This window comes from Amycolatopsis sp. 3B14, assembly GCF_050958625.1.
GTDB classification, from domain to species: domain Bacteria; phylum Actinomycetota; class Actinomycetes; order Mycobacteriales; family Pseudonocardiaceae; genus Amycolatopsis_E; species Amycolatopsis_E thermoflava.
Map to the genome: position 1 here is coordinate 1 of NZ_JBHZEN010000046.1, position 42,493 is coordinate 42,493.

Here is a 42,493-nt window from a genome sequence, read left to right on the forward strand (position 1 = left end):
TCCGTCCGTCGGCTGTGGGTGAGGCGGGAGGGCCTTGCTCTCCGTCCCTCGGCTACTGGTGGTGGGGATGGCTTTGCTGTCCGGGTCTTCCGCTGCTTTGGCTGGCGGGGCTGCTTCGCTTCGTTGTCCGCGGGCGTGCGCGCTGCCCGGCGGTGCTGCACGGTGGTGCCGTTCGGCGGGTCTTCCGCCGCCTGGTCCTGCTTCGGCCGCAGGTGGTCCCGCTCCTTCGCCCGGTCCTGCTTCCGCCTGGTCCGCTCGGCCGCCCGGTCCTCGTTCCGCTCGGCCCCCGCCCGGTCGGGTCAGCCGCCCGCGCGGTCCGCTCGGCCGCCCGGTCCTCGTTCCGCCTGGTCCTGCTTCGGCCGCCCGGTCCTGCTTCCGCCGACGGTGGTCCCGCTTGTTTCGGTGCCGACCGGGCCTCTTCACGGTTCAGCTCTGCCGCGAGCGTGCTTGCGCTTGGCCTGCTCCTGCCTGGGCCTCCGTCTTCGGTCGGGCCCGGCTTCCACCGGGCTTCGCCCTCTTTTGGCTGCACTTGCGCCTGAACCCTCGAGCGGCATTCAGCGGCCGGCCCTCACCACCACCTGGCCCCTGCACGACTGTGCCTCTCGTGGCGTCACGAGGGTGCCACTCGTGCGATCGCGGCCGCTCCCGCCGCCTCACGCTCCGCGCTGGCCCTGGTCTGCCCTGGCCTGGCCCCCTGCCGCCTGCCCCGCCCCCGCTCCCTGCTCCTGCGCGACTTGGGCCTCTCGCGCGGTCGCGAGTGGCCCCGCCGCTCAGTTCAGTTCGCGGCGCAGCTCGTCCAGGCGGTCGGCCACGTCGGTGGCGGTGGCGGGTGCGAAGTGGAGCAGCTGGTCGTCGTAGTGCGGTTTCGCCTGGACGGTCCACCGGCCTTCGGCGTTGTCGTAGACCCGGAGCGGGAAGCGCGGGTGCCGGGGCTGTCCGGTGTGGTCGCGGACCTCGGCGTGCAGCTCGGCGATGAAGTACGGCTCGAGCGAGGCCAGGTAGTCGGCGCGCATCACCGCGCGGCTGGGCCGGGTGCCGTTCAGCTCGGCCTGGCGTGCGCCGCGGACCTCGCTGCGCAGCACGGTCAGCGACGGCTCCGGGGACTTGCGCACGTCCTGGGGGAGGACGTCGGCGAGGACCTTGCTGAGCCGGTCGCGCTGGAAGGTCCGGACCGAGACCTCCTGCCCATCCCGCACCGCGACGACCCCGAACCGCTGGTCGGCGGCGACGAGGGTGGAGATGTTGACGCCCCGCGTGGTGTCCGACAGCCACCCGAACCGCGCCTCGGTGGGGGTGGTGAGCAGGCGCGCGAGGTCGGCGAACGTCGGCTCGTCGCGGGTGGGCACGTGGAAGCGCGCGAGGGCGGCGTCGGCGGCGCGCCTGAAGGCGACGTCGGCGTCGTCGGGGCGCCACACGGCCTGCGGTGCGAGCGCGAGGTGCAGTTCGGCGCCGGTGACCTTGGCGACCATGGCCGCGAGGAGGTCGACCTGGAACCGTTCCGGTTCGGCGAACCACATGGCGTTACTGGCCGAGCACCGGCGGGGAGACGGTCATGCCCGTGACGGGGTCGACGGCCTTCTCGCCCTCCGCGGTGAGCTGGAAGTGCTCGTCTTCGTCCACGATGTACTTCCGCTGGTGCTCGCCGTCGTCCTCCCCCTTGCCGCGGTTGCCCGCTCCGGCGCCCATGGCGCCCGGACTGCCGGCGGCGCCACCCCGACCGGCCGCACCGCCGCCGCCACGGCCGAACGACTCACCCGCCGCGGCGGCGTTCCCGGCGCCGAAGCGCTTGCCGTCGCTGAGGGGGTTGCCGCCGCTGCCGGGCCCGAAGCCGCCGGCGCGGCCTGCGCCGAAGCCGCCGCCACGGCCCGCGCCGCCCGCGCTGAAGCCCCGCCCGGAGCCGACGCCGCCCCGTCCCGCCCCGGCGCCTGGCCCACCTGCGGGGTTGGCGCCGCGATACCCCGCGGTGCTCCCGTAGCCGGGGACGCCATACGCGCCGGGATTGCCGTAGTTCCCGGCACCCTGCTGGGGAGGGCTGTAGGACGCCGCCGCGGGCGGTGCGTAGGCCGCGTCGGAGGCGACGGTGCGCCCGTCGGCCGGGATCTGCCCTGCCGGGGCCTGGTAGGGCCCCGACAGGGACGAGGTGCCGCCGGTGACGCCACCGCCGCCTCGGGAGGCACCCCCAGCGCCCCCGAAGCGCGGACCGTCACTGGTCGGCTTGTTCTGGATGTCGACGCCGCCGCCCGGCTGGGCGCCCTGGGTGACCCCGAGCACGCCGGCGTCGAGGGTGCCGTAGGTGGTCGGCATCTTCGCGCCGTTGTCGCCCGAGGTGGTCGACCAGGACTGCATGGCCTCGACGTTCTGCTTGGCGGCCGCGTTCGCCGCCGCCACCTTGACCATCTGGCTGAGGTCACCGTTCGAGTCGCCAATGATCTCCTTGAGCGCCGGAGGGGTCTGCGGAACCTCCGGCACCGGGACGACCTTGTTCTTGGTGTCGAAGAAGGCCTGACACTGGTTTCCGATGAGGCTGTGTGCCGTGCTCATGGCGCTGGCGGCCTCATTGTGGGAGTAGGCCAGCCTGCTGACGCTCAGTGACGCACTGTCAGAGGCCTGACCGGTCCAGCCATCAGTCATCGCTCCCGTGAGCGACGTGATCAACCTGCTGCGTATCTCGTACTTCTTCATCACTTCGCCCAGGTTGTCCTGGGATTCCTGAAGGTTCTCGGGCCCCGGTGCATCGCGGAAGTTGACGTATATCTGCTGCGCTGTCATTCCGCTGAGCGATGTGGTGCTACCCAGTACTGCACCGGTCATCAATGCCCCCCGGCCTTGATCGTCGAAATGATCCGTTCCGCCACATTCGATGCAGCCCTGCAGTTGTCCTTCTCGGCCTGTCCTGTGACGGCAACCGTCAGCAGCATCTCGTCATTGATCCCCACACCGAGGTCGCACCGACCCTGTGAACGGGTGTCCGCGACGTTGCTGAAGACGCCCGGGTAGCCACCCGTCGAGGTCGGCACGAAGTAGCCGCCTTCGAACAGTCCCGCCGCGTGCTGGTCGTATTCGTTCTGCAGCCCGTTCCGGGAGTCCGGCACCACGTACGAGACCTGAATCTTCCATTCGAGATTGGCGCCGAACTTCCAGTCGCAACCCTTCAGGCCGCCGGCGGTGACCCTGGTTTCTTTCCCTTCGCCTTCGATACCGAGGTCGCTGAGCTGCTCAGCGCTGAGGCTCTCGCACGGGTGATCCACGAGACCGGCGGGGTCAAGTGGGTCTGCGACCTGGGGTGCTCGCTCCCTCTGCGCCGCTGGAGAGGTCGACGACGCGCTACCGCTACTTGGAGTTGTCCCAGTCGCTCCGCCGTCTGAGCAAGCAGCCACACCGAGTAGCGCAATGCTCAGCAGGGTGATACCCGCCAGTGTCCTGATCTTGGTCACTTGTTCCCCTACAGGTAGAGCCCGCGGTCGTCGCCGGTGTCAGGAGCACCCTGCAGGCCTCGTCGGGTCTCCTCGTCCTGAGCCTGGTAAGTGCCGTTCGCCTTTCTCAGGGTATCGACCCACGCCTGAGCGTAACTACGCAAGCTCGCATTGTGTTCGATGGCCGCCTGAATGGATGCACGGATTTGCTGCGCGTTGTTCGCAGCTGGCGGATCAGCAGAGGGCGGAGTCGCGAGGCGCAGGGCGGCCCGCAACTGCTCCTGGTCGTCGTCGATCCCGTCCCGCAGTTCCTCCCACTTCGGGATCAGCTCGGCGATCTGGTCGGGGTCGAAGCGGTACCCGGCGCCTCCCACGGCGCTCAGGCCCGCGCCCACCGTCGGCCCCATCGGGGCCTGCCCGTTGCCCTCGGTCATCTGTTCCCTACCCCCTGTGCGGAACGCAGTTCAAGGTGAGGTTAGCGCGACCGGATCACCCACGGCGTCCGGTTGGTCGAAATCGCCGCATAGCATGAGTCACATGCCGGTACGAGAAGCCGAGGTCAGGGACGTCGACGAGATCTGCGCGCTCATCGAGGAGCACGCCCGTTACGAGGGCAACGACACGCTCACCCTCGACCGCGCCGAGATGACCAAGCACCTGTTCGGTCCGGAGCCCAAGGCGTGGGTCCTCATCGCGGAACCGCCCGATTCCGACACCGTCGCGGGGATGGCCTTCTGCTCCTGGAACTTCTCCACCTGGGAGGGGCGCCCGGGGATCTGGCTGGACGACCTGTACGTCCGCCCCGAGTACCGCCGCCACGGGCTGGGCAACGAACTGCTCGCCGCGCTGCGGGCGCGCACCGATGGGCGCGTCGAGTGGGACATGCAGGAGGGCAACGAGCGTGCCGCGGCCTTTTACGCCCAGCTCGGCGCCCAGCCGGTGCCGGGCTGGGTCCGCTACCGCTGGTCCCCGGGGAGTTAGGCAAGGCTGACTCCCACCGGGGGCCGCACGTAGAGTTATTAGCATGCCTGACAGTCCGCACCGCTCGTCCTCCTCGTCGATCGAGGACTACATCCGGGTCATCTACGGCCTGGTCGAGCGCGGTGAGGCCGTCACCAACACGACCCTGGCCGGCCGCCTCGAGGTGAGTCCCTCGTCGGCGTCCGGCATGGTCACCAAGCTCGCCCAGCAGGGCCTCGTCGAGCACGTCCCGTACCGCGGCATCGAGCTGACCCCCGAAGGCCGCCGCCTCGCGCGGGGCGTCCTGCGGCGCCACCGGCTCATCGAGACCTACCTGGTGCAGGAACTCGGCTACACCTGGGACGAGGTCCACGGCGAGGCCGACGCGCTCGAACACGCCGTCTCCGACCGGCTCATCGAACGAATCGCGGCCAAGCTCGGCAACCCGGTCCGCGACCCGCACGGCGACCCCATCCCGGCCGCCGACGGCAGCGTCGAGGAGGTCCCGACCCGCCTGCTCGACGAGATGGAGCCGGGCGCGGTCGGGCAGATCGTGCGCGTGTGGGACACCGACCCGGACATGCTGCGCTACCTCGCCGACCACGCCATCGCCCTCGGCGAGCGGATCGAAGTGGTGGAGCGGCAACCGTTCGGCGGCTCGCTCGTGGTGAAGGTGGGCTCGGGCGCCGAAGCGGCGACCCACGCGCTCGGCAAGGAAATCGCGCAGGCGCTGAGCGTCGCCGTCTTCTGACGGTGCGCCTCCCGACGTAGGCGGCAAATCCGCCGACGAGCGGACGCGGTGACGAGCCCGACGGGGTCACCATCGACCGCATGACTGACAAACCCTTCCGCTTCGGCCTCGTCGCCGGGCAGATCACCCACCTCACCGACTGGACCGCCCTCGCCCGCCGCACCGAGGTCCAGGGCTTCGACACCCTCCTCTCGCCCGACCCGCTCGGCGGTCTGGACCCCTTCACCACCCTGTCCGCCGCCGCGGCCGTCACCACGGAGCTGCACGTCGGCACCTTCGTCGCCGTCGACGGGTTCCGCGACCGGCGGCTGCTGGCCTGGCAGGCGGAGAGCCTGCACCGGCTCACCGGCGGCCGCTTCGAACTCGGCCTCGGCACCGGCCGCCCTGGCGCCGAGAGCACCCTCCGGCGGCTCGGCCGCGAGTTCGGCACACCGAAGGAGCGGGTGGCGCACATCGCCGAAACCGTGCGGCACCTCAACGAGCAGGAGGTCCGCCCCAAACTCCTCCTCGCCGCGGGCGGCCCGAAGATGCTGGCCCTCGCCGGGCGGGAAGCCGACATCGCCACCATGGCCTGGCAGCCCCGCACCACCGAAACCGAAGCACGGGAACTGGTCCGCGCCGTCCAGGACGCCGCGCACGGCCGGGACGTCGAACTGGCCATGAACCTGCTCGCCGTCGGCGACGAACCCGCGCCGTGGCTGGAGCGCTACATCGGCACCACGATCGCGGACCTGGTCGCCCACGACTCCGTCAGCGTCCTGCCCGGCAGCGCGCAGCAGGCCGCCGACACCCTCCTGCGCCGCCGCGACGAGCTGGGCATCTCCTACGTCACCATCAACTCCGGCTACGCCGACCGCTTCGCCCCGATCGTGGAGCTGCTCAAGGGCCGCTGACGCCACGTAGGGTGTCGGGGTGCGCGCAGTCGTCTTCACCGAGTTCGGAGCCCCACCGCAGGTCCGCGACGTGCCCGACCCGGCGCCCGCCCCGGACGGCGTGGTCGTCGCGGTCGAGGCGACCGGCGTGTGCCGCAGCGACTGGCACGGCTGGCGCGGCCACGACAGCGACATCACCCTCCCGCACGTGCCCGGCCACGAGCTCGCCGGCCGGATCGTCGCGACCGGCGACCGGGTGCGCCACTGGTCACCCGGTGACCGCGTCACCGTCCCGTTCGTGTGCGCCTGCGGCGCGTGCGACCAGTGCGTCACCGGCAACCAGCAGATCTGCGTGAACCAGACCCAGCCCGGGTTCACGCACTGGGGATCGTTCGCCGAGCTGGTCGCCCTCGACCACGCCGACGTCAACCTCGTCCGCCTGCCCGACAACCTCGCGTCCAGCACGGCCGCGGCGCTCGGCTGCCGTTTCGGCACCGCCTTCCGCGCCGTGCTGCGGCAGGGGCGGACGACCGCCGGCCAGTGGGTCGCCGTGCACGGCTGCGGCGGCGCGGGCATCTCGGCGGTCATGCTCGCCGTCGCCGCGGGCGCGCGGGTCGTTGCCGTCGACCTCTCACCCGAAGCCCTTGCGCTGGCGGCGAAACTCGGCGCGGAAGCCACTGTCGACGGCGGCCAGGACACCGCCGCCGCCGTCCGCGACATCACCGGCGGCGGCGCGCACGTCTCCCTGGACTGCGTCGGCCTGCCGCAGACCTGCGCGGCGTCGGTGGCGAGCCTGCGGCCCCGTGGCAGGCACGTCCAGGTGGGGTTGATGCCGCCGGGGCAGGGGATCCCGCCGATCCCGATGCACCGCGTGATCGCCGACGAACTGGAGATCCTCGGCAGCCACGGCATCCAGGCCCACGAGTACCCGGAGATGCTGGCGATGGTCGAACGATCCACAATGGACCTCAACGCGCTGATCGGCCGTCGCATCACGCTGGACGAAGCACCGGCAGCGTTGATGGCGATGGACGACCCGGTCGGCGGCGCCGGCGTCACGGTCGTGGAGTTGCGCGTGTGAAGGCCCCGGGGAGCTACCAGGAGCTGGCGGAGCTGCTCCGGAGCCGGTTGCCGAAACTGGCCTCGGGGCAGCTGCGCCTCGCCCACCTGCTGCTCGCCGACCCGGAGGGCACGGCCTACCGCGGCATCTCGGAGGCCGCGCGGTTGCTGGAGATCCGCGAGTCGTCGGTGACGCGGTTCGCGAACTCCCTGGGGCTGCCGGGTTATCCGGACATCATGGAGCTGTGCCGCACCTGGGTGGCCGAGCAGGCCCAGGTTGCGCGGCGCACCGAGCACGCCGCCGAGGCGGAGCCGGGTGGCCTGCTCTCCGCGGTGCTGGAACAGGAACAGACGAACCTCTCGCGCACTTTCAGCCACCTGGAGCGGCCCTCGTGGCTGCGGGCCGTGGAACTGCTCGCGCGGGCGCCGCGGGTGCACGTGATGGGTCTGCGCGAGTGCCGGCCGGTGGCGGACCTGGCGGCGCAGCGGCTGGGCGAGGTCCTGCCCGCCGTACACCGGCTCGGCGGCGGCTCGCTGCCGGACGAACTCAGGGAACTGTGCGAGGACGAGGTCCTGCTGGTGTTCTCGGTGCGCCGCTACGCCGCCGACACGGTCCGGGTCGCCGGGTACGCCAGGGAAACCGGGCTGCCGGTGGTCGCGTTGACGGACAACGCCGCGTCGCCGTTGGTGGAGTCAGCCGAGGTGGCACTGTTCGCGGAAACCAGCGGCGTCTCGCACAGCCGCTCGCTGACCGCGCTGACGGCGCTCACCCAGGCGCTGGTCACCGAGGTCGCGATCGAGCTTGGTGACCCGAAACCGGACCACCGCCTGCTCGACACCCTGCACTTCTACTACTGAGCAACGAAAAACCGCCCTCCCCGCTCGCGGCGGGGAGGGCGGCCTTCGCACCGGAACTCAGTACCGGCGGTCGATCACGGTCCCGTTCGGGTACCACTGGATGTAGCCCCGCTGGAAGTTGTTCCGCCTGCCGCCATCCGCGGCGAACTCACCCGTGGTCGGGTAGCCGAGGTACGACGTCTCCCAGCCCAGGGCCGCCCACCGCGCCCGGATCGCGCCGTAGATCTCGTGCGCGCCCGTCGACGGCGAGAAGTAGATCGACGCCGCCTTGTCGAAGTGGTTGTACCGGCCGATGCCGTCCGGCGTGATCAGCTCGTCGGTGGCCGGGTAGCCCATCGGGCCCGCCTCCCAGCCGGTCTGCTGCCACACCTGCCGGATCAGGCCCCAGATCGAGTGGGCGCCGTTGGCAGGCGTCCAGTAGATCGAGCCGTCCTTGCTGAAGTGGTTGTACCGGCCGATGCCGTCCGGCGTCACCAGCTCGTCGGTCGTCGGGTAGCCGAGCGGACCGGCCTCCCAGCCCTTCTCCGCCCACTTCTCCCGGATCACACCCCAGATGGCGTGCGTGCCGGTGTTCGGCGAGAAGTAGATCGACGCCGTCAGCGAGCCGGTCGTGCCGATGTAGTGGTTGTACTTGCCCACCCCGTCCGGCGTGGTCAGCTCATCGGTCGTGGGCGCGCCGAAGCGGGTGTGGCCACCCAGCTCCAGGTACTTGCCGAGGATCGCGCCGTGCACCTCGTGCACGCCGGTTTGCGCCGACCAGTACATCCGGCCGTTGGCGTACACCCGGTAGTTGACGTTGCCGTCCTGCACCTCGGGCGCGGTCGGGGCGCCGAGCAGCGTGCGCACGGCGGCGTCGCTGTTGTAGCGCTGGTCGATCGCCGTCGCGTAGGTCGCGGTCAGCGTCAGGTCCGAGGTGACCGTCAGCGTCCGCGTCCGGCTGGTCGACCCGTCCTCCCACGCGGAGAACTTGGACGCGCCGTCGGAGGCGGTTTCCGCGGCCACCACGTCGAGCGTGACGCCCTCGGTCACCAGCGCGGTGTTCACATTGCCCTCGGACGGGATCTGCAGCGACGCGGGCACGTTCGACTTCAGGGTCAGCCGGTGCTGGCGCGGCCAGGCCGTGTAGCTGGTGCTGGTGGACACGCCCGCGCTGTCGGTGGTCGTCGCCGTCAGGACCATCCGGGAGTCCGGGTGGTCGGTGAACGGGACGCTGAAGCTCGAGCCACTGGCGCCCACACCGGGGTGCGAGTGGCACGTCTCCTCCTCCGGGCAGTGCAGCACGATGGAGGTCCAGTTGACCTGCAGGTCGCCGTCCTCGGCGTCGGTCGCGGTCGCGGCCAGCGACACCGGCTCGCCGATCGCGAAGTCCTGCGCGGACGGCTCGGTCAGCGTGATCACCGGCGTGTGGTTGGCCGGCGCGACGGTGAACGACGTGGTCCCGGCCTTGTTGAGCGGGTCGCGCACGGTCAGCGTCGCGGTGAACGGGCCGTCGGAGCTGTAGGTGTGCGTGGTGGTCACGCCGGTGCCGGTGGTGCCGTCGCCGAAGTCCCACGTGTAGGTGAGCGTGTCGCCGTCGTAGTCGGTCGACTCGGACGCGTCGAAGGTGACGGTGCGGGTCGCCGGGTCGCTGGTGGTCGTCGCCTTCGCCACCGGGGTCGTGTTGCCCGTGACGTAGCTCAGGCGGCGCAGCTTGCCCGTGTAGATGTCCGCGTAGACGACGTCGCCGTTGGGCGCCGCGGCGAACTTGACCGGACCGCCGATGTCGGTGGCCAGCGGTGGGTCCTGCGGCGCCTGGGTGAGGGTGCCCGCGGTGTTCCAGCGCGCGGTCCACAGCTTCTTGCCGACGTAGTCGCCGAAGAAGAACGCGCCCTGGTACTCGGCCGGGTAGCTGGATCCGGTGTAGACGAGGCCGGCGGTGATGCTGTTGCCCTGGTTGGAGGCGTCGCCGTGGTGGTACTCCCACAGCGGCGCGCTGTTGGTCACCGACGCGCAGCCGGGCAGGTCGGCGTAGCCGGGGGTGCGGTGGTTGCCCTCCCAGCACGGCCAGGCGTAGTTGCGGCCCGGCTGCACCAGGTCGAGCTCCTCCCACTCGTTCCAGCCGACGTCACCGACGACGGGCTGGCCGCTGCTGGGGTCGAGCGTGAACCGGAAGGGGCTGCGGAAGCCGCTCGCGAACACCTTGCTGCGGGTCGCCGTGGGGTTGGCCGCGTCGTAGTACGGGTTGGTCGGCACGCCGCTGCCGTTGGCGTTGATGTGCAGGACCTTGCCGTTGAGGGCGTTGACGTCCAGGGTCTTCAGCGCGTTCTCGTCGACGCGCGTGTAGTCGGAGTTGTCGCCGATGGAGACCCACAGCGTGCCGTCGTCGGCCGCGATGAGACCGGTCATACCGTGCACATCGGAGCTGCCGGGCATGTCGATCAGCGTCTGCTCGCCGGTGATGCCGGTCGGGTCGGGCGAGCCGGTGACCGTCCACTTCGCCAGCCGCAGCGTGAACGACGTGCTGCCGGGCACCGAGCGGATCAGGTAGATCGCCTTCGAGGTGGCATAGTCGGGCGCCACAGCCACACTGACGAGACCCAGGTCACCCTGGTTGCGCACGCTCAGGCTGCGCAGCGTCCGCGTGGTCGCGCCGTCGGCTGAGGTCCAGTTGAGCTTGCCGCTCTTGCCGGTGCTCAGGTAGCTGCCGTCCGGCAGGTAGGCGAAGTCGGTGAGGTCGTAGGCGTTCTGACCGGTCGGCTGGTCGAGCAGCACGAAGCCGGGCGGTGGCGCGGCGGCGGCCTGCGGGGCCGAGATCGCTGTGACCAGGCCCAACGTGATCAGCCCCGTCCCGATGAACGCGAGTAAGCGTTTGGCTAACCACCGAGAGTGCATGTATCCCCCTTCCAGGCGTACGACTTCTCTTCGCCTGAAAGGGGGATTTCGTTGCTGAGAGTTATTGATCTGTGATGCAAGATCGGTTACACGAACGCGCTCTCGCCGGTCACGGCCTTGCCGACGATCAGGGTGTTCATCTCGCGGGTGCCCTCGAAGGAGTAGATGGCCTCCGCGTCCGCGAAGAACCGGGCCACGTCGTAGTCCAGGACGATCCCGTTGCCGCCGAGCAGTTCACGGCACCAGGCCACCACCTCGCGCATGCGCGCGGTGACGAACGCCTTCGCCAGCGACGACTGCTCGTCGCGGAAGATCCCGGCGTCCTGCAGGCGGGCCAGCTGGACCAGCATGCCCCACGACGCGGTGACGTTGCCGAGGCTTTTGACCAGCAGGTCCTGGACGAGCTGGAAGCCGGCGATCGGCTTGCCGAACTGCTTGCGCTCCTTGGCGTAGGCGAGCGCCGCCTCGTACGCGCCGATCATGACGCCCAGCGCCTGCCAGGCGACGCCGCCACGGGTGGCGCGCAGGATCTCGGCGACGTCCCGGAACGAGCGGATGTTCCGCAGCCGGTTCGCCTCCGGCACCCGCACGTCGCTCAGCGTGATCTCGGCGTTCTCGACGATCCGGAACGCCACCTTGTTCTCGATCTTGACCGGGACGAAGCCCTCGGCCGGGGTCTCCACGACGAACCCCTTGACGCGGTTGTCGTCGACGTCCCGCGCCCACACGACGACCAGGTCGGCGAAGGTGGCGTTGCCGATCCACCGCTTGGCGCCGTTGAGCACCCAGGTGTTGCCCTCGCGCGTCGCGGTGGTGCGCATGCCGCCCGCCACGTCGGACCCGCCGAGCGGCTCGGTCATCGCGAACGCGCCGATCTTGTCCATGGCGGCCATGGCGGGCAGCCAGCGGTCGCGCTGCTCCTGATCCCCGCCCGCGTATACGCTGTACATCGCCAGTCCGTTGTGGACACCGAAGAAGGTCGCCACGGACGGGTCGACGCGCGAGTACTCCGCGGCGAGCATCCCGGTCAGCAGGTGGCTGCCGCGGGGGAGCGGGTCGCCGTAGCCCTCGTAGGCCGCGCCGGCCAGGCCCAGTTCGCGGAACTTGCCGATCAGCTCACGCGGGAACTCGCCGCGCGCCCAGTACTCGTTGACCAGCGGCTTGACCTCGGTCCGCATGAAGTCGCGGGCCCTGAGCAGCGTCTTGCGCTCCTCTTCGGACAGCAGGTCCTCGTAGCCGTAGAAGTCGGCGCTCATTCGGTGTCTCCTTGCCCTCGGGCGGCGAGGATCGCGAGCTGCTTGCGGTCGCGGTCCGCCGCGAGTTCGGTGTATGCCTTGTCGCCGTAGGCCTTCTCCACGGCTGCGATGACGCGCTCGGTGGCTGCCGGGTCCGGCTGCCCGGGCGTGATCCGCTGCATCGACGCGCCGATGTGCGTCGCGAGGTGCCGGTACCCGCCGGGACCGCCGCCGAGGTGTGCGCCGAGGAACGGCCCGACGGCCGCCCAGCGCAGGCCGAGCGAGTTGACCACGACCTCGTCCAGCCCGGCCGGATCGACGACGCCCTCCTGCACCAGGTGGATCGCCTCGCGCTGCAGGGCGTTCTGCAGCCGGTTGCCGACGAAGCCGGGCACCTCCTTGCGTTCCACGACCGGCACGCGGCCGAGCGAGCGGTAGAACTCCACGGCTTCTCGCACGGCTTCTTCGTTGGTGCGCGGGTTGGGGACGACCTCGACCAGCGGCATGATGTGCGGCGGGTTGAACGGGTGTCCGATGAGGACACGCGAGCCGTCGATGTCCGCGGTGAACTCGCTGGACGGGATCGCCGAGGACGAGCTGAGCAGCAGCGCGTGCGCGGGCGCCTCGGCGACCAGCCGGGCGAACAGCTCGCGTTTGAAGTCCAGCCGCTCGGGTCCGTTCTCCTGCACCACGTCCACGTCGCGCACGGCCTCGCCGACCGAGCCCGCGATCTGGACGTCGAGGCCGCCCAACGCTTCCGCGAGGTCCGGCCGCGGATCGCTGACCCGGACCTCGTGGCCGTGCGCGGCGAACAGGGCGGCCCAGGACAGCCCGATCGTGCCTGCGCCGATCACCGCGATCTTCATGACGCCTCCAGGTAGTCGTGCACCGGGTTGACCGGCGCCAGGGTGAGATCGGTGAGCACGTGGCTCGCCGAAACGACCTCCCGCACGGGCAGATCGGCCAGCGGGGCGAGGACGTGCTCGAACAGCTGCAGCCGCGCGGGACCGGTCCACGCCTCCTTGACCGTCACGTCGGTGATCCGGGTGCGGACCAGTTCCGCGACGCGTGGACGGCCGTCGTAACCGGGGACGATCTTGAGCATGAACGTCGGGACGGCGATCTGCTCGCGTGCCTCGGCGCGGTCGAGCGGGTGGTGCTTGTAGCCCATGGTCGCCGTCGCGACCCGGAGCGTGCCGTAGTCGAGCGTCCCGACGAGGGCGCCGTGGTCGACGTACAACCGCGGCGCGCCAACGGTTTTCGGGTAGGCGCTGACTTCGCGGCCGGACGCGGTGGCCGGGAAGTTGTCCAGGTGCATCGCGTGCAGGTACTCGCCGCGCTCGTCGCCGAGCCGCACCGGGATCGCCTGCCCGGCCTCGGTGTAGGGGCCGTAGCCGCTCACGTCGCCCATGCGCATGACCTCGAAGCGCACCAGCGGCTCGTCGATCTCCAGCGGCTCCGGGACGACGGCCCGCAGCGCGTCGAAGTCGGTGCGGTAGACGATGTTGAGGTACTCGCGGTCGGTGAACCGTGGCACGACCGGCGCGTAGGCCGGGTTGGTCAGCGGGGTCGTGTGGCGCCGCGCGACGTCGGTGGCCCTCATCGTCCGCTCACCTCGCGCAGCACCTCTTCGGTGTCGGCGCCGGGCACCGAGGGCAGACGGCGGATTTCGGCCGGGGTCGCCGAGAACCGGACCGGGATGCCCGCCGTGCGCACCGGGCCTTCGGTCGGGTGCTCGACCAGCCGGATCAGACCGCCGTCGCGGACGTAGGGGTCCTCGTCGGCGCGGTCGAGTTCCAGCACCGGCGCCATCGGAATGCTGTGCTTCGCGCAGACTTCCGCCCATTCCGCGGTCGTCAGCGCCGGGGCGCACTCCTCGATCAGGTCGGCCAGCGCGTCCTTGTCCGCCGAGTCCACGTAGTCGCCGTTCACGCGCGGGTCCTCGGCCAGCTCGGGCCGACCCGCCGCGGCGAAGAAGTCCCGGAAGTTCTGCGGGTTGTACGGGATCACGCACGCCAGTCCGTCCTTCGTGCGCACCGCGCGGTGGCCCTGCCCCATGGACAGCGGGAACCCGGTGGGCGCCGACGGCGGCTCGAAGGTGTGCCCGGCGAGGTGCTCGACCAGGTTGAACGCGATCAGCGTGTCCGTCATCGGGATCTCGACGTGCTGGCCCCGCCCGGTCTTCCGCTGGTGCAACAGCGCGGCGAGCACCGAGTAGGCGATGGTCAGCGCGGAGACCTTGTCGCCGAGGATCGTCGGCAGGTACACCGGCTTGCCCAGCGCACGGTTCGCGATGTCGACGAGCCCGGACGCGGCCTGCACGGTCTCGTCGTAGGCGGCGTGGCCCGCGCGGTCGGAGTCGCCGCGGAAACCCTGCGCGTGCGCGTAGACCAGCTTCGGGTTGCGCCGGGACAGCTCGTCGTAGGTCAGGCCGAGCCTGCCGAGCGCGCCCGGGCGCATGTTGGTGATCAGCGCGTCGGCGGTGTCGATCAGTTCGAGCGCCCGCGCGCGCTGCTCGTCGTCCTTGAGGTTCAGGGCCACGCTGCGCTTGTTTCGGTTCACCGCCATCGCCAGCGCGGTCATGCCCGGCGTGTTGCGGTAGTGCCCGTTGCGGGCCGAGTCGCCCGGCGCCTCGATCCGGATCACGTCCGCGCCCAGGTCGCCCAGGATCTGCGCGGCGTACGGGCCCATCACCACCGTGGAGAGGTCGATGACCCGGATCCCGTCGAGTGGACCACTCATCACTGCTCCTCGTTCTCGTCCTCACCTGACAATTCGACGGTAGGTCCGAAAACGGGGACAGGGAATGATCAATGGGCGAACAATGGTATGACCGCAGCGGTCATACCATTTGCCGGAAAACTTCTCTGGCGTCCGCGACGAGCCCGGCCAACTCCGCCCCCGGACAGGCCCGGTCGCGTCGCCAGATGAGACCGGTCTGCAGCTCGGGGTGGAAGTCGGTGATCGGGAGCACGGCCACGTTCTCGACGCTGTAGTTGCGCATGGGACTGCGCGGGTCCAGCATCGAGACGGTGAACCCGAGGCCGCTCGCGACGATTTCGGCGACCCCGGAATAGTCCGTATGCGGCGGCTTGAGACGTTTCTTGACACCTGCCGTGCGCAGTTCCTGGTCCAGTTGTTCGAAATACACCGGCTGCGCTTCCGGCGGCACCGGGACGTACGGCAGGTCCACGAGGTCGGTGAGGCTCAGCGCTTCGCGGCCGTCGAACCGGTCCGCGGGCACGACCGCGCCCAGTGGTTCGGACAGCACCCGCACGACCTCCAGCGCGGGGTCGCTCACCGGCAGCCGGACCAGCGCGAGGCTCAGCCGCCCGTCGTGCACCGCCTCGACCAGGTCGCTGGTGCGGCCCGGCCAGCGCTTGAGGTCGAACCGGTCGCGGCAGCGTTCCTCCAGTTCCTGCACGCGGGCCCGCAGGTCCGGGTGCAGCCCGGCCGGCACCCCGATGAGCGCCATCCGGTGCCGTGGGCCGAGAGCCTCACGCAGCCGCCAGGGGATCGCGTTGAAGTGTTCGAGGGCCTCCCGGGCCAGGGGGAGGAGCGCGGCGCCGGCGTCGGTCAGCTCGACGCTGTGCGTGCTGCGCCGGAACAACCGGTGCCCCAGCTCGTGTTCGAGGTCCTTGATGCGCTGGCTCAGCGGGGACGCGGCCATGTGGAGTTTGCGCGCGGCCTGGGAGAAGTTCAGCTCCTCGGCCACCACGACGAAGTAGCGCAGGTGAAAGATCTCCACCCGGCCGAGCTTACGGGCGGCAGAAGATGAGCAGGACGCAGCTCGGGCCCGTCCGGGTGGTCGTGGTCGCGCCGGTGCTGGTGCCGCTGGTCGGGGTGCTCGTCTGGCCGGGGCCGGTCGGATCGGCCGGGGCGCCGGGGTCGGTGCTCGACGTCGGCGGCAGGTTGGAGTCGGTGACGGTGACCGTCTCGGTGGGTGTGCTGGTGCGCGACTTCGTGGCCCACGGGACGATGTCGCTGCCGTTCCCGGCCCCGGGGGAGGCGTTGGTGACCACGATGCGGGACGAGCTGTTGGTGCGCTCGGTGGTGTTCTGGTTCCCGGGGACGCCGCCGCCGGCGAGGCCGCCGGTCGGCCCGGCCGGGAGGCTGAACAACGCGGCGTCGTCGTTGGGCGAGGTGTCCGCGCCGACCTTGACCAGGATCGCGGCGAGCCCGCAGCCCAGCACGACGGCGAGCATGACCGCCATCACCTGGAACCGGGATCTCGGGGTGCGGGGCTGTTCCGTCCAGCCCTCGCGCTCAAGCAGTTCGGCCACCGACACTTCGTCGTTCACCGGACCCACCTTTCGGACGCGAAGGCATACCGACAGTTGCGCGCATTTGTACCGCAACCGGGTGAAGGTGACTCAGCCGGGGCTGTGAAACAACGTCCAAATCACTGACGGTGTTGGGAAATCGCTCCAAGCAACTTGCGCACGCCCTGAATTGCATGATCGAAGTGATCCACGGAGTCCGCCGCGCGGGCGAGCACGTACCCGCCCTGCACCACCGCGGCGACGGTCGCCGCGGTGGCGCCGGTGTCCAGGTCCGCGGGCAGTTCACCGCGCGCCACACCGTCGGCGAGGACCCCGGCGAGCCGTTCCTGCAGCCAGCCGAGGGTCTCCTGCACCGGCTGCCGGAGGTCCTCGCTGGCCACGACGTCCGGGTCCTGCGCGAGCCGCCCGATGGGACAGCCGCGGAGGACCTCCCGTTCGCGCAGGAGGTACGCGTCGATGCGCTCGAGCGCGGTGCCGCCGTGGGCGAGCGCGGCCTCGGCCTCGGCGCGCATCTCCTCCGCGCTGCGGCGGATCGCGGCCAGCGCGAGGTCCGGCTTCCCGCTGAAGTGGTGGTACATGCTGCCCTGGCCGGCTTGCGCGTGCTGCTGGATGGCCTTCGGGCTGGTGCCGACGTAACCGCGGTCCCGCAGCAGTTCCTGCGTGCTGCGGATCAGCCGCTCCGAGGTGTCCACCCCGCCACTGTACCTATCGGTAGGTACGTCAGAGCAGCTCGGGAGCGTGCTCGCGCACGGCGGTCAGCACCTCGTCCACGCTCGGGTTGACCATGGCCGCCGGGCCGACGAAGACCGTCGGCACCGTCTCGTTGCCGTTCGCGACCTCCCGCACCCGTTCCGCCGCGCCCGGCTCCTCCCAGATGTTCACCTCGGTGAACGGCAGGCCGGCCCGTTCCAGGCCGGCCCGCAGCGCCATGCAGAAGCCGCAGCCGGGGCGCCAGTAGAACTCGACGGGAGTGCTCATGCTTTCAGGTTAACCATCAAGGGATCACTTTACGCTTGCGCAACTCGTCGAAGATCGACCGGAACATCTCCCTGGTGTCCACGAACTCGTGGAAACCGAACCGGCGTGCCTTCGAGCCGTCCGCGATCACGTCGTAGTCCCAGCCGAAGACGAAGTCGCCGAAGCGCCACGACGACACCTCGGCGAACGACGGCTCCAGCCCGTACCGCTCGCGCATCGACTCCCACAGCGGCTCCTTGTCCGCCATCGCGGTCTCCAGCGACATCGGCAACGGCGGTGCGACCTCCATGTCGAACCAGCGCGCCAGCTCCGGCCACAAGTCGCTCCACCGGAACAGATCGCCGTTGTTGATGTTGAACGCCTGGTTGCCGCAGCGCTCGTCCGTCGCCGCCCACACCGTCGCCTTCGCCAGCAGCCCGGCGTCGGTCATCTCCAGCAGCGACGTGTACGCGCCCGGCTTGCCGGGGAAGCGCAGCGGCACGCCGAGTTCCTTCGAGATCGACGCGTAGACCGCGATCACGGTGGCCAGGTTCATCGGGTTGCCCAGCGCGAACCCGCACACCACCGACGGCCGCAGCGCCGACCACGTCCACGCCTTGCCGAGTTGCCGCTGCTCCAGGAAGTTCTGCTGGTCCACGTTGAACTCGGGTGGCAGGTGTGCCGGGTCGTCCTCGCGGGCCGGCGTCTTGAACGGGCCGAGGTGCGCGCCGTAGACCTTGTAGCCCTGCATCAGGCTGATGTGACGCAGACCGCGTGCGGCAGGCTCCACCGCGTCGACGAGGTTGACCAGCATCCCGACGTTCGGCGCGACCAGTTCGGCCCACGTCGGCTTGTCCTGGTAGGCGGCGTAGAAGACGTGTGTGACATCGGTCAGCCCGCCCAGCTTGTCCCGCGCGTCGGCGGGGTCCAGCAGGTCGACGGCGATGTGGCGGACGGGCCCGCTCGACGGCCCGCCGCTCCGGGACAGCCCGATCACGTCCCAGTCCCCGAGCGAGACCAGGTGGTCGACAAGGTTGCGGCCGATGACCCCATTCGCCCCGGCGACCAGGGCGACTTTGCGTTCCGTGCTCATGCACCCAGATTCGGCCGCCGGGAGCGATAAGTCCAAGTCCCGTTGGTACCGGGACCCATGAGCGTTGCTTATGCCCAGGTGTTCCCGGTGATCCGCTCGTAGACCTCGATGTAGCGGGCGCGGGTGGTGGCCACGACGTCGGCCGGGATCTCCGGCGCGGGCGGGGTCTTGTCCCAGCCGGTGCCGCTGACCCAGTCACGCACGTACTGCTTGTCGAACGAGAACTGCGGGCGGCCCGGCTGCCAGCGGTCGGCGGGCCAGAACCGCGACGAGTCGGAGGTCAGGACCTCGTCGCCGAGGGTCAGGACGCCGTCGGCGTCCCAGCCGAACTCGACCTTGGTGTCCGCGACGATGATCCCGTTCTCCGCGGCCCGCTCGGCGCCCGCGCGGTAGATCGCCAGCGTCAGCTCACGCAGGCGCTCCGCGGTCTCGCGGCCTTCCTGGGCGACCACGTCGTCGAACGTGATGAACTCGTCGTGGCCCTCGGTGGCCTTGGTGGTCGGCGTGAAGATCGGCTCCGGCAGCTTGCTGCCCTCGACCAGGCCCGGCGGCAGCGCGACGCCGGAGACCGTGCCCTGCTTCTGGTACTCCTTCAGGCCCAGCCCGGTGAGGTAGCCGCGGGCGATGCACTCGACCTGCACCATCTTCAGCGGCTTGACGCGGATCGCGCGGCCGGCGAACTCCTCGGGCACGTCGGTGGACACGACGTGGTTCGGCACGATCTCCGCCAGGTGCTCGAACCACCACAGCGACAGCTGGGTGAGCAGCTTGCCCTTGTCCGGGATCGGGGTGGGCATCACCACGTCGTAGAGCGAGATCCGGTCGGAGGCGACGAGCAGAATTTCGTCGCCGTCGGAGTAGAGCTCCCGGACCTTGCCCGCATAGATGTGCTTCATCGTCCCGTCCCGTGTCGCCGGATTTCGCCGCGCCCATCCTACGGTGCTGCTCAGCGGGCATTGACCTCGACATTACTTGAGGTTCTAGCTTCGGGATCATGCAACGGATTCCCTGGCCCGTGTGGCGGGTCTCGCTGGTGATCGTGTTCGGCGCCTTCGTCGGCATGCTGGACTCGTCACTGGTCAACGTCGGACTCGACCGGATCGGCACGGACCTGGGCGCCTCGCTCGACGAGGTGCAGTGGGTGTCGACCGCCTACCTGATCGCCCTCGCGGTGTCGCTGCCGCTGTGCGGGTGGCTCGGCCGCCGGATCGGCGTCGGGCGGCTGTGGCTGGGCGCCTTCGCCGCGTTCACCGTCGCGTCCGGGTTGTGCGCGCTGGCCGGCGACATCGGGTGGCTGGTCGTGCTGCGCGTCGTGCAGGGGCTGGCCGCCGGGCTGCTGACCCCGGCCGGGCAGACGATCCTCGGCCAGGCGGTCGGCCCGGAGCGGCTGGGGCGGGTGATGAGCATCCTCGGCATCGCGGTGAGCAGCGCGCCGGCGATCGGCCCGACCGTGGGCGGAGTGCTGCTCGACTCGCTGTCCTGGGAGTGGCTGTTCCTGATCAACCTGCCGATCGGGGCGATCGGGATCGCGCTCGGGTGGAAGTACGTGCCGCGCGGCGAGCCCGGTGGCGCCGGGCGGCTGGACTGGACCGGGTTCGCGCTGGTGGGGCTCGGGTTGCCGCTGTTCGTGTACGCGCTCACCTCGGTCGGCGAGGGCGGCGGCGGGATCGGCCCGTCGGTGCTGGTGTCTCTGGCGCTCGGCGCGGCCGGGCTGGTGGTGTTCGCGCTGCGGTCGTGGCGGCGGGAGCGGCCGCTGCTGGACCTGCGGCTGTTCGGCAACCGGGTGTTCGCGGCGGGCACGGTGTCGAGCCTGTTCATCGGCGCCGCGATGTTCGGCGCGATGCTGTTGTTCCCGCTGTACTTCCAGATCCTGCGCGGCGCGGACGTGGTGACCACCGGGCTGTCCCTGCTGTCGCTCGGTCTCGGCACGATGGTGGTGCTGCCGCTGGCGGGGTGGCTGACCGACCGGCACGGCGGCGGGATCGTCTCGCTCGTCGGCAGCGTGTGCACTGTGCTCACCACCGCGCCGTTCGCGTTCCTCGGCGCGGACGCGGACCCGGTGCTGCTGCAGGCGCTGCTGTTCCTGCGCGGGATGGCGCTGGCGTTGTCGGCGTCCCCGGCCGGGACGGCGGCGTTCGCGTCGGTGCGGCGTGAACAGCTGCCGGACGCGACCACGGTGCTGAACATCCTGATGCGGGTGGGCGGCGCGGTCGGCGGCGCGATGTGCGCGATCGTGTTGTCCCGGCTGCTGCCCACCGGCGCCGAGCACGCCTTCCAGGTCGCGTTCTGGTGGCTGACCGGCGCTTCGGCGATCGCGGTGGCCGCCGCCTGGTGGCTGTGGCTGGTGCAGCGGCATGAGCGGACCCGAGCGGTTCCGGTTCCGGCATAAGCTGTGCTCATGACCCTGCGGCAGCTGGAGTACCTGGTGACGATCGTCGACGCGGGCTCGTTCACGCGCGCGGCCGAGCTGCTGCACGTGACGCAACCCGCGCTGTCGCACCAGGTGCGGGCGCTGGAGCGGACGACCGGCGGGCCGCTGCTGGAGCGGCTGCCGCGGTCGGTGCGGCTGACGCCGATGGGCCGGGCCATGCTGCCGCACGCGCGGGCGACGCTGGCGGCCGCGCAGAAGGCGGTGTCCGCCGCGCGGCAGGCGGCCGGGCTGCAGTGCGGCGAGATCATGGTGGCGACCCTGTACTCGGTGAGCCTCGGTGTGCTGCCGCCGGTGCTCAAGGCGTGGCGGCGCGCCCATCCGGACGTGCACGTGCGGCTGTTCGAGCACCGGCACGCCGACGAGCTGGCCGCCGCGATGGCCCAGGGGCAGGCCGATCTCGCCGTCGGACCGGCACCGTCCGATTGGGACGGTCCGGTGCACCCGCTCGGCGAGGAGGAGTTCGTCGTGGTGGTGCCGCCGGACGATCCGGTGGCCACGGCGACCACGGTCCGGCTCGCCGACCTCGCCGAGCGGGAGTGGGTCCACTACGCACCCGGCAACGGTCTCGCCGACCTGCTGGACCAGGTGTGCGGGGCGGCCGGGTTCCAGCCCCGCGCCGCCGTGCGGACCGAGCAGACGGCCGCCGCGCCGTCGCTGGCCGCCGCCGGTCTCGGCCCGGCGCTGGTGCCTGCGAACGTCCTGCCGCCGCGGTTCGCCGCGCACCTGCTGCGGCCGGACCCGCCGGTGCGACGCCGATTGGCGGCTTACACGCGCCCGGGTGGCGATCCCGTCGTGTCGGCGTTCATCGAAATCCTCCGACGCAAGGCGATTCTGGTGCCGGGTCACGTGCGGCGCTGCCTGAATTGACCCGTTTCCCGGCCCGGCATCGGCTATATTCCAGCCCTGCCGATCGACTGGGAGGGTCCATGCAGGAGAGCCGGTGGCTGTCCGATGACCAGCTCCGGGCCTGGGTGCACTACCTCGGCGCACAGACCCTCGTGCAACGCGCGCTCGAGCGCCACCTGCACGAAAACGCGGGGATTTCCCATGCGGAATACGAAATTCTCACCAGGCTGGACGCCGCGCCGGACCGCCGGATGCGGATGGGCGAGCTGGCCGCGGTGCTGTTCTCGCCGGGCAGCAGGCTGAACTACCGGATCACGCGGCTGGCCGGCCTCGGCTGGGTCCGGCGCGAACAACACCCGACCGACCGCCGCGGCCTGTACGCGGTGCTGACCGCGGAGGGCGCCGAATTCCTCCATCGCGTCGCGCCCGGATACCGCAGGGCCGTGCACGAATGCGTGGTGGATCCGCTGACCGACGAGGAATTCGCCGAACTGGGCCGGATCAGCCGGAAACTGTTCCAGCACCACCTCGGTCGCGGCGATTAGGGCAGCAGGACCAGACGGCCGCGCAGTCCGCCGTCGCGCAGCCGCGCCGCCGCTTTCGCCGCTTCGGCCAGGGGATGCGTGCCTGCCACGCGCAGCGTGAGGTGGCCGGACGCGGCCAGCCGGGACAGCCCGGTCAGGGCCACGCGGTCGGCCTTGATGCGCACCGCGTGGATTCGGACGCCCCGGTAGTTGTCCGGACCGTTGCCGATCACCGCCGCGAACGCGCCACCGTCGGCGATCGCGTCCAGAGCCGGGTATCCGAGCACGGCCGCGTCGATCGCGCCGTCGACCCCGCCCGGCACACGCTTGCGCACTCCTTCGGCGAGGTCCTCCGTGCGCGGCACGAAGAACTCGGCCCCGAACCCGCGCACGACCTCCTCGTCGCTCGCGCCCGCCGCCGCCACCACCCGGAGCCCGCGCAGCGCGGCCAGTTCGACCGCGAACCCGCCAACCGCCCCGGCCGCACCGGTGACCAGGAGCGTCTGCCCGGTCTTCAGCGCCAGGGCGTCCAGGGCCTGCAGCGCGGTGAGCGAATTCAGCGGCAGGGTCGACGCCGCGACCGGATCGACTCCGTCCGGAGCCGGTGCGACGGCCGCCGCGTCGAGGACGATCTGCTCCGCCCACGTGCCGAGCGGGTCGGCCAGCCTGGTCCGCAGCCCGATCACCGCGTCTCCGGGCACGAACGCCACCCCGGCGCCGGCCTCTTCGACGACTCCCGCGACGTCCCAGCCGATCGCCGTCGAGCCGGTCCCGGCGACCACGCCCATCTCGGCGAACACCCCGGCCGTCGTGGCGAGGTCCACCGGGTTGACCGCGGCGGCCGACACCCGGATCCGCACCTGTCCCGGACCGGGCACCGGGACCGGCACGTCCACGACCTCCAGGGCCTCGGGGCCGCCGAACTCCTGCACGACTACCGCACGCATTCTTCGTCTCCTCCGGAATGAATCGATGGCGTCTGCAGTCGTTGAGAACCGGAGGCGCCGCGACGCCCATCCCGCAGCGAGGCACGCACTTTCAAGTGCGTAGGACACCCGGAGGTGCGATGGCCACCCTGACCGCCGCGCAACGCAGGCAGCGCGACCGCCAGGCCTACGACGCGTTCCTGGCGGCCTGTCCCGCGCGCAAGGTGCTCGACCGGATCAGCGACAAGTGGGTCACGCTCGTGCTGGCCGCGCTCGGCGACGGGCCGAAGCGCTACAGCGACCTGAGCCGCATCATCGCCGGCGCGAGTCAGAAGATGCTGACCCAGACGCTGCGTTCGCTGGAGCGTGACGGTCTCGTCGCCCGGACCGTCACGACGGCGGTACCGGTCCGCGTCGACTACGAGCTCACCGAACTCGGCCACAGCCTGCACGCCGTCGTGCGGCAGCTCAAGGACTGGGCGGAGAGCCACATCGAGGAGATCGAGCAGGCGCGCGCCGCCTACGACGCTTGAGGAACCTTCGCGAGGAAGTTCGTCAGTGCGGAATTGAACTCCGCGGGCCGTTCCAGGTTCGGCATGTGCGCGGCGCCTTCGATGACCGCCAGCGCCGCGCCGGGGATGAGGGAGTGCAGGAACTCCGCCTCGGCCACCGGGGTGTACTCGTCCTGGTCGCCGACGACCACCAGAGCCGGCACACGCACCGCGGTCAGCGTCGGCACGTAGTCTGGGCGTTCGGCCCGGCCCCGCAAGGCCGCCGCGGCGCCCTCCGGCGCGGTCGAGCGCATCATGCGGTGCACGTGTTCCGCGACGTCCGGCATCGCGGCGACGTTGGCGGGCGCGACCATCTTCGTGAGCACCTCGTCGGCATACGGCCGGAGCCCTTCTCGGAGCAATCGTTCGGCCATCTCGGTGCGATTCCGCTTGCCGTCCGCGGTCTCCGCGCGCGGTGAGGTGTCGGCGAGGACCAGCGCGCGGATCCGCTCCGGGAAGAGCCGGTGGCACTCCATCACGATCTGCCCGCCCATGGACAACCCGCCCAGGACGAATTCGCCGACGTCGAGCCGGTCGAGCAGGCCGGCCAGGTCGCGGGCGAAGGTCGCCAGGGGCGTCTTGCCGGGCACCACGGTGGTCTCGCCGTAACCGCGCAGGTCGGGCGCGATGACTCGCCAGCCGTGCGCGCTGAAGTGGTCCAGCTGGGGCCGCCACATCGAGCGGTCGAACGGGTGGCCGTGGACCAGGACGAGGGCCGGGCCGGAGCCCTTGTCGTCGTAGCCGATCTCGATCGTCATGCTCCGACGGTAGATCGGCTGCTATCTTCGGTGCAATACAAATATTGCTCTCGGTGCAATGTGGAGGTGTGGGTGGACTACCGGACGATCGCGGACGACGTCGCCGCAGATGTCGCCGCCGGGCGGCTCCGGCCGGGCGACCGGTTGCCCCCGCAGCGCCGGTTCGCGCGGCAGCGCGGCATCGCGGTCTCCACCGCGGCCAGGGTGTACGGCGAGCTGGTCCGGCGTGGCATCGCGGTGGGCGAGACCGGGCGGGGCACGTTCATCCGGGCCGCGCCGGAGCCGGGGTCCGCGCTGGCCGAACCGGCCGCCGCGACGGTCGACTTGGAGCTGAACTTCCCAGTGCTTCCGGAGCAAGCCGAGTGGATCGCCGCGAGCCTCGGGCCGTTGCTGCGGCCGGACCTGCTGGTGCAGGGGCTGGGGCCGTCCGTGGTGGCGGGCACGGCCGAAGCCAGGGCGGCGGCCGCGCGCGTGCTGGCGCGGGGCGGGTGGGCGCCGTCCGCGCCGGACGTGTTGTTCACCGGCAACGGCCGCCAGGCGATCGCCGCCGCGGTGGCCGCGCTGGTCCCGGCCGGGGAGCGGCTGGGGGTCGAGGCGCTGACGTACCCGGTGGTGAAGGGCATCGCGGCGCGGCTCGGGGTCACGCTGGTGCCGCTGGAGCTGGACGAGCACGGTGTGGTGCCGGACCTGCCGCCGCGGTTGCGCGCGGTCTACCTGCAGCCGGCGCTGCACAATCCGCTGGGGCTGGCCATGCCGGCGGCGCGGCGGGCGGAGCTGGCGGAGGCGTTGCGGGAGCGGGACCTGCCGGTGATCGACGACGGCATCAACGGTTTCCTGCGCCCGGACCTGGCGCCGCTGGCGGAGATCGCGCCCGAGCGGACGGTCGTGCTGGACAGCCTCTCGAAGCGGCTCGCGCCCGGGCTGACGCTGGGGTTCGTGGTGGTGCCGCCCGCCCTGCGCGACCGGGTGGCCGCCGCGGTGCGTTCGGGCGGCTGGGCGGCGGCGCGGTTCCCGATGGCGGCCGCGACGCGCCTGATGGCGGACGGCACGCTGGCGAAGATCGAGGCCGCCAAGCGCGCCGACGCGGTGGCGCGGCAGGAGCTGGTTGCCGAGCGCCTGGCGGGTTTCGAGGTGCGGTCGGACCCGCGGGCCTACCACTGCTGGTGGCAGCTGCCGGAGCCGTGGCGGGCGGAGACGTTCGTGGCGGCCGCCGCACGGCGCGGGATAGCCGTCACCCCGGCCGCGGCGTTCGCCGTGAGCCCCGGCAGAGCCCCCACCGCCGTGCGGCTGGCACTGGCCTCCCCGGGGATCGACGTACTGGCCGGGGCGCTGGACACGCTGGCCGCGCTGGCCCGCTCGAGCCCCGAGGACAGCGGAATCGAGTGATTCACCGCGGCGGTGCCGTTTGACGCTGGCCGCACCTTTCGCCGCGCGGGCGCGATCATGCCGTCGCGCGGCGGGCGGCTGTCCGAAGGGTGGCGGGATCGAGTGCCCTGCCGTGCCGGTGCCGCCCGCAGCTTTCGCCGCGCGGCGGGCCGCGCTGTCCACAGGACAGCGGATCGAGCGATTCGTCGCGGCGGTGCCGGCCGCAGGGTTCCGCCGCGCGGCGCGGTCAGGCCGTCACGCGTCGGGCCGCGCTGCTCTGAGGGCAGCGGATCGAGTCATGTGCCGTGGCGGTGCCGCCAGGTGTCACCGTCCGGTGCCGCCCGCGGCTTTCGCCACGCGCGCTGTCCGGCAGCGCGCGCTGGCTCGGCGGCAGCGGTGGCCAGCGCGCGGGCTTGGGCCGAGCGATCCGCCGCCATCCCGCCGCTGGCCCGGATGACAGCGGGGTCGAGTGAATCCTCGCCGCGCGGCTGGGCCCTGCCGCGCCTAGGTTCGGGCCATGACCAGCGAAGAACCGCGGAGCCTTGCGCACGATCTGCGGGACGCGATCGCCCCGCGGACCGTCCTCCTGGTGCTCGGGGTGCTGCTCCTGCAGCTCGGCTTCATCCTGTCCTACGTCGGCGCCTTCCACAGCCCGTCGCCGCACCGGGTCGACGTCGCCGTCGTCGGTCCACAACAGACGGTCGACCGCATCAACGCCCTCGACGGCACACCCATCGAGGCGTCACCGAGCCCGGACGCGGACGACGCGCGCCGGCGGGTCCTCGACCGCGACGTGGCGGCGGCCTACCTCGCCGACAGCGGCACCCTCCTGGTCGCGACCGCCGCGGGCCCCGCCCTCGCCACCGCCGTCGAGCAGGTCTTCACCGAAGTCGGCGCCGCCCAGAACCGCGCCCCGGTCGTGCAGGACCTCGTCCCACCGCAGGCCGGCGACGCCCGCGGGCTGACCGCCTTCTACGCGGTCGTCGGCTGGCTCGTCGGCGGCTACCTCGCCGCCGCGGCGCTCGGCATCGCGAAGGGCGCCCGTCCCGCGACACTGCGCCGGACGGTGATCCGGCTCGCCGCGATGGTGCCCTACGCGATCGTGTCCGGACTCGGCGGCGCGCTGGTCATCGACCAGGTCCTCGGCGCGCTGACCGGGCACTTCCTGGCCCTGTGGTGGATCGGCGCGGCCATCACCTTCGCGGCGGCGACCGTCACCATGGCTTTCCAGGTGCTGTTCGGCGTGATCGGCGTCGGCATCACCGTGCTGATCTTCGTGGTGCTCGGCAACCCGAGCGCGGGCGGCGCCTACCAGACCGAACTGCTGCCGCCGTTCTGGCGCGCGATCGGCGACTGGCTGCCCAACGGCGCAGGCACCGAGGCGATCCGCGACGAGGTCTACTTCGCCGGGAACGCGACCGGCGGCCCGATCACCGTGCTGATGGTGTGGGGCGCCGCCGGTCTCGTGGTCACCCTGCTCGCGTCCGCGCTCCGGATTCGCCGGGAAACGCCGACGACTCCATTACCCTGACCGGATGAAGGAACGCGCGTTGCCCAGTGGCGCCGAAGCCCAGGCCATGATCGCCGAGGCGCGCAAGGCGCTGTGGGTGATGGTCGGCTTCCTCGCCGTCATCTGGATCGTGCAGATCGTCAACTGGGCCACCGGCTACGCGCTGAGCTTCGACTTCGGCATCCGCGCCCGCGAGCTGAGTTCGCTGCCCGAAGCGCTGACCGCGCCGTTCCTGCACTTCAGCTGGGCGCACATCGAAAGCAACTCCGGGCCGCTGTTCATCTTCGGGTTCCTCGCCGCCTACCGCGGGGTGCGGAAGTTCCTCGGCGTGACGGCGCTGATCGTGGTCGGCAGCGGGCTCGGTGTTTGGCTGGTGTCGCCGCCGAACGGGGTGACCGCCGGCGCGAGCGGCGTGGTGCTGGGCTACTTCGGCTACATCATCGTGCGCGGCTTGTTCGACCGGCGCCCGATCGACATCGTGATCGGGCTCGTGATGGCGCTGTGCTTCGCCTACCAGTTCACGGCGCTGCTGCCGGCCGAGGAGGGCATCAGTTGGCAGGGGCACCTGTTCGGATTCGGGTCGGGCGTCGTCGGCGGCTGGGTGTTCCGGGAGCGGCGGCGTAAGCAGGTCGAGCCGGCGCCGGCGGATCCGACGGTCATGCTGGATCCGCCGCAGCAGCCGTGATGCCGGCGAACAGGTCGTCCTCCGGCAGGTCGGCCGGGATCAGCGAGCGGGCCAGGACGTAGTCCTCGGTCGGCCACACCTCGCGTTCGACGTCGCGCGGGTGGCGCAGGAACGGGTGGTCGGGGTCGACCTGGGTTTCGTGGGCGAGCAGGGCGCGGTCGCGGACGTCGAAGTGGTCGGCGCAGTGGATCCGTGTGGTGACCGGGGTTCGGGTGTCCGGCAGTTCGGCGAGGACCTCGGCCATGCCGGAGTCGAGGCCGCGGGCGGTGAGCGCGTCGTGCATGGCCTGGAACCACTCCTTGGTGAAGGTGGCGAGGTAGTAGAGCTTGGCGATCTGCCACGGCGTGCCGGCGACGGCGTCGAACGCGGCGACCGCGACCTGGTGGGTGCGGATGTGGTCGGGGTGCGGGTAGCCGCCGGTCTCGTCGTAGGTGACGAGCACGTCCGGGCGGAACTCGCGGATCACCTCGACGAGCCGGTCCACCGCGGCGCCGAGAGGCTGCCGGGCGAAGCTGTCGGCGGGTGGGTCGTCGGTGAGGCCGGAGTCGCGGAAGCCGAGGAACCGTTGGCGCACACCGAGGATCTCGCTCGCGCGGGCCATCTCCCGGCGGCGGATCTCGGGCAGGTTTGCGCGAACCTCGGGGATGTCGAGGCGGGGGTTGAGGACGTCGCCGCGCTCGCCGCCCGTGCAGGTGACGACCAGGACGTCCGCGCCCGCTTTGGCGTAGCGCGCCATCGTCGCGGCGCCCTTGCTGGATTCGTCGTCAGGGTGGGCGTGGACGGTCATGAGCCGCATCTCGGGCCTCCATTTCGCTAGGTTCGACCTAATGTTAGGTCAAACCTAGCGTAAGGTGGGTTCCGTGGAGCGCGGGTTGAGGAAGCAGCGGACACGGCAGGCGATCTCCGACGCGGCGACGCGGTTGTTCATCTCGCGGGGGTTCGAGGAGGTGACGATCGCGCAGGTCGCGGAGGCGGCGGACGTGGCGAAGATGACGGTCACCAACCACTTCCCGCGCAAGGAGGACCTGGTCTTCGACGTGCACGAGTCGTTCGTGGCGAGCCTGGCGGCGGTGCGGGACCGGCCGTTGGTGCCGGCCTTCCGGGAGGCGTGGTTCGGGGGGCTCGAGCGCCGGGATGCCCTGCTCGGTTTCTCGGGGCCGGAGTTCGCGCGGATGGTCGTCGAGAGCCCGACGCTGCTCGCGCGGTTGCGTGAGTTGCACGAGGAGCGGGAGAAGGCGCTGGCCACCGCGCTGCTGGAGGAGTTCGACGCCGACACCGCGCGCGCCGCGGCGGCCCAGATCGCCGGCGTGCACCGCCTGCTGTTCGACGAGGTGCTGCGGCGCACCGCGACCGGCGAGCAGGCGGCGGTGGTCGCGGAGGCGGTGGGGCGGGCAGGGGCGCGGATGTTCGATCTGCTGGAGGCCGGGCTGGGCGCGCTCTAGCTTGCGGCCCGGTTCGGCTGTGCTGGCTCTCGGGGGTGGAGCGGATCGAGCGGATTTTGATGAACGGTCCATTCATGTGGCGGTGATGGGGTTTGTGGTGGGTGGATGAATGGCCCGTCCATGCCCTCGTGTGCGGGTGGGCATGTGGTGCTTCGATGAATGGTCCGTTCACGCGGCGGCGATTGGGTCTGTGGTGGGTGGATGAACGGCCCGTTCGTGCCTTCGCGAGTGGGTGGGCATGTGGTGCGCCGATGAACGGCCCGTTCACGCGGCGGCGATGGGGCCGCGGTGCCTCGATGAATTGTCCGTTCACACCGCGGCGATCGGGTCTGTCGTGGGTGGATGAATGGCCCGTCCATGCCTTCGCCCGTGGGTGGACATGTCGTGCTTCGATGAATGGTTCGTTCATCGGTTCGCGGGTGGGCCAGTCGTGCGGAGATGAACGGGCCGTTCATGCCTTCGCGTGCGGGTGGGCCGGTGGTGCCTCGATGAACGGCCCATTCATCGCTTCACCGCTGCACCATTGGACCAGCGGCGAGCCGATGAATGGTCCGTTCAACCACGCACACCTGGACGGCACCAGCGGCGGTCGGTGAACGGTCCATTCATCGCAGCGCGAGAGGGCCAGTCGCACCGCGACGAATAGGTTCACTCCAGCCGAACCACGGACGCCCTAAGCCCGCGAAGCGCAAGAGCGCTACTCCAGACGAACCACGGACGTCCGAAGCCCGCGAAGCGCAAGAGCCCCACTCCAGACGAACCACCGAAGCCCGAAGCCCGCGAAGCGGAAAAACCCCACTCACTCCCCAGCAGCCGCTTTCGCCCGGGCCAGCAGCACATCCCGCTCCCGGGCGTTCCGCGTCAGCGAAGCCGCCCGTTCGAACTCCGCCCGTGCCTCCGCCAGGCGCCCCACCTTCGCGAGCAGGTCGCCCCGCACCGTGGGCAACAGGTGGTACCTCGCGAGCGCCGGCGAGGCTGTCAGCTCGTCCACCAACGGCAGCGCCGCCTCGGGACCCGAAGCCATCGACACCGCCACCGCGCGGTTCAGCTCCACCACCGGCGACGGCGTCACCTCCGCCAGCTCCCCGTACAGCGCGGCGATCCGCTCCCAATCGGTGTCCTCCGGCGCACCCGCCCGCGCGTGGCACGCCGCGATCGCCGCCTGCAGCACGTACGGTCCGCGCACCGGCGACAGGCTCTCCGCCCGCTCCAGCGCCGCCAGACCGTGCCCGATCAGCAACCGGTCCCACTTCGCCCGGTTCTGGTCCAGCAACAGGATCGGCTCACCGTCCGGCGTCACCCGCGCCCTGGACCGCGACGCCTGCAACTCCATCAACGCCACCAGCCCGAACACCTCGGGCTCCCGCGGCGCCAGCCCGGCCAGGATCCGCCCCAGCCGCATCGCGTCGGCGCACAACTGCGGGCGCATCCAGTCGTCGCCGGCCGTGGCGGAGTATCCCTCGTTGAAGATCAGGTACACGACCTCCAGCACGGACCCCAGCCGCTCCGCCAGCTCCGGCCCGGCAGGCACCTCGAACGGCACCTTCTTCTGCGCCAGCGTCCGCTTCGCCCGCACGATCCGCTGCGCCACCGTCGACTCCGGCACCAGGAACGCACGCGCGATCTCGTCCGTCGTCAGCCCACCCAGCAAGCGCAACGTCAGCGCCACCCGCGCCTCCGTCTTCAGCACCGGATGGCACGCCGTGAAGATCAACCGCAACAGGTCGTCCGGCACCTCGTCCGGCTCGACCTCGATCGCCTGCTGCGACGTCTCCAGGTCGAGCCCGATCTCCTCGTGCTTGCGCTCCGCCATCTTCAGGTGCCGGAAGTGGTCGATCGCGCGGCGCTTGGCGATCGTCATCAGCCACGCGCCCGGGTTCGACGGCACACCGGACGACGGCCACTGCTCCAGCGCCGCCACCAGCGCGTCCTGCGCCAGCTCCTCGGCCAGCCCGACGTCGCGCACCATGCGCGTCAGCGCGGCGATCAGCTTCGCGGACTCGATGCGCCACACGGCGTCGATGGTGCGGTGTGCCTCGGTGACCGTCACGGTCACCGAGCACACCACCTCACCGCGGCGAGGGCAAGGTCTTACTGACCGTGCTGCTCGGCCACCTGCTTGCGCATCCGCTCCTCGGCCTCGCGCAGCTCCGGCGTGTACGCGTCACCGAAGTCCTCGGCCTCGAACACCTGCCGGATCTCGATCTCGGTGTCCCGGAACGGCGCCCGCTTCAGCCACTCGACGGCCTCCTCCTTCGACTTCACGTCGAGGATCCAGAACCCCGCGATCAGCTCCTTCGACTCGGCGAACGGGCCGTCGATCACGGTCGTGCCCTCGCTGGAGTACCGCACGCGCGCACCCTTCGAGGTGGGGTGCAGGCCCTCGCCGGCGAGCATCACACCGGCCTTGACCAGCTCCTCGTTGAACTTGCCCATCTCGGCCAGCTCCTGCTCGGTGGGCATCGCGCCGGCCTCGGTGTTCTCGTCGCCCTTGACCAGGACCATGAACTTCATCGTCGTCTCCCTGCTGTCGAGGTGGTCCCCAATGGGACCGTCACGATGACATCGATCGAGCCCCGGGCGAATCGACAACGGCGGACAATTTTCTTTCGGAAATCTTCAGCGCACCCCGGTCAGCACGAGAACCCGCTGCTCAGTGAGGTCTTCCATCGTCGCGCGGACCCCCTCCCGGCCGGTGCCGGACTCCTTCACCCCGCCGTAGGGCATCTGGTCGGCCCGGTAGCTCGGCACGTCGCCGACCACCACGCCGCCGACCTCCAGCCGCGCCGAAGCCTCGAACGCGACCCGCAGGTCGTGCGTGAAGACCCCGGCCTGCAGACCGAACCGCGACGCGTTGACCCGCTCGAAGGCCTCCTCGACCGAGTCGACCGGCGCGAGCGACAGCACCGGGCCGAAGATCTCCTCGGCGTTGACCGCGCAGTCCTCCGGCGCACCGGCGAGCACGGTCGGCGCGACGGTCGCGCCCTGCCGCGTCCCGCCGGCGAGCAGCTCGGCGCCCGCCGCGACCGCGTCGTCGACCCACGACTGCACCCGCACCGCGGCCGCCTCGTTGATCAGTGGGCCGACCTCGCCGTCCACGTCCAGCTTGCGCACGTGGGCGACGACCCGGTCGGCCAGCTCGGCGTACACGTCCCGGTGCGCGTAGACCCGCTGCACCGAGATGCATGACTGGCCGCCCTGGTAGGTGCCGAACGTCGCGATGCGCTGCGCCGCGAACTCCAGGTCCGTCCAGTCCGGGCAGACGATCGCCGCCGCGTTGCCGCCCAGCTCCAGGGTCACGTGCTTGCGCGGCACCCGGTCCTGGATCGCCCAGCCGACCGGTCCGGACCCGGTGAACGACACGACCGGCAGCCGCGGGTCCGCGACCAGTTCGCTCGCCGCCTCGTTCGGCATCGGCAGGACCGACCAGGAGCCGGCGGGCAGGCCGGTCTCGGCGAGCAGTTCGCCGAGCACCAGTGCGGTCAGCGGGGTCGCGGGCGCGGGCTTGAGCACGATCGGGCAGCCCGCGGCGATCGCCGGGGCCACCTTGTGGGCGACGAGGTTGAGCGGGAAGTTGAACGGCGTGATCCCCAGGACCGGCCCGCGTGGCGCGCGCCGGACCAGGGCCAGCCGCCCGGCGGAGGCGGCGTCGGTGTCGAGCCGCTGCAGCTCGCCGGAGAACCGGCGGGCCTCCTCGGCGGCCCAGCGGAAGGTCGACACCCCGCGCCCGACCTCGGCCCGCGCCCACTTCAACGGCTTGCCCGACTCGGCGTGGATCAGGTCCGCGATTTCGTCGGCGCGCTCGGCCAGGCGCCGGGAGACGTGGTCCAGTGCGTCCGCGCGCACGTACGCGGGCAGCTGCGCGACCTCGTGCCGGACGTCGTGCGCGGCCGCGACGGCGGCTTCGACGTCCGCCGCGGTCGCGTTGCTGGTGGTTCCGGCGAGCGCGCCGTCGCGGGGGTTGCGGATTTCGACGAGGTCGTCGCTCGTCGCCGGGCGCCCGGCGACCCAGTACGGGAAGGTCATCGATCCAGCATCGGCCCGCCCGGCGCGGACGGAAATGGCCGGACTGGCCAGTCGGTGGTCCGAGAACTGGACGAAGTGGCAGAGTGGTGCTCGTGCCGGTGACCCTGCGGCGACTGCTCGCCGACCCGACGCTCGGTCTGCGCGTGCTGGCCGGGGAGTCCGGTTTGGACCGCCCGGTGGGGTGGGTGCACGTCAGCGAGCTGGACGACCCGACGCCGTTCCTCGAAGGCGGTGAGCTGCTGCTCACCACGGGACTGCGGCTGTCCGGCGAGCCCGGGTACGTGACCAGGCTGACGGCGCGCGGGCTGGCCGGGCTCGGTTTCGGCATCGGGCTCAGCCACGCCGAGGCCCCCGCCGCGCTGGTGCGCGCCGCCGCCGACGCCGGGCTGCCGCTGCTCGAAGTGCCCCGGCGGACGCCGTTCATCGCGATCAGCAAGGCGGTGTCGGCAGCGCTTGCGGCGGACTCGTACGCCGAGGTCACGGCCACCAATACGGCGCAGCAGGAGTTGACGCGGGCCGCGTTGCGGGGGCCGGACGCGGCGGTGCGGCGGTTGGCGCGGCTGCTCGACGGGTTCGTGTTGCTGGTCGGTCGCGGCGGCGAGCTGGTGCGGGCCGCCCCGGCGGCGGCCGGGGAACGGCTGCCGTCCGTGGCGGGCGAGCTGGCGCGGCTGCGCGGCGGGCCGGCGAGCGCCAGTTTCGAGGTGGACGGGCAACACGTCGTCGTCCAGGTGCTGCGCGACCAGGGGTTCCTCGTCGCCGGGCGGCCGGAGCCGTTCGACCGGACCAGCGGGCACGTGCTGAGCGCCGCCGCGTCACTGCTCACCCTCACGTTGACGCGGGCGCGTGGGCTGGAGTCGGAGCGCCGCAAGGTACATACGGCATGTATGCGTTTGTTGCTGGCCGGGCAGCACGAGCTGGTCGCGGGGATCGCCGGCCTGCCGCCGGAGCCGGTCGAGGTGTTCGCGCTGACCGGCCGGCCCGACCGGGTGCTCGACGCGCTCGACGGCAGCCCGGCGTTCGCCGCCGAGCTGGACGGGATCGTCGTGGCGATCGGGCCGTCCGGCTGGTCCCCGGAGCTGGCCGGCGGGGTGGCGCCGGCGGCCGGCTACGGCGAGCTGGCGCAGGCGCACCAGCGGGCGATGCGCGTTGCCTCGCAGACGGAGCTGGTGCGGTTCCGCGGTGACCTGGTCTCGCTGCTGCCCGCGGAGGAGGCGCAAGCGTTTGCCGCCGCGGTGCTGGAACCGTTGGTGCGCCACGACGAGACCGGGCGCGGCGATCTGGTGGCCTCGCTCGCGGAGTGGCTGCGGCGGCACGGGCAGTGGGACCCGGCGGCGGCGCGGCTCGGCGTCCACCGGCACACCCTGCGCAACCGCATCGCGAAGGTCGCCGAGCTGACCGGGCGCGATCTCGACGACCCGGACGTGCGGGCGGAGCTGTGGACGGCGTTGCGGCTGCGCGGCCTAGGGTCGGGGGGTGTCCGTGCGTGAACTGGTGGTGCTGGGGACCGGGAGCCAGGTGCCGACGCGCACCCGCAACCACAACGGCTACCTGCTGCGCTGGGACGGCGAGGGCCTGCTGTTCGACCCCGGCGAGGGCACGCAGCGGCAGATGCTGTTCGCCGGGGTGGCGGCCAGTTCGATCACCCGGATCTGCCTGAGCCACTTCCACGGCGACCACTGCCTCGGGGTGCCGGGCGTGGTGCAGCGGTTGTCGCTGGACGGGGTGCGGCACCCGGTGGTCGCGCACTACCCGGCCTCCGGCGCGGAGTACTTCGCGCGGCTGCGGCACGCGAGCGTCTTCCACGAGACGGCGGAGCTGGTGGAGTCGCCGGTGGCCGAGCCGGGTGAGATCGCGCGCGGCGCGTTCGGCCGTCTGGTCGCGCGGCGGCTGTCGCACCCCGTCGAGTCGTTCGGCTACCAGCTGGTCGAGCCGGACACCCGGCGGATGCTGCCGGACCGGCTGACGGCCCTCGGCGTGCGCGGCCCGGCGGTCGGGCAGCTGCAGCGGGACGGGTTCGTCGAGGTCGGCGGGCGGCGGATCGAGCTGTCGGCGGCGAGCGAGCCGCGCCGGGGCCAGCGGTTCGCGTTCGTGATGGACACCCGGCTCTGCGACGGCGTCTTCGAGCTGGCCGAGGACGCGGACCTGCTGGTGATCGAGTCGACGTTCCTGTCCGCGGACGCCGCGCTGGCCACCGAGTACGGGCACCTGACGGCCGCGCAGGCCGGGCGGGTGGCGGCCGAGTGCGGGGTGCGGAAGCTGGTGCTGTCGCACTTCTCGCAGCGGTACCCGGACCCGGAGGCGTTCCGCGCCGAGGCGGCCGCGTCGTTCGGTGGCGAGATCGTGGTGGCCTCCGACATCAGCCGCGTCGCGGTGCCGGCCCGGCGCCCCGAGCGGGCGGCGGCAGGCTGACCTTTTTCCACCCGGTCGGCGCGGCCGCGAAACAGCCGCGAAACCGCCGGTGGGAGCCACTTCGGGACCCCCGTCGCGATCGGGGCTGTGTCACACGGGTGGGGGATAGCTGCAGGTCATTGAAGTGTGGCCCTGCCAGGGCTGGGTAGCCACTTCAACGAAAGCGCTTCAGAAACGGGGCGCAGGTTGCTCCTGCAACGGAAGGGAGAGAGGCCAGTGGCAACGTCCAACCTGGCGGCCGTCGACTTCGGCCAGGGTGTGTCCAACGCCTGGAGCGCGGTGGCGACCTTCGTGCCGAAGTTCGTCGCGTTCCTGGTGATCCTCGCGATCGGCTGGTTCATCGCCAAGGCGCTGAGCAAGATCGTCGACAAGGTGCTCGAGAAGGTCGGGTTCGACCGGGTGGTCGAGCGCGGCGGGATCAAACAGATGCTCGCCAAGAGCAAGTACGACGCCTCGGACATCATCGCCAAGCTGGTGTACTACGCGGTTCTGCTGATCGCCCTGCAGTTCGCCTTCGGCGTGTGGGGGCCGAACCCGGTGAGCGGGCTGCTCGCGGGGATCGTCGCGTGGCTGCCGAAGGCCGCGGTGGCGATCATCATCGTGGTCGTCGCAGGCGCGATCGCCCGCGCGGTGAAGGACCTGGTCGGCGGTGCCCTCAGTGGCCTGTCCTACGGCAAGACGCTGGGCACGATCGCGGCGGTGTTCATCTGGGCGCTGGGCATCATCGCGGCCCTCAACCAGATCGGCGTCGCCACCACCGTCACCACGCCGGTGCTGGTCACCGTGCTCGCGACGATCGGCGGTGTCGTCATCGTCGGCATGGGCGGTGGCCTGGTGAAGCCGATGCAGCAGCGCTGGGAGCGCTGGCTGGGCCGCGCCGAGGAGCAGATCCCGGCGGCCAAGGCGCACGCCGAGGCCTACCAGCGGGGCCGTGAGGACGCGACCCGCGCGACCACGCCGAGCGCGGAGGAGGCCACGCAGGAGATGCGCCAGCCGACCGGTTCCCTGGGGTCGGACCGCGGCGCGACCATGCGGCCGCCGGAGAGCTTCCGGTAACGACGGGGAGCACCCCTCAAGACGGGGAGCACAGGGAGAGGCGGCCGGTCCGGCGACGGACCGGCCGTTCTCTTGCGCCTAGTGCAGTTCGAGTTCGAAGCCCTGGCGGTAGTGGGGGTCGTCCATCGAGTTCGCCAGTGTGCAGACCGCCAGCAGGCGGAAGGTCAGCCAGTCCATCGGCCCCGATTCCGGGCCCTGCGGCACGGTCAGCCGCCAGCCGGCCTCCCGGGCGTGGTCGAGCAGGCCGCGCGCGTAGCCGGCGAGCAGCACGACCCCCGCGACGGCCGCGGAACCCTCCACGCCCGCGGCGAGGATGTCGCGCACCGCGGCCGCGTGCTGGTCGACCACCGCCGTCAGGCCGGGCGCGGTGGCCACGGCGGCGACGAGTCCCGCGGCGCCCAGCTGGCTGTGCAGATGATTCAGCGTCCGACGGGACGTGCGTTCCGCCCAGACCGCGGCCATACCGAACATGCCTTCCACGGTAACTCCCGGATTCGACCTCGTGGCCGGGGGAGGCGACGATCGACATGGCCGTTTTCCTCGGAGTGGCAACGGGGTGTCAGCGCGGGATCACCGGCGGCTGCCACGACGGTGCCGAATTTCACGATGGCGAGGTGCGAATGAGCGGGCTCGGCGGGTTTCGGTCGGCGGGTGAGCGGGCACGCTACGAGGCCGTTTACGACGAAGCGCTGCGCGCGATGCCCGAACCGGCCGCGGTGCGCGACCTCCCGACCGCCTTCGGCGCGGTCCGCGTCTACCGCTTCGGCACCGGCGGCGAGCCGCTCGTCCTGCTGCCCGGGCGCTGCGGCACCAGCGTCGCGTTCCGGGCGGGCATTCCGGCGCTGGCCCGGCGCCACCGCGTCCACACCGTCGACCCGCTCGGCGAACCGGGCCGCAGCGAACAGACCGCGCCCGTCCGTGACGGTGCGGACCAGGCGCGCTGGCTCGACGAAACACTGGCCCGGCTCGGCCTCGAACGGGCGCACCTGCTCGGCGTCTCGACCGGCGGGTGGCTGGCCGCGAACCTCGCGGTCCGGCGGCCGGAGCGGGTCGCTTCGCTGACGCTGGCCGACCCGGTCGCCACGTTCGCGCCGGTGCCGCCCGGGCTGGTGCTGCGGGCCCTCCCGGTCGGCCTGCGTTACGTCTCGAGCTGGGCCCGTCCGCGGTTCCTCCGCTGGGCCACCGGCGCGGACCCGGCGGACACCGTCGAAGGGCGGCTGCTCAGCGCCGGGTTCCAGCACTTCCGGACCGCGCTGCCGCGGCCGGTCCCGTTCACCGACGAGCAGCTGCGTGCTCTCGCGATGCCGGTGCTGGCGATCATCGCCGGCCGCAGCGTGGTGCACGATCCGCGACGGGCGTACGCCCGGGCCCGCGCCCTGCTCCAGCGCGGTGAGGTGGAACTGTGGCCGGACGCGGCGCCGGTCGAGGAGGTCGCCGAGCGGGCGTTGCGCTTCCTGCCCGGGAGCTGATCTGTCGCGAGTGGACGGTCACGCACCGTCACCGCTGACGGCCGGGTGGCCGGGGTTCTTCGAGCAGCATCGCGCGCAGGAGTTCCCGGGCCTGACGGCGGATCTGCACCGAGTCGCCGTGGCCGCCGATGGTCCAGAGCAGCTCGGCCAGCGCGCAGCCCGCCGTCTTCTGCAGCGAGCCCAAGTATTGGGCGAAGTGCTGAGCCCAGCGCCCGTGCAGGGTCACCAGCAGCTCGTCGCCGAACTGGTTGCGCAGCACGATTTCGTCGCCGTCGCCCTCCTGGGTCCAGAACGGCAGCGCGCCCGCGAGCGAGCGCCACTGGTCCGCCAGCTCGGCGATCCGTTTCCGCTCCAGGCGGTCTTCCTCGTCCTGCCGGTTCATCGTGCACTCCCTACCCTCCGTGCACGACGCTAGAACAGGTGTTCGATGATCACAAGCTCGGGGTGGGAGCCGTCTCAGGTTCGGCCGGCTGCACCTGGACCTCGAACCCGTAGCCGGGAGACGGCGGGAAACCGGTCTCGCCGATCGCCTGGATCGACACGCTGTCGCCGGGGAAGAGGTAGCCGGATCCCTTGACCGGCTCCGGATTCGTGCCGCACGGGAACATCACCGTGTGCCAGTCCTCGCGCGGCGACCGGTACCGCACCCCCATTTTCGGCGTGCTCAGCATCTGCGCCGCCGGGCAGGTGCCGGAAACGCTCAGCTCGATCGAATAGGCCTGGTCGCCGTCCTTGGTCACGGCGCCTTCGATCTGCAGGCCCCAGCCGTTTCCGTAGTACGACGTGAGAAATGCCGGCTCGGCGGCGGCGGGCGCCGTGGCCAGCAGGAACGCGGCGGCGGTCAGTACGGCGATCTTTCGCATGAATCCGACGGTGACAAGCCCGGTCGGCGCGCGCAAACCGCCGGTGTCCCTCGAATGAGGGTCACTCCCAATGCTCGGCGCCGCGGGCGATCAATTTCAGCCGGTTCTCCGCGGTGGCGAGAATGCGCTCGTCGGATTCCGCGCTGCGCGGCACGGTTTCGATGAGTTCCACCGCGGTGGACAGCAGCATCGTGACGATCATGTCGGCGAGCATTCGCAGGTCGTCGGTGCGCCAGCGGCGCAGGCAGTCGAACCGGGCGAGGTCGACGGCCAGGTCGCCGGCGAACATGCGCAGTTCCGTGCGCGCGGCCTGCGGCACCGCGCCGGATCCGCCGTGCCGTTCCCTGGTCAGGAAGCGGAAGTGGGCCTCGTGCGCGCGGGTGTACTCGTGCAGGGTCCGCACGACGGTGCGGGCGACCTGGTCGAAGTCGGTGCCGGTGTCCCGCGCGGCGTCGAGCATGCGGCGCAGGACCGCCATCGATTCGCCGAGCAGCACCAGGCCGAGCTCGTCCATGGATGTGAAGTGCCGGTAGAAGGCGGTGGGCACGATGTCCGCCTGCTTGGTCACCTCGCGCAGGCTGAGCACCGCGAACGGGCGGTCGGCGAGCTGGGCGAGCGCGGCGTCCAGCAGGGCCTGGCGGGTGCGCTGTTTGCGTTCCTGCCGGCTCACGGGCTTCACGGACTCGGCCGACACGTCGTCGATCTTACGTCCGGTTCCGGGTGCGACCTGCGTCACGCCCGCACCTCCTTCGGTTGACAGCGCCCCCGCCGGGTACGCCACCATTGAGTGTACAAGTGTTCTCCGAAATTGATCCCGGGGAGGAATCATGCGGCTCGCCGCGATCGCCGAGGCGCTGCTCACCCCGCACGGCATCGACCGCTACCTGGAGCTCATCGACCCGATGCTGGTCCGCCGCGAGATCCGCGGCGAGGTCACCGCGGTCGAGCACCAGACCCCCGGCACGGTCACGCTGACGCTGAAGCCGAACTCGGCGTGGCGCGGGTTCCAGGCCGGCCAGTACGTGCGGGTCTCGGTGGACATCGACGGCGTGCGCCGCACCCGGTGCTACTCGCCGGCCGGTTCCCAGTACCGGGACGGGCGGCTGGAGCTGACGATCAAGGCGCAGGGACTGGTGTCGCAGCACCTCAACCGGGCCCGGCCGGGCTGGGTGCTGGGCCTGTCCCAGGCGGACGGCACGTTCACCCTGCCCGAGCCGCGACCGGAGAAGCTGCTGCTGATCAGCGGCGGCAGCGGGATCACCCCGCTGATGTCGATGCTGCGCACGCTCGCCGACGAGGGGCATCGCGGCGAGGTGGTGTTCCTGCACTACGCGAACACCCCGGACGACGTGCTCTACGCCCGCGAGCTGGCGCGGCAGGCCCCGAACGTGCGGGTCGTGCTCGCGTGCACGCACGCGGCGGGCGGCGAGCTGCGCGGGTTCTTCTCGCGGGAACACCTGGTCGAGGCCGCGCCCTGGTACGCCGGCGGGCTGACCTACCTGTGCGGGCCCGCGCCGCTGATGGACTCGGTGCGGGCTGTGTACGACAGCGAACAATTGAGTGAACAGCTGATCACCGAAGAGTTCGCGCCGCCGGAGCTGGTGATCGACGAGTCGGCGGCCGAGGGGACCGTGCGGTTCGCGCACAGCGGTGTCGAGTTCCCCAACTCGGGCCGCCCGCTGCTGGAACAGGCCGAGGAGGCCGGGCTCCGCCCGGAGCACGGGTGCCGGATGGGCATCTGCTTCTCCTGCACGAAGGTCAAGGCCCGCGGCCGGGTGCGGAACGCGAAGTCGGGCGAGGTGTCCGGCGAGGAGAACGAAGAGATCCAGCTCTGCATCTCCGTCCCCGCCGGGGACGTGGAGATCGACGCGTAGAGGAGCTTTCCCATGACCGGCTTGCAGGACCGGCTGACGCCGGAGCAGATCGAGGAGTTCGGCCGCGAGATGGACGCGATCCGGCAGCGGATCGTCGCCGACCTCGGCCAGGACGACGTCGACTACATCAGGAACGTGATCAAGACGCAGCGCGGGCTGGAGGTCGCCGGGCGGGCGCTGATGTTCGCCGGGTTCTTCCCGCCCGCCTGGCTTGCCGGGGTCGGCGCGCTGTCGCTGGCGAAGATCCTGGACAACATGGAGATCGGCCACAATGTGATGCACGGCCAGTACGACTGGACGCGCATCCCCGAGCTGAGCTCGCAGAAGTTCGAGTGGGACACGATGGCGCCCGCGGAGAACTGGCGGCACTCGCACAACTACATCCATCACACGTTCACCAACGTGCTCGACAAGGACCGCGACATCGGGTACGGCATCCTGCGCATCGACCCGGCGCAGAAGTGGCACCCTTACTACCTGGGCAACCCGGTGTACGCGACGGTGCTGGCGTTCATCTTCCAGTGGGGCGTGATGTTGCACGACCTGGAGTTCGACCGGATCGTGCGTGGTGAGCGGAAGTGGTCGGACCCCGAGCTGAAGCAGATGCGCGAGCGGATGGCGCGCAAGGCGGTGAAGCAGGTCGGCAAGGACTACGTGTTGTTCCCGCTGCTCACCGGCCCGCTCGCGCCGCTGACGTTCCTGGGCAACGCGTCGGCGAACCTGACCCGCAACCTGTGGGCGTTCGCGATCATCTTCTGCGGCCACTTCCCGTCCGACGTCGAGAGCTTCACCGAGGAGGAGACCGAGAACGAGACGCGGGGCCAGTGGTACCTGCGCCAGATCCTCGGCTCGGCGAACATCACGGGCGGCCCGCTGTTCCACATCCTCAGCGGCAACCTTTCACATCAGATCGAGCACCACCTGTTCCCGGACATCCCGGCGCGGCGGTACCCGCAGATCGCCGCCGAGGTGCGGGCGGTGTGCGAGAAGTACGGGCTGCCCTACAACACCGGGCCGCTGCACAAGCAGTTGTGGTCGGTGGCGAAGAAGATCGTGAAGTTCGCGCTGCCGCCGCGGCCTCGGCAGGAGGACCGGACGCCCGATACGCTGGCGTCCGACAGGATTTCCGCGGCGGCGTAAGGACGTGTGATGGTCGATCCGATCGAAAGCGGCAAGGACACGGTCCAGGTGCTCACCGAGTCGGCAGCCACCCACATCGGCAACATAGCGACGATCATCACCGGCGCGGTGCGGGACATCGCCCGGGAAACGGGCGACTGGCTGACGGACCTCTTCGAGATGAGGGAAGCAGCAAGGCGCGCAAACGCCGACAAGCAGGACTAGAGGGTTCTTCGCGGCAACAACAAACCGCCGCCCGGCAACGCAAAGCAAGCGACTACCCCAAC

45 protein-coding genes are annotated in these 42,493 nt (G+C 71.2%); 20 read left to right on the forward strand and 25 right to left on the reverse strand.

The genetic code is table 11. The features are described from left to right. Positions 1-770: 770 nt before the first annotated feature. From ACCP09_RS25080 to ACCP09_RS25095, 4 genes are read right to left on the reverse strand one after another with little or no spacing between them, the layout of a single operon-like run. Complete coding sequence (locus ACCP09_RS25080) at positions 771-1,517, reverse strand: ESX secretion-associated protein EspG (RefSeq protein WP_433750760.1); 747 nt, start codon at positions 1,515-1,517, stop codon at positions 771-773. Between the two features lie 4 nt (positions 1,518-1,521). Further along, positions 1,522-2,769, reverse strand: coding sequence for a hypothetical protein (locus ACCP09_RS25085; protein ID WP_433750763.1), 1,248 nt, complete (start codon positions 2,767-2,769; stop codon positions 1,522-1,524). Between the two features lie 41 nt (positions 2,770-2,810). Then, the gene (locus ACCP09_RS25090; RefSeq protein WP_433750766.1) at positions 2,811-3,434 is read right to left on the reverse strand and encodes a DUF3558 domain-containing protein; all 624 of its coding nucleotides are present in this window, start codon (positions 3,432-3,434) and stop codon (positions 2,811-2,813) included. Between the two features lie 8 nt (positions 3,435-3,442). Continuing rightward, positions 3,443-3,847 (reverse strand): hypothetical protein, encoded by a 405-nt coding sequence (locus tag ACCP09_RS25095; protein ID WP_433750769.1) that lies wholly within the window; start codon positions 3,845-3,847, stop codon positions 3,443-3,445. Between the two features lie 103 nt (positions 3,848-3,950). On the opposite strand from ACCP09_RS25095, the gene ACCP09_RS25100 reads away from it, so the two are divergent. The 5 genes from ACCP09_RS25100 to ACCP09_RS25120 all read left to right on the forward strand — a co-directional run bounded on the left by ACCP09_RS25100 (position 3,951) and on the right by ACCP09_RS25120 (position 7,913). Then, a complete protein-coding gene (locus ACCP09_RS25100; protein ID WP_378335086.1) occupies positions 3,951-4,394 on the forward strand; it encodes a GNAT family N-acetyltransferase in 444 nt (147 codons plus the stop codon). 43 nt (positions 4,395-4,437) lie between these two features. Continuing rightward, positions 4,438-5,124 carry a metal-dependent transcriptional regulator gene (locus tag ACCP09_RS25105; protein WP_020416828.1) on the forward strand — a complete coding sequence of 229 codons (687 nt, stop codon included), beginning with the start codon at positions 4,438-4,440 and terminating at the stop codon, positions 5,122-5,124. Positions 5,125-5,204: 80 nt separating this feature from the next. After that, positions 5,205-6,017 carry an LLM class flavin-dependent oxidoreductase gene (locus tag ACCP09_RS25110; RefSeq protein WP_027933906.1) on the forward strand — a complete coding sequence of 271 codons (813 nt, stop codon included), beginning with the start codon at positions 5,205-5,207 and terminating at the stop codon, positions 6,015-6,017. Positions 6,018-6,036: 19 nt separating this feature from the next. Beyond that, on the forward strand, positions 6,037-7,077 hold the full coding sequence (locus ACCP09_RS25115; RefSeq protein ID WP_433750774.1) for a zinc-dependent alcohol dehydrogenase family protein: 1,041 nt from the start codon (positions 6,037-6,039) through the stop codon (positions 7,075-7,077). Next, a complete protein-coding gene (locus ACCP09_RS25120) occupies positions 7,074-7,913 on the forward strand; it encodes a MurR/RpiR family transcriptional regulator (protein WP_027933908.1) in 840 nt (279 codons plus the stop codon). The genes ACCP09_RS25115 and ACCP09_RS25120 overlap by 4 nt, the downstream gene beginning before the upstream one ends. A gap of 57 nt (positions 7,914-7,970) precedes the next feature. Here ACCP09_RS25120 and ACCP09_RS25125 read toward each other — a convergent pair whose 3' ends face one another. The 11 genes from ACCP09_RS25125 to ACCP09_RS25175 all read right to left on the reverse strand — a co-directional run bounded on the left by ACCP09_RS25125 (position 7,971) and on the right by ACCP09_RS25175 (position 19,248). Beyond that, a complete protein-coding gene (locus tag ACCP09_RS25125; RefSeq protein WP_433750778.1) occupies positions 7,971-10,724 on the reverse strand; it encodes a PQQ-dependent sugar dehydrogenase in 2,754 nt (917 codons plus the stop codon). A 146-nt stretch (positions 10,725-10,870) separates the two neighbouring features. Next, positions 10,871-12,040 (reverse strand): acyl-CoA dehydrogenase family protein, encoded by a 1,170-nt coding sequence (locus ACCP09_RS25130; RefSeq protein ID WP_433750781.1) that lies wholly within the window; start codon positions 12,038-12,040, stop codon positions 10,871-10,873. Continuing rightward, a complete protein-coding gene (locus tag ACCP09_RS25135) occupies positions 12,037-12,885 on the reverse strand; it encodes a 3-hydroxyacyl-CoA dehydrogenase NAD-binding domain-containing protein (protein WP_378335090.1) in 849 nt (282 codons plus the stop codon). Before ACCP09_RS25135 ends, ACCP09_RS25130 begins: the two co-directional genes overlap by 4 nt. After that, positions 12,882-13,622 carry an acetoacetate decarboxylase gene (locus ACCP09_RS25140; RefSeq protein ID WP_433750784.1) on the reverse strand — a complete coding sequence of 247 codons (741 nt, stop codon included), beginning with the start codon at positions 13,620-13,622 and terminating at the stop codon, positions 12,882-12,884. Before ACCP09_RS25140 ends, ACCP09_RS25135 begins: the two co-directional genes overlap by 4 nt. Next, on the reverse strand, positions 13,619-14,761 hold the full coding sequence (locus ACCP09_RS25145; protein WP_027933913.1) for a CaiB/BaiF CoA transferase family protein: 1,143 nt from the start codon (positions 14,759-14,761) through the stop codon (positions 13,619-13,621). The genes ACCP09_RS25140 and ACCP09_RS25145 overlap by 4 nt, the downstream gene beginning before the upstream one ends. Positions 14,762-14,861: 100 nt before the next feature. Next, positions 14,862-15,767, reverse strand: a complete 906-nt coding sequence (locus tag ACCP09_RS25150) for a LysR family transcriptional regulator (RefSeq protein WP_433750787.1) — start codon at positions 15,765-15,767, stop codon at positions 14,862-14,864. A gap of 10 nt (positions 15,768-15,777) precedes the next feature. Further along, a complete protein-coding gene (locus ACCP09_RS25155; protein ID WP_027933915.1) occupies positions 15,778-16,320 on the reverse strand; it encodes a hypothetical protein in 543 nt (180 codons plus the stop codon). A 101-nt stretch (positions 16,321-16,421) separates the two neighbouring features. Continuing rightward, positions 16,422-16,994, reverse strand: coding sequence for a TetR/AcrR family transcriptional regulator (locus ACCP09_RS25160; protein WP_433750790.1), 573 nt, complete (start codon positions 16,992-16,994; stop codon positions 16,422-16,424). Positions 16,995-17,022: 28 nt separating this feature from the next. After that, entirely contained in the window at positions 17,023-17,280 is a 258-nt protein-coding gene (locus ACCP09_RS25165) for a glutaredoxin domain-containing protein (RefSeq protein WP_017985097.1), read from the reverse strand. 16 nt (positions 17,281-17,296) lie between these two features. Continuing rightward, complete coding sequence (locus tag ACCP09_RS25170) at positions 17,297-18,352, reverse strand: SDR family oxidoreductase (protein WP_027933917.1); 1,056 nt, start codon at positions 18,350-18,352, stop codon at positions 17,297-17,299. A 68-nt stretch (positions 18,353-18,420) separates the two neighbouring features. Then, the gene (locus ACCP09_RS25175) at positions 18,421-19,248 is read right to left on the reverse strand and encodes a phosphoribosylaminoimidazolesuccinocarboxamide synthase (protein WP_027933918.1); all 828 of its coding nucleotides are present in this window, start codon (positions 19,246-19,248) and stop codon (positions 18,421-18,423) included. A gap of 98 nt (positions 19,249-19,346) precedes the next feature. Between ACCP09_RS25175 and ACCP09_RS25180 the strand changes: the two genes are divergently transcribed. From ACCP09_RS25180 to ACCP09_RS25190, 3 genes are read left to right on the forward strand one after another with little or no spacing between them, the layout of a single operon-like run. After that, the gene (locus ACCP09_RS25180) at positions 19,347-20,741 is read left to right on the forward strand and encodes an MDR family MFS transporter (RefSeq protein ID WP_433750796.1); all 1,395 of its coding nucleotides are present in this window, start codon (positions 19,347-19,349) and stop codon (positions 20,739-20,741) included. Positions 20,742-20,750: 9 nt separating this feature from the next. Further along, positions 20,751-21,650, forward strand: a complete 900-nt coding sequence (locus ACCP09_RS25185; RefSeq protein ID WP_037324212.1) for a LysR family transcriptional regulator — start codon at positions 20,751-20,753, stop codon at positions 21,648-21,650. 59 nt (positions 21,651-21,709) lie between these two features. Then, on the forward strand, positions 21,710-22,174 hold the full coding sequence (locus tag ACCP09_RS25190; RefSeq protein WP_027933921.1) for a MarR family winged helix-turn-helix transcriptional regulator: 465 nt from the start codon (positions 21,710-21,712) through the stop codon (positions 22,172-22,174). Here ACCP09_RS25190 and ACCP09_RS25195 read toward each other — a convergent pair. Further along, a complete protein-coding gene (locus tag ACCP09_RS25195; protein WP_433750801.1) occupies positions 22,171-23,100 on the reverse strand; it encodes an alcohol dehydrogenase catalytic domain-containing protein in 930 nt (309 codons plus the stop codon). The genes ACCP09_RS25190 and ACCP09_RS25195 overlap by 4 nt on opposite strands. Positions 23,101-23,219: 119 nt before the next feature. On the opposite strand from ACCP09_RS25195, the gene ACCP09_RS25200 reads away from it, so the two are divergent. Further along, positions 23,220-23,612, forward strand: coding sequence for a winged helix-turn-helix transcriptional regulator (locus tag ACCP09_RS25200; RefSeq protein WP_027933923.1), 393 nt, complete (start codon positions 23,220-23,222; stop codon positions 23,610-23,612). Here the strand turns inward: ACCP09_RS25200 and ACCP09_RS25205 are convergent. Next, complete coding sequence (locus ACCP09_RS25205) at positions 23,600-24,388, reverse strand: alpha/beta fold hydrolase (RefSeq protein WP_433750805.1); 789 nt, start codon at positions 24,386-24,388, stop codon at positions 23,600-23,602. The two genes, ACCP09_RS25200 and ACCP09_RS25205, sit on opposite strands and share 13 nt — an antisense overlap. A 72-nt stretch (positions 24,389-24,460) precedes the next feature. Between ACCP09_RS25205 and ACCP09_RS25210 the strand changes: the two genes are divergently transcribed. The 3 genes from ACCP09_RS25210 to ACCP09_RS25220 all read left to right on the forward strand — a co-directional run bounded on the left by ACCP09_RS25210 (position 24,461) and on the right by ACCP09_RS25220 (position 27,948). After that, entirely contained in the window at positions 24,461-25,774 is a 1,314-nt protein-coding gene (locus ACCP09_RS25210; protein WP_433750808.1) for a PLP-dependent aminotransferase family protein, read from the forward strand. A 496-nt stretch (positions 25,775-26,270) separates the two neighbouring features. Further along, a complete protein-coding gene (locus ACCP09_RS25215) occupies positions 26,271-27,284 on the forward strand; it encodes a DUF3533 domain-containing protein (protein ID WP_433750811.1) in 1,014 nt (337 codons plus the stop codon). A gap of 4 nt (positions 27,285-27,288) precedes the next feature. After that, positions 27,289-27,948, forward strand: a complete 660-nt coding sequence (locus ACCP09_RS25220) for a rhomboid family intramembrane serine protease (RefSeq protein ID WP_123684794.1) — start codon at positions 27,289-27,291, stop codon at positions 27,946-27,948. Here the strand turns inward: ACCP09_RS25220 and mca are convergent. Next, the gene (gene mca / locus ACCP09_RS25225) at positions 27,920-28,744 is read right to left on the reverse strand and encodes a mycothiol conjugate amidase Mca (RefSeq protein ID WP_433750815.1); all 825 of its coding nucleotides are present in this window, start codon (positions 28,742-28,744) and stop codon (positions 27,920-27,922) included. The two genes, ACCP09_RS25220 and mca, sit on opposite strands and share 29 nt — an antisense overlap. Positions 28,745-28,799: 55 nt before the next feature. Between mca and ACCP09_RS25230 the strand changes: the two genes are divergently transcribed. Beyond that, the gene (locus ACCP09_RS25230; RefSeq protein ID WP_433750818.1) at positions 28,800-29,390 is read left to right on the forward strand and encodes a TetR/AcrR family transcriptional regulator; all 591 of its coding nucleotides are present in this window, start codon (positions 28,800-28,802) and stop codon (positions 29,388-29,390) included. Positions 29,391-30,189: 799 nt separating this feature from the next. Here the strand turns inward: ACCP09_RS25230 and ACCP09_RS25235 are convergent. From ACCP09_RS25235 to ACCP09_RS25245, 3 genes are all read right to left on the reverse strand, one after another. Then, complete coding sequence (locus ACCP09_RS25235; protein WP_027933930.1) at positions 30,190-31,458, reverse strand: RNA polymerase sigma factor; 1,269 nt, start codon at positions 31,456-31,458, stop codon at positions 30,190-30,192. 23 nt (positions 31,459-31,481) lie between these two features. Further along, on the reverse strand, positions 31,482-31,904 hold the full coding sequence (locus ACCP09_RS25240) for a YciI family protein (protein ID WP_027933931.1): 423 nt from the start codon (positions 31,902-31,904) through the stop codon (positions 31,482-31,484). A gap of 105 nt (positions 31,905-32,009) precedes the next feature. After that, positions 32,010-33,416 carry an aldehyde dehydrogenase family protein gene (locus tag ACCP09_RS25245; RefSeq protein WP_378364013.1) on the reverse strand — a complete coding sequence of 469 codons (1,407 nt, stop codon included), beginning with the start codon at positions 33,414-33,416 and terminating at the stop codon, positions 32,010-32,012. An 83-nt stretch (positions 33,417-33,499) separates the two neighbouring features. Here ACCP09_RS25245 and ACCP09_RS25250 point away from each other — a divergent pair, with 83 nt between their 5' ends. From ACCP09_RS25250 to ACCP09_RS25260, 3 genes are all read left to right on the forward strand, one after another. Further along, a complete protein-coding gene (locus tag ACCP09_RS25250; protein WP_433750823.1) occupies positions 33,500-34,903 on the forward strand; it encodes a PucR family transcriptional regulator in 1,404 nt (467 codons plus the stop codon). Then, on the forward strand, positions 34,890-35,825 hold the full coding sequence (locus tag ACCP09_RS25255; RefSeq protein ID WP_433750826.1) for a ribonuclease Z: 936 nt from the start codon (positions 34,890-34,892) through the stop codon (positions 35,823-35,825). The genes ACCP09_RS25250 and ACCP09_RS25255 overlap by 14 nt, the downstream gene beginning before the upstream one ends. Before the next feature lie 216 nt (positions 35,826-36,041). Then, on the forward strand, positions 36,042-36,881 hold the full coding sequence (locus ACCP09_RS25260) for a mechanosensitive ion channel family protein (RefSeq protein ID WP_027933935.1): 840 nt from the start codon (positions 36,042-36,044) through the stop codon (positions 36,879-36,881). Between the two features lie 78 nt (positions 36,882-36,959). On the opposite strand, the gene ACCP09_RS25265 is transcribed toward ACCP09_RS25260, so the two are convergent. Then, on the reverse strand, positions 36,960-37,343 hold the full coding sequence (locus ACCP09_RS25265; protein WP_027933936.1) for a DUF6401 family natural product biosynthesis protein: 384 nt from the start codon (positions 37,341-37,343) through the stop codon (positions 36,960-36,962). 158 nt (positions 37,344-37,501) lie between these two features. On the opposite strand from ACCP09_RS25265, the gene ACCP09_RS25270 reads away from it, so the two are divergent. After that, positions 37,502-38,350: an alpha/beta fold hydrolase gene (locus tag ACCP09_RS25270; protein ID WP_433750839.1), complete on the forward strand. Its 849-nt coding sequence runs from the start codon at positions 37,502-37,504 to the stop codon at positions 38,348-38,350. A gap of 28 nt (positions 38,351-38,378) precedes the next feature. On the opposite strand, the gene ACCP09_RS25275 is transcribed toward ACCP09_RS25270, so the two are convergent. The 3 genes from ACCP09_RS25275 to ACCP09_RS25285 form a co-directional block, all read right to left on the reverse strand. Continuing rightward, on the reverse strand, positions 38,379-38,732 hold the full coding sequence (locus ACCP09_RS25275; protein ID WP_433750829.1) for a hypothetical protein: 354 nt from the start codon (positions 38,730-38,732) through the stop codon (positions 38,379-38,381). A gap of 49 nt (positions 38,733-38,781) precedes the next feature. Then, positions 38,782-39,213 carry a hypothetical protein gene (locus tag ACCP09_RS25280; protein WP_433750832.1) on the reverse strand — a complete coding sequence of 144 codons (432 nt, stop codon included), beginning with the start codon at positions 39,211-39,213 and terminating at the stop codon, positions 38,782-38,784. Positions 39,214-39,274: 61 nt separating this feature from the next. Next, a complete protein-coding gene (locus ACCP09_RS25285; RefSeq protein WP_051362896.1) occupies positions 39,275-39,949 on the reverse strand; it encodes a TetR family transcriptional regulator in 675 nt (224 codons plus the stop codon). A gap of 91 nt (positions 39,950-40,040) precedes the next feature. Between ACCP09_RS25285 and ACCP09_RS25290 the strand changes: the two genes are divergently transcribed. From ACCP09_RS25290 to ACCP09_RS25300, 3 genes are read left to right on the forward strand one after another with little or no spacing between them, the layout of a single operon-like run. Next, positions 40,041-41,087, forward strand: coding sequence for a ferredoxin reductase (locus ACCP09_RS25290; RefSeq protein ID WP_378335107.1), 1,047 nt, complete (start codon positions 40,041-40,043; stop codon positions 41,085-41,087). 12 nt (positions 41,088-41,099) lie between these two features. After that, positions 41,100-42,227, forward strand: a complete 1,128-nt coding sequence (locus tag ACCP09_RS25295) for a fatty acid desaturase family protein (RefSeq protein WP_027933942.1) — start codon at positions 41,100-41,102, stop codon at positions 42,225-42,227. Between the two features lie 9 nt (positions 42,228-42,236). After that, complete coding sequence (locus ACCP09_RS25300) at positions 42,237-42,431, forward strand: hypothetical protein (protein WP_020421622.1); 195 nt, start codon at positions 42,237-42,239, stop codon at positions 42,429-42,431. Positions 42,432-42,493 lie beyond the last annotated feature (62 nt).

Excerpts from the sequence above, each read along its gene's own strand:
- ACCP09_RS25080 (WP_433750760.1), bottom strand. The coding sequence starts at position 1,517 with ATGTGGTTCGCCGAACCGGAACGGTTCCAGGTCGACCTCCTCGCGGCC.
- ACCP09_RS25085 (WP_433750763.1), bottom strand. The coding sequence starts at position 2,769 with ATGACAGCGCAGCAGATATACGTCAACTTCCGCGATGCACCGGGGCCC.
- ACCP09_RS25095 (WP_433750769.1), bottom strand. The coding sequence starts at position 3,847 with ATGACCGAGGGCAACGGGCAGGCCCCGATGGGGCCGACGGTGGGCGCG.
- ACCP09_RS25100 (WP_378335086.1), top strand. The coding sequence starts at position 3,951 with ATGCCGGTACGAGAAGCCGAGGTCAGGGACGTCGACGAGATCTGCGCG.
- ACCP09_RS25105 (WP_020416828.1), top strand. The coding sequence starts at position 4,438 with ATGCCTGACAGTCCGCACCGCTCGTCCTCCTCGTCGATCGAGGACTAC.
- ACCP09_RS25110 (WP_027933906.1), top strand. The coding sequence starts at position 5,205 with ATGACTGACAAACCCTTCCGCTTCGGCCTCGTCGCCGGGCAGATCACC.
- ACCP09_RS25130 (WP_433750781.1), bottom strand. The coding sequence starts at position 12,040 with ATGAGCGCCGACTTCTACGGCTACGAGGACCTGCTGTCCGAAGAGGAG.
- ACCP09_RS25135 (WP_378335090.1), bottom strand. The coding sequence starts at position 12,885 with ATGAAGATCGCGGTGATCGGCGCAGGCACGATCGGGCTGTCCTGGGCC.
- ACCP09_RS25140 (WP_433750784.1), bottom strand. The coding sequence starts at position 13,622 with ATGAGGGCCACCGACGTCGCGCGGCGCCACACGACCCCGCTGACCAAC.
- ACCP09_RS25145 (WP_027933913.1), bottom strand. The coding sequence starts at position 14,761 with ATGAGTGGTCCACTCGACGGGATCCGGGTCATCGACCTCTCCACGGTG.
- ACCP09_RS25165 (WP_017985097.1), bottom strand. The coding sequence starts at position 17,280 with ATGAGCACTCCCGTCGAGTTCTACTGGCGCCCCGGCTGCGGCTTCTGC.
- ACCP09_RS25170 (WP_027933917.1), bottom strand. The coding sequence starts at position 18,352 with ATGAGCACGGAACGCAAAGTCGCCCTGGTCGCCGGGGCGAATGGGGTC.
- ACCP09_RS25175 (WP_027933918.1), bottom strand. The coding sequence starts at position 19,248 with ATGAAGCACATCTATGCGGGCAAGGTCCGGGAGCTCTACTCCGACGGC.
- ACCP09_RS25180 (WP_433750796.1), top strand. The coding sequence starts at position 19,347 with ATGCAACGGATTCCCTGGCCCGTGTGGCGGGTCTCGCTGGTGATCGTG.
- ACCP09_RS25185 (WP_037324212.1), top strand. The coding sequence starts at position 20,751 with ATGACCCTGCGGCAGCTGGAGTACCTGGTGACGATCGTCGACGCGGGC.
- ACCP09_RS25190 (WP_027933921.1), top strand. The coding sequence starts at position 21,710 with ATGCAGGAGAGCCGGTGGCTGTCCGATGACCAGCTCCGGGCCTGGGTG.
- ACCP09_RS25195 (WP_433750801.1), bottom strand. The coding sequence starts at position 23,100 with ATGCGTGCGGTAGTCGTGCAGGAGTTCGGCGGCCCCGAGGCCCTGGAG.
- ACCP09_RS25200 (WP_027933923.1), top strand. The coding sequence starts at position 23,220 with ATGGCCACCCTGACCGCCGCGCAACGCAGGCAGCGCGACCGCCAGGCC.
- ACCP09_RS25205 (WP_433750805.1), bottom strand. The coding sequence starts at position 24,388 with ATGACGATCGAGATCGGCTACGACGACAAGGGCTCCGGCCCGGCCCTC.
- ACCP09_RS25215 (WP_433750811.1), top strand. The coding sequence starts at position 26,271 with ATGACCAGCGAAGAACCGCGGAGCCTTGCGCACGATCTGCGGGACGCG.
- ACCP09_RS25220 (WP_123684794.1), top strand. The coding sequence starts at position 27,289 with ATGAAGGAACGCGCGTTGCCCAGTGGCGCCGAAGCCCAGGCCATGATC.
- mca (WP_433750815.1), bottom strand. The coding sequence starts at position 28,744 with ATGCGGCTCATGACCGTCCACGCCCACCCTGACGACGAATCCAGCAAG.
- ACCP09_RS25240 (WP_027933931.1), bottom strand. The coding sequence starts at position 31,904 with ATGAAGTTCATGGTCCTGGTCAAGGGCGACGAGAACACCGAGGCCGGC.
- ACCP09_RS25245 (WP_378364013.1), bottom strand. The coding sequence starts at position 33,416 with ATGACCTTCCCGTACTGGGTCGCCGGGCGCCCGGCGACGAGCGACGAC.
- ACCP09_RS25265 (WP_027933936.1), bottom strand. The coding sequence starts at position 37,343 with ATGGCCGCGGTCTGGGCGGAACGCACGTCCCGTCGGACGCTGAATCAT.
- ACCP09_RS25270 (WP_433750839.1), top strand. The coding sequence starts at position 37,502 with ATGAGCGGGCTCGGCGGGTTTCGGTCGGCGGGTGAGCGGGCACGCTAC.
- ACCP09_RS25275 (WP_433750829.1), bottom strand. The coding sequence starts at position 38,732 with ATGAACCGGCAGGACGAGGAAGACCGCCTGGAGCGGAAACGGATCGCC.
- ACCP09_RS25280 (WP_433750832.1), bottom strand. The coding sequence starts at position 39,213 with ATGCGAAAGATCGCCGTACTGACCGCCGCCGCGTTCCTGCTGGCCACG.
- ACCP09_RS25290 (WP_378335107.1), top strand. The coding sequence starts at position 40,041 with ATGCGGCTCGCCGCGATCGCCGAGGCGCTGCTCACCCCGCACGGCATC.
- ACCP09_RS25295 (WP_027933942.1), top strand. The coding sequence starts at position 41,100 with ATGACCGGCTTGCAGGACCGGCTGACGCCGGAGCAGATCGAGGAGTTC.
- ACCP09_RS25300 (WP_020421622.1), top strand. The coding sequence starts at position 42,237 with ATGGTCGATCCGATCGAAAGCGGCAAGGACACGGTCCAGGTGCTCACC.